General features: G+C 59.7%; 57 protein-coding genes and 1 pseudogene (1 of these 58 running past the window's edge). 29 read left to right on the forward strand and 29 right to left on the reverse strand.

Annotated features, from left to right (window positions below; all coding sequences use genetic code 11):
* Window positions 1-129 precede the first annotated feature (129 nt).
* The 10 genes from AACY49_RS10835 to AACY49_RS10880 all read right to left on the reverse strand — a co-directional run bounded on the left by AACY49_RS10835 (window position 130) and on the right by AACY49_RS10880 (window position 7,162).
* Entirely contained in the window at window positions 130-405 is a 276-nt protein-coding gene (locus AACY49_RS10835; RefSeq protein ID WP_258697545.1) for an HPr family phosphocarrier protein, read from the reverse strand.
* A gap of 15 nt (window positions 406-420) precedes the next feature.
* Window positions 421-1,278 carry an RNase adapter RapZ gene (gene rapZ / locus AACY49_RS10840; RefSeq protein WP_258697544.1) on the reverse strand — a complete coding sequence of 286 codons (858 nt, stop codon included), beginning with the start codon at window positions 1,276-1,278 and terminating at the stop codon, window positions 421-423.
* Between the two features lie 2 nt (window positions 1,279-1,280).
* On the reverse strand, window positions 1,281-1,745 hold the full coding sequence (gene ptsN / locus AACY49_RS10845; RefSeq protein ID WP_258697543.1) for a PTS IIA-like nitrogen regulatory protein PtsN: 465 nt from the start codon (window positions 1,743-1,745) through the stop codon (window positions 1,281-1,283).
* Between the two features lie 12 nt (window positions 1,746-1,757).
* Window positions 1,758-2,066: a ribosome hibernation-promoting factor, HPF/YfiA family gene (gene hpf, locus AACY49_RS10850; protein WP_258697542.1), complete on the reverse strand. Its 309-nt coding sequence runs from the start codon at window positions 2,064-2,066 to the stop codon at window positions 1,758-1,760.
* A gap of 79 nt (window positions 2,067-2,145) precedes the next feature.
* The gene (locus AACY49_RS10855; protein ID WP_253418740.1) at window positions 2,146-3,639 is read right to left on the reverse strand and encodes an RNA polymerase factor sigma-54; all 1,494 of its coding nucleotides are present in this window, start codon (window positions 3,637-3,639) and stop codon (window positions 2,146-2,148) included.
* Between the two features lie 184 nt (window positions 3,640-3,823).
* Window positions 3,824-4,549 (reverse strand): LPS export ABC transporter ATP-binding protein, encoded by a 726-nt coding sequence (gene lptB / locus AACY49_RS10860; protein ID WP_258697540.1) that lies wholly within the window; start codon window positions 4,547-4,549, stop codon window positions 3,824-3,826.
* Complete coding sequence (lptA, locus tag AACY49_RS10865; RefSeq protein WP_258697539.1) at window positions 4,549-5,097, reverse strand: lipopolysaccharide transport periplasmic protein LptA; 549 nt, start codon at window positions 5,095-5,097, stop codon at window positions 4,549-4,551. The genes lptB and lptA overlap by 1 nt, the downstream gene beginning before the upstream one ends.
* Window positions 5,084-5,656, reverse strand: coding sequence for an LPS export ABC transporter periplasmic protein LptC (gene lptC, locus AACY49_RS10870; RefSeq protein WP_258697538.1), 573 nt, complete (start codon window positions 5,654-5,656; stop codon window positions 5,084-5,086). The genes lptA and lptC overlap by 14 nt, the downstream gene beginning before the upstream one ends.
* A 7-nt stretch (window positions 5,657-5,663) precedes the next feature.
* On the reverse strand, window positions 5,664-6,188 hold the full coding sequence (locus tag AACY49_RS10875) for a KdsC family phosphatase (RefSeq protein WP_258697537.1): 525 nt from the start codon (window positions 6,186-6,188) through the stop codon (window positions 5,664-5,666).
* Window positions 6,188-7,162 (reverse strand): KpsF/GutQ family sugar-phosphate isomerase, encoded by a 975-nt coding sequence (locus AACY49_RS10880; protein WP_258697536.1) that lies wholly within the window; start codon window positions 7,160-7,162, stop codon window positions 6,188-6,190. Before AACY49_RS10880 ends, AACY49_RS10875 begins: the two co-directional genes overlap by 1 nt.
* Before the next feature lie 276 nt (window positions 7,163-7,438).
* On the opposite strand from AACY49_RS10880, the gene AACY49_RS10885 reads away from it, so the two are divergent.
* The 10 genes from AACY49_RS10885 to hisC all read left to right on the forward strand — a co-directional run bounded on the left by AACY49_RS10885 (window position 7,439) and on the right by hisC (window position 15,403).
* Window positions 7,439-8,248 carry an ATP-binding cassette domain-containing protein gene (locus tag AACY49_RS10885; protein ID WP_320392225.1) on the forward strand — a complete coding sequence of 270 codons (810 nt, stop codon included), beginning with the start codon at window positions 7,439-7,441 and terminating at the stop codon, window positions 8,246-8,248.
* Entirely contained in the window at window positions 8,248-9,045 is a 798-nt protein-coding gene (mlaE, locus tag AACY49_RS10890; protein ID WP_258697534.1) for a lipid asymmetry maintenance ABC transporter permease subunit MlaE, read from the forward strand. Before AACY49_RS10885 ends, mlaE begins: the two co-directional genes overlap by 1 nt.
* A complete protein-coding gene (gene mlaD, locus AACY49_RS10895) occupies window positions 9,045-9,512 on the forward strand; it encodes an outer membrane lipid asymmetry maintenance protein MlaD (RefSeq protein ID WP_258697533.1) in 468 nt (155 codons plus the stop codon). The genes mlaE and mlaD overlap by 1 nt, the downstream gene beginning before the upstream one ends.
* 11 nt (window positions 9,513-9,523) lie before the next feature.
* Window positions 9,524-10,177, forward strand: a complete 654-nt coding sequence (locus AACY49_RS10900) for an MlaC/ttg2D family ABC transporter substrate-binding protein (RefSeq protein WP_258697532.1) — start codon at window positions 9,524-9,526, stop codon at window positions 10,175-10,177.
* Window positions 10,174-10,479: an STAS domain-containing protein gene (locus AACY49_RS10905; RefSeq protein WP_339523652.1), complete on the forward strand. Its 306-nt coding sequence runs from the start codon at window positions 10,174-10,176 to the stop codon at window positions 10,477-10,479. The genes AACY49_RS10900 and AACY49_RS10905 overlap by 4 nt, the downstream gene beginning before the upstream one ends.
* A 114-nt stretch (window positions 10,480-10,593) precedes the next feature.
* Window positions 10,594-10,833 (forward strand): BolA family protein, encoded by a 240-nt coding sequence (locus tag AACY49_RS10910; RefSeq protein ID WP_007912386.1) that lies wholly within the window; start codon window positions 10,594-10,596, stop codon window positions 10,831-10,833.
* A gap of 22 nt (window positions 10,834-10,855) precedes the next feature.
* Window positions 10,856-12,121, forward strand: a complete 1,266-nt coding sequence (gene murA / locus AACY49_RS10915; RefSeq protein ID WP_008070575.1) for a UDP-N-acetylglucosamine 1-carboxyvinyltransferase — start codon at window positions 10,856-10,858, stop codon at window positions 12,119-12,121.
* 127 nt (window positions 12,122-12,248) lie between these two features.
* Window positions 12,249-12,884: an ATP phosphoribosyltransferase gene (gene hisG / locus AACY49_RS10920; RefSeq protein WP_007901570.1), complete on the forward strand. Its 636-nt coding sequence runs from the start codon at window positions 12,249-12,251 to the stop codon at window positions 12,882-12,884.
* A gap of 126 nt (window positions 12,885-13,010) precedes the next feature.
* The gene (hisD, locus tag AACY49_RS10925) at window positions 13,011-14,348 is read left to right on the forward strand and encodes a histidinol dehydrogenase (RefSeq protein WP_339523655.1); all 1,338 of its coding nucleotides are present in this window, start codon (window positions 13,011-13,013) and stop codon (window positions 14,346-14,348) included.
* A 2-nt stretch (window positions 14,349-14,350) separates the two neighbouring features.
* Window positions 14,351-15,403: a histidinol-phosphate transaminase gene (gene hisC, locus AACY49_RS10930; protein ID WP_258697529.1), complete on the forward strand. Its 1,053-nt coding sequence runs from the start codon at window positions 14,351-14,353 to the stop codon at window positions 15,401-15,403.
* 116 nt (window positions 15,404-15,519) lie between these two features.
* On the opposite strand, the gene AACY49_RS10935 is transcribed toward hisC, so the two are convergent.
* From AACY49_RS10935 to algW, 3 genes are all read right to left on the reverse strand, one after another.
* Window positions 15,520-16,248: a DUF4198 domain-containing protein gene (locus AACY49_RS10935; RefSeq protein ID WP_258697528.1), complete on the reverse strand. Its 729-nt coding sequence runs from the start codon at window positions 16,246-16,248 to the stop codon at window positions 15,520-15,522.
* A 14-nt stretch (window positions 16,249-16,262) separates the two neighbouring features.
* On the reverse strand, window positions 16,263-18,368 hold the full coding sequence (locus AACY49_RS10940) for a TonB-dependent siderophore receptor (RefSeq protein ID WP_339523658.1): 2,106 nt from the start codon (window positions 18,366-18,368) through the stop codon (window positions 16,263-16,265).
* A 132-nt stretch (window positions 18,369-18,500) separates the two neighbouring features.
* Window positions 18,501-19,661 carry a Do family serine endopeptidase AlgW gene (gene algW, locus AACY49_RS10945; protein ID WP_258697526.1) on the reverse strand — a complete coding sequence of 387 codons (1,161 nt, stop codon included), beginning with the start codon at window positions 19,659-19,661 and terminating at the stop codon, window positions 18,501-18,503.
* Window positions 19,662-19,763: 102 nt separating this feature from the next.
* Between algW and AACY49_RS10950 the strand changes: the two genes are divergently transcribed.
* The 3 genes from AACY49_RS10950 (at window position 19,764) to cysN (ending at window position 23,617) form a co-directional block, all read left to right on the forward strand.
* On the forward strand, window positions 19,764-20,522 hold the full coding sequence (locus tag AACY49_RS10950; RefSeq protein ID WP_339523660.1) for a Nif3-like dinuclear metal center hexameric protein: 759 nt from the start codon (window positions 19,764-19,766) through the stop codon (window positions 20,520-20,522).
* A gap of 269 nt (window positions 20,523-20,791) precedes the next feature.
* Window positions 20,792-21,709 carry a sulfate adenylyltransferase subunit CysD gene (gene cysD, locus AACY49_RS10955; protein WP_007941268.1) on the forward strand — a complete coding sequence of 306 codons (918 nt, stop codon included), beginning with the start codon at window positions 20,792-20,794 and terminating at the stop codon, window positions 21,707-21,709.
* A 9-nt stretch (window positions 21,710-21,718) separates the two neighbouring features.
* Window positions 21,719-23,617 carry a sulfate adenylyltransferase subunit CysN gene (cysN, locus tag AACY49_RS10960; RefSeq protein ID WP_339523662.1) on the forward strand — a complete coding sequence of 633 codons (1,899 nt, stop codon included), beginning with the start codon at window positions 21,719-21,721 and terminating at the stop codon, window positions 23,615-23,617.
* Between the two features lie 181 nt (window positions 23,618-23,798).
* On the opposite strand, the gene AACY49_RS10965 is transcribed toward cysN, so the two are convergent.
* Genes AACY49_RS10965 through AACY49_RS10975 form a run of 3 tightly spaced genes read right to left on the reverse strand, consistent with a single transcriptional unit; the run spans window position 23,799 to window position 27,195 of the window.
* Window positions 23,799-24,707, reverse strand: a complete 909-nt coding sequence (locus AACY49_RS10965; RefSeq protein WP_258697524.1) for an acyltransferase — start codon at window positions 24,705-24,707, stop codon at window positions 23,799-23,801.
* Window positions 24,708-26,807 carry a phosphate acetyltransferase gene (gene pta, locus AACY49_RS10970; RefSeq protein WP_339523666.1) on the reverse strand — a complete coding sequence of 700 codons (2,100 nt, stop codon included), beginning with the start codon at window positions 26,805-26,807 and terminating at the stop codon, window positions 24,708-24,710. It lies immediately after the preceding gene.
* A gap of 49 nt (window positions 26,808-26,856) precedes the next feature.
* Entirely contained in the window at window positions 26,857-27,195 is a 339-nt protein-coding gene (locus tag AACY49_RS10975) for a DUF3565 domain-containing protein (RefSeq protein WP_320392217.1), read from the reverse strand.
* On the opposite strand from AACY49_RS10975, the gene AACY49_RS10980 reads away from it, so the two are divergent.
* From AACY49_RS10980 to AACY49_RS10990, 3 genes are all read left to right on the forward strand, one after another.
* Window positions 27,164-27,649 (forward strand): FKBP-type peptidyl-prolyl cis-trans isomerase, encoded by a 486-nt coding sequence (locus tag AACY49_RS10980; RefSeq protein ID WP_095193885.1) that lies wholly within the window; start codon window positions 27,164-27,166, stop codon window positions 27,647-27,649. The two genes, AACY49_RS10975 and AACY49_RS10980, sit on opposite strands and share 32 nt — an antisense overlap.
* Window positions 27,650-27,773: 124 nt before the next feature.
* Window positions 27,774-28,256, forward strand: coding sequence for a glutathione peroxidase (locus AACY49_RS10985; protein WP_258697521.1), 483 nt, complete (start codon window positions 27,774-27,776; stop codon window positions 28,254-28,256).
* Window positions 28,257-28,448: 192 nt separating this feature from the next.
* Entirely contained in the window at window positions 28,449-29,552 is a 1,104-nt protein-coding gene (locus AACY49_RS10990; protein ID WP_339523667.1) for an NADH:flavin oxidoreductase, read from the forward strand.
* A gap of 116 nt (window positions 29,553-29,668) precedes the next feature.
* Here the strand turns inward: AACY49_RS10990 and AACY49_RS10995 are convergent, their stop codons facing one another.
* Window positions 29,669-30,868, reverse strand: a complete 1,200-nt coding sequence (locus AACY49_RS10995; protein WP_339523668.1) for a glycosyltransferase family 4 protein — start codon at window positions 30,866-30,868, stop codon at window positions 29,669-29,671.
* Between the two features lie 40 nt (window positions 30,869-30,908).
* Window positions 30,909-31,664, reverse strand: a complete 756-nt coding sequence (gene cysZ / locus AACY49_RS11000; protein WP_339523669.1) for a sulfate transporter CysZ — start codon at window positions 31,662-31,664, stop codon at window positions 30,909-30,911.
* Window positions 31,665-31,979: 315 nt separating this feature from the next.
* Here cysZ and trxB point away from each other — a divergent pair, with 315 nt between their 5' ends.
* On the forward strand, window positions 31,980-32,936 hold the full coding sequence (gene trxB, locus AACY49_RS11005; RefSeq protein WP_258697517.1) for a thioredoxin-disulfide reductase: 957 nt from the start codon (window positions 31,980-31,982) through the stop codon (window positions 32,934-32,936).
* Between the two features lie 184 nt (window positions 32,937-33,120).
* Here the strand turns inward: trxB and AACY49_RS11010 are convergent, their stop codons facing one another.
* The 7 genes from AACY49_RS11010 to AACY49_RS11040 all read right to left on the reverse strand — a co-directional run bounded on the left by AACY49_RS11010 (window position 33,121) and on the right by AACY49_RS11040 (window position 37,670).
* Window positions 33,121-34,371 (reverse strand): 2-aminoadipate transaminase, encoded by a 1,251-nt coding sequence (locus AACY49_RS11010; protein WP_339523671.1) that lies wholly within the window; start codon window positions 34,369-34,371, stop codon window positions 33,121-33,123.
* A 195-nt stretch (window positions 34,372-34,566) separates the two neighbouring features.
* Complete coding sequence (locus tag AACY49_RS11015) at window positions 34,567-34,905, reverse strand: HopJ type III effector protein (RefSeq protein WP_258697515.1); 339 nt, start codon at window positions 34,903-34,905, stop codon at window positions 34,567-34,569.
* Complete coding sequence (locus tag AACY49_RS11020; RefSeq protein ID WP_018927179.1) at window positions 34,898-35,194, reverse strand: DUF1244 domain-containing protein; 297 nt, start codon at window positions 35,192-35,194, stop codon at window positions 34,898-34,900. The genes AACY49_RS11015 and AACY49_RS11020 overlap by 8 nt, the downstream gene beginning before the upstream one ends.
* A gap of 68 nt (window positions 35,195-35,262) precedes the next feature.
* Entirely contained in the window at window positions 35,263-35,634 is a 372-nt protein-coding gene (folX, locus tag AACY49_RS11025) for a dihydroneopterin triphosphate 2'-epimerase (protein ID WP_258697514.1), read from the reverse strand.
* A gap of 2 nt (window positions 35,635-35,636) precedes the next feature.
* A complete protein-coding gene (gene folE, locus AACY49_RS11030) occupies window positions 35,637-36,212 on the reverse strand; it encodes a GTP cyclohydrolase I FolE (protein WP_258697513.1) in 576 nt (191 codons plus the stop codon).
* Between the two features lie 22 nt (window positions 36,213-36,234).
* Window positions 36,235-36,945 (reverse strand): dihydromonapterin reductase, encoded by a 711-nt coding sequence (gene folM / locus AACY49_RS11035; protein ID WP_258697512.1) that lies wholly within the window; start codon window positions 36,943-36,945, stop codon window positions 36,235-36,237.
* Between the two features lie 155 nt (window positions 36,946-37,100).
* Entirely contained in the window at window positions 37,101-37,670 is a 570-nt protein-coding gene (locus tag AACY49_RS11040) for an antibiotic biosynthesis monooxygenase (protein WP_320392204.1), read from the reverse strand.
* Between the two features lie 192 nt (window positions 37,671-37,862).
* On the opposite strand from AACY49_RS11040, the gene AACY49_RS11045 reads away from it, so the two are divergent.
* Entirely contained in the window at window positions 37,863-38,840 is a 978-nt protein-coding gene (locus AACY49_RS11045; RefSeq protein WP_258697510.1) for a MerR family transcriptional regulator, read from the forward strand.
* 3 nt (window positions 38,841-38,843) lie between these two features.
* Here the strand turns inward: AACY49_RS11045 and AACY49_RS11050 are convergent, their stop codons facing one another.
* Both AACY49_RS11050 and AACY49_RS11055 read right to left on the reverse strand, forming a co-directional pair.
* Window positions 38,844-39,449 carry a hypothetical protein gene (locus AACY49_RS11050; protein ID WP_258700792.1) on the reverse strand — a complete coding sequence of 202 codons (606 nt, stop codon included), beginning with the start codon at window positions 39,447-39,449 and terminating at the stop codon, window positions 38,844-38,846.
* 54 nt (window positions 39,450-39,503) lie between these two features.
* A pseudogene (locus tag AACY49_RS11055) lies at window positions 39,504-39,979 on the reverse strand (PAS domain-containing protein).
* Window positions 39,980-40,082: 103 nt separating this feature from the next.
* Between AACY49_RS11055 and AACY49_RS11060 the strand changes: the two are divergent.
* The 7 genes from AACY49_RS11060 to AACY49_RS11090 all read left to right on the forward strand — a co-directional run bounded on the left by AACY49_RS11060 (window position 40,083) and on the right by AACY49_RS11090 (window position 49,985).
* On the forward strand, window positions 40,083-40,538 hold the full coding sequence (locus AACY49_RS11060) for a flavodoxin (protein ID WP_258697509.1): 456 nt from the start codon (window positions 40,083-40,085) through the stop codon (window positions 40,536-40,538).
* Between the two features lie 307 nt (window positions 40,539-40,845).
* Entirely contained in the window at window positions 40,846-41,628 is a 783-nt protein-coding gene (locus tag AACY49_RS11065) for a class II aldolase/adducin family protein (RefSeq protein WP_258697508.1), read from the forward strand.
* Window positions 41,629-42,531 (forward strand): alpha/beta fold hydrolase, encoded by a 903-nt coding sequence (locus AACY49_RS11070; RefSeq protein WP_258697507.1) that lies wholly within the window; start codon window positions 41,629-41,631, stop codon window positions 42,529-42,531.
* A 110-nt stretch (window positions 42,532-42,641) separates the two neighbouring features.
* Window positions 42,642-43,553 carry an SDR family oxidoreductase gene (locus tag AACY49_RS11075; RefSeq protein ID WP_339523676.1) on the forward strand — a complete coding sequence of 304 codons (912 nt, stop codon included), beginning with the start codon at window positions 42,642-42,644 and terminating at the stop codon, window positions 43,551-43,553.
* Window positions 43,554-44,102: 549 nt separating this feature from the next.
* Window positions 44,103-45,896 carry a DUF1302 domain-containing protein gene (locus AACY49_RS11080; RefSeq protein WP_339523678.1) on the forward strand — a complete coding sequence of 598 codons (1,794 nt, stop codon included), beginning with the start codon at window positions 44,103-44,105 and terminating at the stop codon, window positions 45,894-45,896.
* Window positions 45,897-45,919: 23 nt separating this feature from the next.
* Window positions 45,920-47,287, forward strand: coding sequence for a DUF1329 domain-containing protein (locus AACY49_RS11085; RefSeq protein ID WP_339523680.1), 1,368 nt, complete (start codon window positions 45,920-45,922; stop codon window positions 47,285-47,287).
* A gap of 139 nt (window positions 47,288-47,426) precedes the next feature.
* Complete coding sequence (locus AACY49_RS11090; RefSeq protein ID WP_339523682.1) at window positions 47,427-49,985, forward strand: LuxR C-terminal-related transcriptional regulator; 2,559 nt, start codon at window positions 47,427-47,429, stop codon at window positions 49,983-49,985.
* Between the two features lie 31 nt (window positions 49,986-50,016).
* On the opposite strand, the gene AACY49_RS11095 is transcribed toward AACY49_RS11090, so the two are convergent.
* Complete coding sequence (locus AACY49_RS11095) at window positions 50,017-50,808, reverse strand: IclR family transcriptional regulator (protein WP_339523684.1); 792 nt, start codon at window positions 50,806-50,808, stop codon at window positions 50,017-50,019.
* A 118-nt stretch (window positions 50,809-50,926) separates the two neighbouring features.
* Here AACY49_RS11095 and hmgA point away from each other — a divergent pair, with 118 nt between their 5' ends.
* From hmgA to maiA, 3 genes are read left to right on the forward strand one after another with little or no spacing between them, the layout of a single operon-like run.
* Entirely contained in the window at window positions 50,927-52,231 is a 1,305-nt protein-coding gene (gene hmgA / locus AACY49_RS11100; protein ID WP_339523686.1) for a homogentisate 1,2-dioxygenase, read from the forward strand.
* A 3-nt stretch (window positions 52,232-52,234) separates the two neighbouring features.
* Window positions 52,235-53,542 carry a fumarylacetoacetase gene (gene fahA / locus AACY49_RS11105; RefSeq protein WP_339523687.1) on the forward strand — a complete coding sequence of 436 codons (1,308 nt, stop codon included), beginning with the start codon at window positions 52,235-52,237 and terminating at the stop codon, window positions 53,540-53,542.
* Window positions 53,543-53,554: 12 nt separating this feature from the next.
* Window positions 53,555-54,190 carry a maleylacetoacetate isomerase gene (gene maiA / locus AACY49_RS11110; protein ID WP_339523689.1) on the forward strand — a complete coding sequence of 212 codons (636 nt, stop codon included), beginning with the start codon at window positions 53,555-53,557 and terminating at the stop codon, window positions 54,188-54,190.
* 25 nt (window positions 54,191-54,215) lie between these two features.
* On the opposite strand, the gene AACY49_RS11115 is transcribed toward maiA, so the two are convergent.
* A complete protein-coding gene (locus AACY49_RS11115; protein ID WP_258697498.1) occupies window positions 54,216-55,019 on the reverse strand; it encodes a SirB1 family protein in 804 nt (267 codons plus the stop codon).
* A gap of 184 nt (window positions 55,020-55,203) precedes the next feature.
* On the opposite strand from AACY49_RS11115, the gene AACY49_RS11120 reads away from it, so the two are divergent.
* Window positions 55,204-55,646, forward strand: the beginning of a protein-coding gene (locus tag AACY49_RS11120; protein ID WP_258697497.1) for a Leu/Phe/Val dehydrogenase. The gene runs 577 nt beyond the window's last position; only the first 443 of its 1,020 coding nucleotides appear in the window; it begins with the start codon at window positions 55,204-55,206; the stop codon falls past the right edge of the window.

Below are 55,646 nucleotides of genomic sequence, written 5' to 3' on the forward strand. Positions count from 1 at the left end.
GGCGCGCCTTGGAACGCAAGGCGCGCAAGCTGGGGATGCAGTTGGTGATGGTTGGATAAATTTCAGAGCAAAAACAATGCGTTATTTTTTGTTTGATAAGAGCTGCCGAAGGCTGCGATCTTTTGATGTTCATTCGCCTTCGTCAAAGAAGTTGTTGATCAGCGCCACCAATGCATCCAGCGCTTCCTGTTCCTGTTCGCCTTCGGTACTCAGGTGGATTTTGGTGCCCTTGCCAGCGGCCAGCATCATCATGGCCATGATGCTTTTGCCGTCGACCGCGGATTCTGGCGTGCGTCCTACCCTGATCGTGCAATCCTTGAACTGACCGGCGACTCCGACAAATTTGGCAGACGCGCGGGCATGCAGGCCCAGCTTGTTGATAATTTCGATTTCCAGAGCAGGCATCGCGATTTGAATCCTTTAGCTGAGGTCGCGGTGGCGAACCTGGACGTTCTTCAGGGATTGTTGCAGGACCTGACCCAGACGTTCGGTCAGGTAGACAGAGCGGTGATGCCCGCCGGTGCAACCAATGGCAATGGTGACATAGGCGCGGTTGCTGGCGGCAAAGCGGGGCAGCCACTTGAGCAGGTACGAGGAAATGTCCTGGAACATCTCTTCGACGTCCGGCTGTGCCGCCAGGTACTCGGCCACCGGTTGATCGAGCCCGGACTGCGCGCGCAGCTCCGGCTTCCAGTAAGGGTTGGGCAGGCAGCGCACGTCGAACACCAGATCGGCGTCCACCGGCATGCCACGCTTGAACCCGAAAGACTCGACCAGGAACGCAGTGCCGGGCTCCGGCTGATTCAGCAAGCGCAGCTTGATGGTATCGCGCAGCTGATACAGGTTCAGATTGGTGGTGTTGACCTTGAGGTCGGCCAGATCGGCGATAGGCCCCAGCAGATTGGTTTCGTCCTCTATCGCTTCCGCCAGCGAGCGATTGGCGCTGCTGAGCGGGTGACGACGGCGTGTTTCCGAGAAGCGTTTGAGCAGGGTTTCTTCGTCGGCGTCCAGATACAGCACATCGCACTGGATATGCCGGCTGCGGACCTCTTCCAACAGCTCGGGAAACCGTGACAGGTGGCTTGGCAAGTTACGCGCATCGATGGACACGGCCACCAGCGGTTGTGCCAGTTCGGTGTGAATCAGCGCACGCTCGGCCAGTTCCGGTAGCAGGCCGGCCGGCAGGTTGTCGATGCAGTAATAGCCGTTGTCCTCGAGAACATCGAGGGCGGTGCTTTTACCTGAGCCGGAGCGGCCGCTGACAATGATCAAGCGCATGATTAGTGACCGTTTTGCTCGTCCAGGACAACCTGATACAAGGCTTCGTTGCTCGGGGCGCTGCGCAGTTTTTCGCGCACTTCCTTGCGGTCAAGCATGCTGGCGATCTGGCGCAGCAATTCCAGGTGTGCATCGGTGGCGGCTTCCGGGACCAGCAGCACGAACAGCAGGTCAACCGGGGCACCGTCGATGGCGTCGAAATCGATGGGCGCATCCAGGTGCATCAAGGCACTGATGGGCGAGTTGCAGCCCTTCAGGCGACAGTGGGGTATGGCAATGCCGTTGCCAAAACCGGTCGAACCGAGTTTTTCACGGGCAATAAGAGCCTCGAAGACATCTTGCATCTCCAGATCCGGCACTTCCCGGGCGATCAGGTTGGCAATTTGCTCGAGGGCTTTCTTTTTACTGCCGCCCGGCACGTTCACCTGGGAACGGCCGGGGGTCAGGATGTTTTCAAGTCGGATCATGGATTGGGGGTGTTAACGACCGGTTGCGCCCTGGAGGAGGCTCTGGGTCTTTTCCTTATGCTTTTTGAGTTGGCGATCCAGCTTGTCGGTCAACAGGTCGATGGCGGCATACATGTCCGTATGCTCGGCATTGGCGACCACCTCTCCGCCGGGGATATGCAGCGTGGCTTCGATCTTTTGCAGCAGCTTTTCGACGTTCAGCGTGATTTGCACGTTGGTGATCTTGTCGAAATGCCTCTCTAATCGGTCGAGTTTTTCGCCGATGTAGGTGCGCAGAGGTTCGGTCACTTCCAGTTGGTGTCCACTGATGTTGACTTGCATACAGCTTCTCCTTCGTTGCCAGTGCATAAAGCGGCAGGCAGAAATACCTGCCACTGGAACGCTGTGGCGAGCCCGGCGGCTACATCAACCGCTTCCGTTCGCTGGAAGGCGCGATCCCCAGGGATTCGCGGTACTTGGCGACGGTGCGACGGGCTACCTGAATGCCTTGTGCCTCCAGTAAACCAGCGATCTTGCTGTCACTCAACGGCTTTTTCTGATTTTCCGCGGCAACCAGTTTTTTGATGATCGCGCGGATCGCTGTGGACGAGCATTCACCGCCTTCGGAGGTACTGACGTGGCTGGAGAAAAAGTATTTCAGTTCATAGATGCCCCGTGGGGTATGCATGAATTTTTGCGTGGTTACCCGTGAAATCGTCGATTCGTGCATGCCCACCGCTTCGGCGATGTCATGCAGCACCAACGGCTTCATGGCTTCATCGCCGTACTCCAGAAAGCCGCGTTGATGCTCGACGATCTGGGTGGCTACTTTCATCAGGGTTTCGTTGCGGCTTTGCAGGCTCTTGATGAACCAGCGAGCTTCCTGCAACTGATTACGCATGAAGGTGTTGTCGGCGCTGGTGTCGGCGCGGCGCACGAAACCGGCGTATTGGGCGTTGACCCGCAGGCGTGGTACCGATTCCTGGTTCAGCTCCACCAGCCAGCGCTCGTTGTCCTTGCGCACGATCACGTCAGGAACGACGTATTCGGCTTCGGTGGACTCGATTTGCGAGCCCGGGCGCGGGTTGAGGCTCTGGACCAGTTCGATCACCTGGCGCAGTTCATCTTCCTTAAGCTTCATGCGGCGCATCAGCTGGCTGTAGTCGCGGCTGCCGAGCAGGTCGATGTAATCGGTGACCAGGCGCTTGGCCTCGGCCAGCCAAGGGGTCTTGGCGGGCAGTTGGCGCAGTTGCAGCAGCAGGCATTCGCCGAGGTTGCGGGCGCCGATGCCGGCGGGTTCGAATTGCTGGATGCGGTGCAGGACGGCTTCGATTTCGTCCAGTTCGATATCCAGTTCCGGATCGAAGGCTTCGAGGATTTCCTCGAGGGTTTCGTCCAGGTAGCCCTGATTGTTGATGCAGTCGATCAGGGTTACGGCGATGAGGCGATCGGTGTCGGACATCGGTGCCAGGTTCAGTTGCCAGAGCAAATGGCTTTGCAGGCTTTCACCGGCCGATGTGCGGGTGGTGAAATCCCACTCGTCGTCATCGTTGCTCGGCAGGCTGCTGGCGCTGGTCTGGTAGACGTCTTCCCAGGCCGTGTCGACGGGCAGTTCGTTGGGAATGCGCTCGTTCCAGTCGCCTTCCTCGAGGTTATCCACCGTCGGGGCGGTTTCCTGATAGGAGGGTTCCTGAATGTCAGCGTTGGGTTGCTGTTCGGCTTTGTCGGCCAAGGGATCGGCGTTATCGAAGTCGTCGCCTTCTTCCTGGCGTTCGAGCATCGGATTGGACTCCAGGGCCTCCTGGATTTCCTGTTGCAGGTCCAGGGTCGACAATTGGAGCAGGCGGATGGCCTGTTGCAGCTGCGGTGTCATCGTCAGCTGCTGGCCCATTCTCAAGACTAGCGATGGTTTCATGGCAGGGGCTTAACACCTTATTCGCCGGCGCACATGCGCCATCCACTACAGGGCGCCGAAGCGCCAAACTTAAGCAAATTATATGCCCGAAACTGCAGCGTTTGCCTAGAGCGCTGTAACAATAAAAACCTATTGATTTTTTATCGAGACAAGCGCTCGGACAATCAGCCAGACACCTCAGTGCTTACAGGCGGAACTCGTGGCCCAGATACACTTCCTTGACCAGTTGGTTGGCCAGGATGGTGGCGGAGTCACCTTCAGCGATCAGCTGACCATCGTTGACGATGTAGGCGGTTTCGCAGATATCCAGGGTTTCACGGACGTTGTGGTCAGTGATCAGTACGCCAATGCCTTTGGCCTTGAGGTGGTGGATGATCTGCTTGATGTCGCCGACCGAAATCGGGTCCACGCCGGCGAAGGGTTCGTCGAGGAGGATGAATTTCGGGTTGGTGGCCAATGCCCGGGCGATTTCCACACGGCGGCGTTCACCACCGGACAGGCTCATGCCGAGGTTGTCGCGGATGTGGTGGATGTGGAATTCCTGCAGCAGGCTTTCCAGCTCTTTGCGGCGACCGGCCTTGTCGAGTTCCTTGCGGGTTTCGAGGATGGCCATGATGTTGTCGGCCACCGAAAGCTTGCGGAAGATCGACGCTTCTTGCGGAAGATAGCCGATACCGGCCTTCGCACGGCCGTGCATAGGCTGGTGGCTGACGTCCAGGTCGTCGATCAGTACGCGGCCCTGGTCGGCCTGTACCAGGCCGACGATCATGTAGAAGCAAGTCGTCTTGCCGGCGCCGTTGGGGCCAAGCAGGCCGACAATCTGACCGCTGTCGATGGACAGGCTGACGTCACGCACGACCTGGCGGTTCTTGTAGCTCTTGGCCAGATGCTGAGCTTTCAGAGTTGCCATTACTGGGCCTTCTGCTCGTCGGTTTTCTTCTTCGGCTGGATCACCATATCGATGCGCGGACGCTGCTCGGTGACCTTGTTGCCGGTGGCGCGGCCGGCGCTCGCAAGCTTCTTGACCGTGTCATAGACGATTTTCTCGCCCTGAGTGGTGTTGTTGTCCTTATCGATGACTTTCGCGCGATCGATCAGCACGACGCGGTTCTGCGAAGCGTGGTACTGGATAGTCACACCCCAACCCTGAACAGGCTTGGTGTCGCCCTGGGTCTGGAGTTGCTCGAAGTAGGCGAGGTTGCCCACCGAAGTCACCACGTCGATGTCGCCGGTCGGGGTGCGGGTGATGGTCACGGTGTTGCCGGTGACCTTCATCGAGCCCTGGGTGATGATCACGTCACCTTTATAGGTGGCAACGCCATTCTTGTCGTCCAGTTGGGCGTCGTCGGCCTGAATGCGGATAGGCTGCTCTTGATCGTTCGGCAGAGCCCAGGCGCTCACGCTTCCCAGTGCTGCGCCCAGACTGAGCAAAATAGGGAGAGTTTTAACGAGCCTCATACTGTCCTCTTACGTTCGATAGCAGGTGTATCCTGCTTTCTTTCAAGTACGCTTTCATTCCGTTGCCTGTCGATACACCGCCGGCGCCGTCGATTCTAACGGGTTGATCGGTCTGCGCATATTGCTGCTGCGGGAACACGGTCATACGGGTGCTGGTAATCAGGGTTTTGCGGTTTTTTTCGTCGAAGCGCGTGATACGTACCGAGTCAATCAGCTCGACCTGAGTGCCGTCCGGGTTGACTTCGCCGCGCTCGCTCTGGACGTGCCAGGGGAACTCGGTGCCGCGAAACATGTTCAGGTCAGGATTGGTCAGCAACGTCACTTCGGTCGCTTTCAGGTGTTCGACCTTGTCGGACGTCATTTCGTACTGCAATTTGCCGTCCGGCAAGTACTGCACGCTGTGGGCGTGGATCGCGTAATAGTCGATCGCCGCTTCATCGACAGGCGCCACCGGCTTGTCGAGGAAGCGTTCCGGGCTGATGTTCCAGTAGCCGACCGCGGCGAACAGCGCTGCGATGCAACCGAATATCAGAATGTTGCGAATCTTTTTGCTCAGCATGATGGGCTCACAGGTATGCGGCGTTGGCCGCATCGAGATGGCCTTGGGCGCGCAGGATCAATTCGCAGAATTCACGAGCGGCGCCTTCGCCACCACGGGCCTGGGTGATGCCATGGGCATGTTCGCGCACGAAGCTGGCAGCGTTGGCCACCGCCATGCCCAGGCCAACACGGCGAATCACCGGCAGGTCTGGCAGGTCGTCGCCGAGGTAGGCCACTTGTTCATAGCTTAGGTTGAGCTGGGCAAGAAGCCCGTCGAGCACCACCAGTTTGTCTTCCCGGCCCTGGAACAGATGTGGAATGCCGAGGTTCTTCGCACGCCGCTCGACCACCGGCGTCTTGCGGCCGCTGATGATAGCGGTCTGCACGCCGGCGGCCATCAACATCTTGATGCCCTGGCCGTCGAGGGTGTTGAAGGTCTTGAACTCGCTACCGTCTTCGAGGAAGTACAGGCGCCCGTCGGTCAGCACGCCGTCGACGTCGAATACCGCCAGTTTGATCTGTTTGCCGCGTTGCAGCAGGTCCGTGCTCATTACATTACTCCCGCACGCAGCAAGTCGTGCATGTTCAAGGCGCCGACCGGGCGGTCTTCGCTGTCGACCACTACCAGCGCGTTGATCTTGTGGTCTTCCATGATTTTCAACGCCTCGGCGGCGAGCATCTCGGCGCGGGCGGTCTTGCCGTGGGCAGTCATCACTTCGTCAATGGTCGTACTGTGGATATCAATGGTGCGGTCCAGAGTGCGGCGCAGATCGCCATCAGTGAAGATCCCGGCGAGCTTTCCATCGGTGTTCAGTACGACGGTCATGCCCAGCCCCTTGCGGGTCATTTCCATCAAGGCATCCTTGAGCAGCGTACCGCACACCACTTGCGGTAACTCGGCGCCGGCATGCATGACGTTTTCCACTTTCAGTAACAAGCGGCGGCCAAGGGCGCCACCCGGGTGGGAAAAAGCGAAATCTTCAGCGGTAAAACCGCGAGCTTCAAGCAAGGCAACGGCGAGGGCGTCACCCATGACCAGCGCAGCGGTGGTCGATGAGGTGGGTGCCAGATTCAACGGGCAGGCTTCGTGTTCGACGCTTACATTGAGGTTGACTTCCGCTGCCTTGGCCAGCGGCGACTCGGGGTTACCGGTCAGGCTGATCATTTGAATGCCCAGGCGCTTGATCAGCGGCAGCAAGGTGACGATTTCGTTGGTAGACCCGGAGTTCGACAGCGCCAGAATGATGTCGTCACGGGTAATCATGCCCATGTCGCCGTGGCTGGCCTCGGCCGGGTGCACGAAAAAGGCTGTGGTGCCGGTACTGGCCAGGGTGGCGGCAATCTTGTTGCCAATGTGCCCCGATTTGCCCATGCCGACCACGACCACACGGCCTTTGCTGGCCAGAATCATCTCGCAAGCGCGTACGAAATCTGCGTCGATATGGGGTAGCAAGCCTTGTACGGCTTCCAGTTCGAGGCGGATGGTACGTTGTGCTGATTGAATCAGGTCGCTGGATTGGTTCATGTCGGAAATCATATAGCCTGATGAAAAGGCGGCGATTATAGCGGTAATGATCGAAACCCTCACGCAAGTTCGTCGCGGTTTGTCATTCCTTGTTACCGAATCCCTCTAAATAGATGATTTCAGGCCGTCATGTTGCTGAACGTGCCCGGCTTGGGCCTTGGGCGCTTGGCCTTTGCAGTGATATAGTTCGCCGCCAGTTCGGCCTGCCCGGGGAGGTATGTGCTTTCGCCAGAAAGCCAGGCGTCCGAGTGAGAGGCTGCATCGCAAGGAGTTTAGATGAGTGCCGATAACGCCTACGCGGTCGAGCTGAAGGGACTGACCTTCAAGCGCGGTTCGCGCAGCATTTTCAATAACGTCGATATCCGCATCCCGCGCGGCAAGGTCACCGGCATCATGGGGCCTTCCGGGTGTGGCAAGACCACGCTGTTGCGGCTGATGGGCGCACAATTGCGTCCCACCAGCGGCGAAGTCTGGGTCAACGGCCAGAACCTGCCAACGTTGTCGCGCAGCGATTTGTTCGATGCGCGCAAGCACATGGGCGTGCTGTTTCAGAGCGGCGCACTGTTTACCGATCTCGATGTGTTCGAGAACGTCGCCTTTCCGTTGCGCGTTCATACCGCGCTGCCGGAAGAAATGATTCGCGACATTGTCCTGCTCAAATTGCAGGCCGTGGGCTTGCGTGGTGCCATCGACCTGATGCCCGACGAATTATCCGGCGGTATGAAGCGTCGCGTCGCGCTGGCCCGGGCGATTGCCCTCGATCCGCAAATTCTCATGTATGACGAGCCCTTTGTCGGTCAGGACCCGATCGCCATGGGCGTGCTGGTGCGCCTGATCCGCCTGCTCAACGATGCGCTGGGCATCACCAGCATCGTGGTCTCCCACGATCTGGCCGAGACCGCGAGCATCGCCGATTACCTCATTGTGGTGGGCGACGGACAAGTGTTGGGGCAGGGCACGCCCAAGGAATTGATGAGCTCCGACGAGCCACGTATTCGTCAATTCATGACAGGCGAACCCGACGGCCCGGTCGCATACCACTTTCCAGCGACGGATTACCGCGCAGATCTTCTGGGGACGCGCTGATGCGCAAGATTTCACTGATAGAAAGAGTACGTCGGTTCGGTTATGCCGGCATCGAAGTGCTGGCGGTGTTCGGGCGTTCGGCGCTGTTCCTGTTTCATGCCTTGCTCGGTCGTGGCGGCATCGGTGGCGGTTTTGGCCTGCTGGTCAAGCAACTGCATTCGGTGGGCGTGATGTCCCTGGTGATCATTGTGGTCTCCGGGGTGTTCATCGGCATGGTGCTGGCACTGCAGGGCTTCAACATTCTGTCCAGCTACGGTTCGGAGCAGGCGGTCGGGCAGATGGTTGCGCTGACGCTGCTGCGGGAGCTGGGGCCGGTGGTCACTGCGTTGTTGTTCGCCGGGCGTGCGGGTTCGGCGCTGACCGCCGAAATCGGCAACATGAAGTCCACCGAGCAGTTGTCCAGCCTGGAAATGATCGGGGTCGACCCGCTCAAGTACATCATTGCCCCGCGCCTGTGGGCCGGCTTCATTTCCCTGCCAGTGCTGGCAATGATTTTCAGCGTGGTGGGTATCTGGGGCGGTTCGTGGGTGGCCGTCGACTGGCTGGGGGTCTATGAAGGCTCTTACTGGTCGAACATGCAAAACAGCGTGACGTTTGTCGACGATGTGCTCAACGGTATTATCAAAAGCATCGTTTTTGCCTTCGTCGTGACCTGGATCGCCGTATTCCAAGGCTATGACTGCGAGCCCACTTCCGAGGGGATCAGTCGTGCCACTACCAAGACCGTGGTGTACGCCTCTTTGGCGGTACTCGGCCTGGACTTTATTCTGACCGCCTTGATGTTTGGAGATTTCTGATGCAAAACCGCACCCTGGAAATCGGTGTCGGCCTTTTCTTGCTGGCTGGCATCCTGGCTTTGCTGTTGCTTGCGTTGCGGGTCAGTGGTCTGTCCCCGAGCGCAACCACCGATACTTATAAACTTTATGCGTATTTCGACAATATCGCCGGTTTGACGGTCAGAGCTAAAGTGACCATGGCCGGTGTGACCATCGGCAAGGTCACGGCGATCGATCTGGACCGCGACAGCTTCACCGGTCGGGTGACCATGCAACTGGAAAAGCGCGTAGATAATCTGCCGACTGACTCCACTGCATCTATCCTGACCGCTGGTCTGTTGGGTGAGAAATACATCGGTATCAGCGTGGGCGGGGAAGCAACCCTGCTCAAGGATGGTGGAACCATCCACGACACGCAGTCGTCGCTGGTGCTCGAGGACCTGATCGGTAAATTTCTGCTCAATACCGTTAGCAAAGACGCCAAATGAGGAGCTTTTGAATGATCTCTATCTTGCGACGTGGCCTGTTGGTAATACTCGCGGCCTTGCCGTTGATGGCTAACGCCGTGGCGGCGCCTTCCGCGCACGATCTGGTACAGGACACCACCTCCCGGCTGCTGGCGGATCTTTCCGCCAACAAAGCAAAGTACAAGCAGGATCCGCAAGACTTTTATTCGGCGCTGAACACCATCGTTGGCCCTGTAGTCGATGCCGAGGGCATTTCCAAGAGCATCATGACGGTCAAGTATTCGCGCAAAGCCACTCCTGAGCAAATGCGCACGTTTGAAGAAAACTTCAAAAGAGGCCTGTTTCAGTTCTATGGCAATGCCCTGCTGGAATACGACAACCAGGGTATCGTCGTCGAGCCTGCCAAGGATGAGTCGGGAGACCGTACCAGCGTTGGCATGTCGGTCAAAGGCAGCAGCGGCGCGATCTATCCTGTGTCTTACACACTCGAAAAGATCAATGGCGAGTGGAAGCTGCGCAACGTGATCATCAATGGCATCAACATCGGCAAGCTGTTCCGCGATCAGTTCGCTGACGCGATGCAGCGCAATGGCAACGACCTGGACAAGACCATCAACGGTTGGGCCGGGGAAGTCGCCAAAGCCAAGGAAGCCACCGAAAAATCCACCGAGAAACAAGCCCAATGAGTGAGTCGGCCATTCGCATGAGCGAAGCCGGCGAGCTGTTGCTCAGCGGCGTGCTGGATTACCGCACGGGTCCGAACCTGCGCAAGCAGGGTCAGGCGCTGATCAAGTCCAGCAAAGCGGCTGCGCTGGTGGTCGATTGCTCCGCGGTGGAGAAGTCCAGCAGCGTCGGCTTGTCGCTGCTGCTGTGCTTCATGCGCGATGCTCAGGCGGCCGGCAAGGCCTTGAGCATTCGCGCGATGCCCGAAGACATGCGTGAAATCGCTCAGGTCAGCGAATTGACCGAGCTGTTGGCGCATCCCTGAACCACATCTATAAAGAAGCCCCCCGTCAGAGTCCTGCTTCGCGGGGTTCGCAGGCGCGGGGCTTTTTTGTATGATGTCCGACCCGCGCGCACAGGGCGCCGATTGAGGTTGAGCATGCAGGCCGTAGAAGTGAAGAGCTTCCTTGAAGGAAAGCTGCCCGGAACGCTGGTAGAAGTTGAGGGCGAAGGCTGCAATTTCCAGCTGAACGTGATTAGCGATGAACTGGCGGCGTTAAGCCCGGTCAAGCGTCAGCAGCAGATCTATGCCCATTTGAACCCATGGATCACCGATGGCAGCATCCATGCGGTCACTATGAAATTTTTCAGCAGCGCGGCCTGGGCCGAGCGCACCTGAGCCCAAGGGCGTCGAGATTCTTATGGATAAATTGATTATTACCGGTGGCGCTCGTCTTGATGGCGAGATCCGCATCTCCGGGGCAAAGAACTCTGCCCTGCCGATCCTGGCTGCCACCTTGCTGTGCGATGGCCCGGTGACCGTGGCCAACTTGCCGCACCTGCACGACATCACCACCATGATCGAGCTGTTCGGTCGCATGGGCATTGAGCCGGTGATCGACGAGAAACTCAGCGTCGAAATCGACCCGCGCACCATCAAGACCCTGATCGCGCCGTACGAACTGGTGAAAACCATGCGTGCCTCGATCCTGGTGCTGGGCCCGATGGTTGCCCGTTTCGGTGAAGCCGAAGTCGCACTGCCTGGCGGTTGCGCCATCGGTTCGCGTCCAGTCGACCTGCACATCCGTGGCCTTGAAGCCATGGGCGCGGTCATCGACGTCGAAGGCGGCTACATCAAGGCCAAGGCCCCTGAAGGCGGCCTGCGCGGTGCGCACTTCTTCTTCGACACCGTCAGCGTGACCGGTACCGAGAACATCATGATGGCCGCCGCTCTGGCCAAGGGCCGCAGCGTGCTGGCAAACGCTGCTCGCGAGCCTGAAGTCGTCGACCTGGCGAACTTCCTGAACGCCATGGGCGCGAAGGTTTCCGGTGCCGGCACCGACACCATCACCATCGATGGCGTCGAGCGTCTGCACACCACCACTTACAAAGTGATGCCTGACCGTATCGAAACCGGCACCTACCTGGTGGCGGCAGCGGTCACCGGCGGGCGTGTGAAGGTCAAGGACACCGATCCGACCATCCTCGAAGCTGTTCTGGAGAAACTCCGCGAGTCGGGTGCTGAAATCACCTGCGGTGAAGACTGGATCGAGCTGAACATGCACGGCAAGCGGCCGAAAGCCGTTAACGTGCGGACCGCTCCATACCCGGCGTTCCCGACCGACATGCAAGCACAGTTCATCTCTCTCAACGCCATTGCCGAAGGCACCGGTGCGGTGATCGAGACGATCTTCGAAAACCGCTTCATGCACGTTTACGAACTGCACCGTATGGGGGCTCACATCCAGGTCGAAGGTAACACCGCCATCGTTACCGGCATCGAAAAGCTCAAGGGCGCGCCAGTCATGGCCACCGACCTGCGTGCTTCGGCCAGCCTGGTGATTTCGGCGCTGATTGCCGAAGGTGATACCTTGATCGACCGCATCTACCACATCGACCGTGGTTACGAGTGCATCGAAGAGAAACTGCAGATGCTCGGCGCCAAGATCCGCCGCGTACCGGGCTAGTTTCTGCTGCATGGGCGCAAGGACGCTGCCCGTTGATTTGTTGAAGTCGAGCCGGTTTCCGGCTCGATGTGTGTCCGGCGCCGTTTGCGACCGGGCATGAGTACCTTGATAAGGACTGACGTTTCCCATGTTGACTATCGCACTGTCCAAGGGCCGCATCCTTGACGACACCCTGCCGCTTCTGGCTGAAGCGGGCATTGTGCCGACCGAGAATCCGGACAAGAGCCGCAAGCTGATCATCCCCACGACCCAGGCCGATGTGCGCTTGCTGATCGTGCGCGCCACCGATGTGCCGACTTATGTCGAGCATGGTGCCGCGGACCTCGGCGTCGCCGGTAAAGATGTGCTGATGGAATATGGTGGCCAGGGTCTGTACGAGCCTCTGGATCTGCGAATTGCCCTCTGCAAGCTGATGACCGCCGGCCGTGTCGGCGATGTCGAGCCCAAGGGCCGTCTGCGGGTGGCGACCAAATTCGTCAACGTCGCCAAGCGTTACTACGCCGAGCAGGGCCGTCAGGTCGACATCATCAAGCTCTACGGCTCGATGGAGCTGGCGCCGCTGATCGGTCTGGCGGACAAGATCATCGACGTGGTCGACACCGGTAACACCCTGCGTGCCAATGGCCTGGAACCCCAGGATTTCATTGCCGACATCAGCTCCCGGCTGATCGTCAACAAAGCTTCGATGAAAATGCAACACGCCCGTATCCAGGCGTTGATCGACACCCTGCGCAAGGCAGTGGAGTCTCGACACCGCGGCTGATTCACCTGCGCGACCTTGAGTCGCGCCCGTCTATCCGCCTCATAGCCAGAATTCTCAGGTGCCCAAGCGGAAACGACTGCTAAGTTAGGGCGCCTGAGTTTTTGCCAATCCTATGAGGCTCTCGCTATGACCGCACCGACTGCAATTCGCCGACTCAATGCTGCTGATCCGGATTTCGCACATCATCTGGATCATCTGCTGAGCTGGGAAAGTGTGTCTGACGACTCGGTCAATCAGCGGGTGCTGGACATCATCAAGGCTGTACGCGAGCGTGGCGACGCGGCGGTGGTCGAGTTCACCCAGAAGTTCGATGGCCTGCAAGTAGCATCCATGGCGGATTTGATCCTGCCTCGTGAACGCCTGGAACTGGCATTGACCCGCATCACCGCGCCTCAGCGTGAAGCGTTGGAGAAGGCAGCGGCCCGTGTGCGCAGCTACCACGAAAAACAGAAGCAGGATTCCTGGAGCTACACCGAAGCCGATGGCACGGTGCTGGGCCAGAAGGTCACACCGCTGGACCGCGCCGGTCTGTACGTACCGGGCGGCAAGGCGTCCTACCCGTCGTCGGTGCTGATGAACGCGATTCCAGCCAAGGTGGCGGGCGTGACCGAAGTGGTCATGGTCGTGCCAACCCCGCGCGGTGAAGTCAACGAACTGGTGCTGGCCGCGGCCTGCATCGCCGGCGTCGACCGGGTGTTCACCATCGGCGGCGCCCAAGCGGTTGCGGCGCTGGCTTATGGCACCGAAAGCGTGCCGAAAGTCGACAAAGTGGTCGGCCCGGGCAACATCTATGTCGCCACTGCCAAGCGCCATGTGTTCGGCCAGGTCGGTATCGACATGATCGCCGGTCCATCGGAGATTCTGGTGGTGTGCGACGGCCAGACCGACCCGGACTGGATTGCCATGGACCTGTTCTCCCAGGCCGAGCACGACGAAGATGCCCAGGCGATTCTGGTCAGCCCGGACGCCGAGTTCCTCGACAAGGTCGCGGCGAGCATCGCCAAACTGCTGCCAACCATGGAACGCGCCGAGATCATCGAAACTTCGATCAATGGCCGTGGCGCGCTGATCAAGGTTCGCGACATGGAACAAGCCATCGAAGTGGCCAACCGCATCGCGCCGGAGCACCTGGAGTTGTCGGTCGCCGACCCGCAGGCCTGGCTGCCGCAGATCCGCCACGCCGGGGCGATCTTCATGGGCCGTCACACCTCCGAAGCCCTGGGAGACTACTGTGCAGGCCCGAACCATGTGTTGCCGACGTCCGGCACCGCGCGCTTCTCTTCGCCGCTGGGTGTGTATGACTTCCAGAAGCGTTCGTCGATCATCTTCTGCTCCGAGCAGGGTGCCTCCGAACTGGGCAAGACTGCTTCCGTGCTGGCCCGTGGCGAGTCGTTGACCGCTCACGCGCGTAGCGCCGAATACCGCATCGTTGACGAAGACTTTCTTCAAGGGCTGGGGAACTGAACATGAGTAAATTCTGGAGCCCGTTCGTCAAGAATCTGGTGCCTTACGTGCCGGGCGAGCAGCCGAAACTGGCGAAACTGGTGAAACTCAACACCAACGAAAACCCGTACGGCCCATCGCCTAAAGCCTTGGCGGCGATGCAAACCGAGCTGAACGACAACCTGCGTCTGTACCCGGACCCGAACAGCGACGTGCTCAAACAAGCCGTTGCCAAATACTACGGCGTGCAAAGCAATCAGGTGTTCCTCGGCAACGGTTCCGATGAAGTCCTGGCGCACATCTTTCACGGTTTGCTGCAACACGATAAACCACTGCTGTTCCCGGACATCAGCTACAGCTTCTATCCGGTTTACTGCGGGCTGTACGGCATTGCGTTCGACGCGGTGCCGCTGGACGAGCAGTTCCAGATCAACCCGGCGGACTACGCCAAGCCGAATGGCGGGATCATTTTCCCTAACCCGAACGCACCGACCGGTTGCCTGCTGGCGCTGGACGCTGTCGAGCAAATCCTCAAGGCCAGCCCGGATTCAGTGGTCGTGGTGGATGAGGCTTACATCGATTTCGGTGGCGAAACGGCGATCACGCTGGTGGACCGTTATCCGAACCTGTTGGTGACTCAGACCCTGTCCAAGTCCCGTTCGCTGGCGGGCCTGCGGGTTGGCCTGGCGGTGGGGCACCCGGACCTGATCGAGGCGCTGGAGCGGATCAAGAACAGCTTCAACTCCTACCCGCTGGATCGCCTGGCGATTGTCGGGGCTGCGGCGGCGTTCGAAGATCGCGAGTATTTCGACAAGACCTGCCGGTTGGTCATCGAGAGTCGCGAGCAGGTGGTCGCGCAGTTGGAAGCGAAGGGGTTTGAGGTGTTGCCGTCGGCGGCGAACTTCATTTTCGCCCGTCACCCGAAGCACGATGCGGCAGGGCTGGCGGCGAAGTTGCGTGAACAGGGCGTGATCGTTCGGCACTTCAAGCAGGAGCGGATTGCCCAGTTCCTGCGGATCTCCATTGGCGCACCGGAGCAGAACCAGGCACTGATCGACGGCCTCGGCGACCTGTAAGGCTTCCCCGATCCTGTTGGAGCGAGCCTGCTCGCGATGAGGCCATAACATTCAGCATTGATGTTGAATGCAAAACCGCTATCGCGAGCAGGCTCGCTCCCACAAGGTTTTGTGGGTTACTCGTGATGCGGTTCGCCCAGGAACGTCAACGAGCTGAAGAGCCCGCGCGTCGCCACATCCGGATTGTCCTTGAGCTGCACTTCTATCTGCGCCGCAATCACATTCAACCCCTCATTACGCACCAATACTTGCGCCCGACCCTCTGCGTCGGTTTCTGTGCTCAAGGTATTGGGCGCGCTGCGATAATCACCCACCAACTTCACACCCGCCGCCGGCTTACCGTCCAATAGCACTCGAACCGGCAACGACTTACCCGGCCCAACGGTCAGCGGATCGACCTCCGGCAGAATCAGCAATTTCATCTGATCGAGCTTCGGCAGCTTCGCCCCCGGCTGGTAAATCGCCAGGCTGTATTTGAAGGTATGGGTCGACTCAATGGCCCCCGGCACCTTGCTGCGCCCTTCGTTGATCCACTTTTTGTCGGCGGTCTGCGACCACATGCCGTTGTTCAGCGCCACAGCCATCACTGCCGGTGGTTTCAACGGTTGCAGGCGGGCGTGGTCGGCCAGGCGCTGCACGCTCACCGGGATCATTTTGCCGTTGACGTCATAGGCCCAGGCACCGCTGATTTTCTGCGCGTTGAAGGCGTCGTCCTCGGCGCCATCACCATAGATGGCTTCGATATTGCCGCGACGTTGTTCTGTCCACAGGCCATGGGCCGCGACGTGAGTCGCAAACATCGTGCCGAGCAGCCCCAGCAGAACCAGTGATTTAGCTTGTTGCATGGTGATTTTTCCTTTTACAGGTTGAGTGTCAGGCTGACGGTGAAATTGCGCGGCTCGCCGGGGTTGACCCAGTAGTTGCTGTAGGAGCGCTCGAAGTATTTCTCGTCGAAAAGGTTGTTCAGGTTCAGGCCCACGGTGACGTTTTCGCTGGCCTTGTAATGGGCCAGCAGATCGACGGTGTGGTAGGCCGGCAATTCGAATTCGCTGCCGGCTTCCCCCGAGCGATCGCCGACATAGGTGAACGCGGCGCCGAGGTCCGAGCCGCGCAAATGACCATCCTGAAATTCATAAACCCCCAGCAAGCTGCCGCTGCGCTTAGCCACGCCGAGAATCCGGCTGCCGGTGGGAATGACTTTGTCACCTCGGGTGACTTCGGCGTCGATGTAAGCGAAGGCACCGATCACTCGCACGGCGTCGGTCACTTGCCCGGTGACTTGCAGGTCGACGCCCTGGCTGCGGGCCTTGCCCATGGCACGGCTGGAGTCGGTGCCCGGGTCGAGGGCCAGGACGTTTTCCTTGTCGATATGGAAGACGGCGAGGGTGCTGCTCAAGCGATCGTCGAACAGCTCGCTCTTGATCCCGACTTCATAGCCGACGCCTTCTTCCGGATCGAAGGATTTGCCGGCGGCATCCAGGCCATTGTTCGGTTTGAACGAGGTGGAAGCGTTGGCGAACAACCCCACTTCGGGCGTCAGTTGGTAGAGCAGGCCAGCCCGTTGAGTCAGCGCATCGTGGCGCTGGCGGCTGGTCGCATTGCGGCTGTGATCGTCGATGCTTTGTTCGAAATGTTCAAAGCGCACACCGAGCATGCCGCGCAGTTTGTCGGTGAAAACGATCTGGTCTTGAAGATTCAGCGCCTGACTTTCGACGTGCTCGAAGAAGTCGCTCCCCGAGCGCACGCCATTGGGTTTTGGCTGGCCGTAGATCGGCTGATAGATGTCGATGGCGTAGGGGCCGCCGGCAATGGTCGTGACCCGTTCGTTCTTGCGGAAATTCTCGTACTCGCTGCCGATCAGCAGTTCGTGTTGCCAGCTGCCGATGTCGAACAGGCCGCGCAGTTCGAGTTGCGTAATGCTGTCATGCCAGTTGGTATCGCGCTCGCGGTAGCGGCGGTTGAGGGTATGGCCGTCGGCGTTCAATGGACGATTTTCGGAAGCGAAGCCCCAGAGCTTGCCTTCCTTGTAATGGCTGGCCAGGCGCAGCTTCCAGCTGTCGTTGAGCTGATGTTCGAGCGCGGCTTGCAGCAGGTTGTTGTGGTTGTCGATGTTGCCGTCGTTGGGTTCGCCGAGGAAGGTCGAGCGGGAGACGCCGCTCCACTTATTGTCTGGCGCGACGATGCCACGATCGAATGTCGAGCTGTGGCGGACGAACTCGCTCTCGACCAACAGGCTGGTGTCCGGGTTCAGCTGCCAGCTGAACGAAGGTGCAACGAACACGCGCTGGCTGTCGACGTGATCGCGAAAGCTGTGGTTGTCCTCGACAGCCAGGTTCACCCGGGACAGAACGTTGCCGGCATCATCCAGCGGTGTGTTGACGTCCACGGCGGTGCGATAACGATCCCAACTGCCAGCACTGGTTTGCAGCGTGGTGAATGCCTCGGGCTGGGGTTTCTTGGTGACGATGTTCACCGTACCGCCCGGATCGCCGCGCCCATAGAGGCTGGCGGCCGGGCCTTTGAGCACTTCGATGCGTTCGATGTTGGCCACGTCCGGCGTACTTGGATAGCCGCGGTTGGCGCTGAAGCCGTCCTTGTAGAACTCCGAGGTGGTGAAGCCGCGTACGCTGTATTCGTAGAGCGTCAGGCCGCCGAAGTTGTTCTGCTTCGACACACCGCCGGCAAAATCCAGCGCGCGCTCGACATGGGTGCTGCCCAGGTCCTTGAGCACGCTGACGGGAATCACGCTGATCGATTGCGGGATGTCGCGAAGGGCGGTGTCGGTTTTGGTCGCGCTGGAAGAGCGTGTTGCACGATAGCCCTTGACCGGGCCGGTGGAGGACTCGTAATTGGAGGTGACGCTGATGGCGTCCAGTTCAACGGTTTGGGGTTCTTCGGCGAAGACCGGATCCCCCAGCAGACCGAGGGCCAATCCGGCCAGGGAAGCCATTGTTCGAGACGACATGTTATGTTGTTCCCAATAGTGATATTGAAACAATATAACATGCTTAATGAGAATGTATGCTGTTAACAGTTCGGGCGTTATAGGGCTGCTGAAGGCGTAAAAAGATCGCAGCCTTCGGCAGCGCCTACGGGCTTACTCTTCTTCTTTTTCCTTGACTGGCGCGGGAGGCGGGCGCAGACCGATTTCTGCCGTCAGCTTGAGCTCTTTGCCGTTGCGCATGACTTGAATCGTGACCTTGTCGGTCGGCTTGATTCGCGCCACCTGGTTCATTGACTTGCGACCATCGCCAGCCGGTTCGCCATCAATGCTGAGGATCACGTCGCCCAGTTGCAGGCCAGCCTTCTGCGCCGGGCCATCACGAAAAATCCCCGCGACCACAATCCCCGGGCGTCCCGACAGGCCAAACGACTCCGCCAGCTCCTGACTCAACGGTTGCACTTCGATGCCGAGCCAGCCACGAATCACCTGGCCGTGTTCGATGATCGACTTCATCACTTCCATCGCCAGTTTGACCGGGATCGCGAAGCCGATGCCCTGAGAACCGCCGGACTTGGAGAAGATCGCCGTGTTGATCCCGGTCAGGTTGCCATTGGCATCCACCAGCGCCCCGCCGGAGTTGCCGGGGTTGATCGCGGCGTCAGTCTGGATGAAGTCTTCGTAGTTGTTCAGGCCCAACTGATTGCGCCCCGTGGCACTGATGATGCCCATGGTCACGGTCTGGCCGACGCCGAACGGATTGCCGATGGCCAGGGCCACATCGCCGATGCGCAGGTTGTCGGAGCGGCCGACGGTGATCGACGGCAGGTTTTTCAGGTCGATCTTCAACACCGCGAGGTCGGTTTCCGGGTCGCTGCCGATGACCCTGGCCAGGGTTTCACGGCCATCCTTGAGTGCCACCACGATCTGGTCGGCACCGCTGGTCACGTGGTTGTTGGTCAGCAGGTAACCTTCCGGGCTCATGATCACGCCCGAACCGAGGCTCGACTCCATGCGCTTCTGCTTGGGCGAGTTGTCGCCGAAGAAGCGGCGGAACTGCGGATCTTCGAACAGCGGATGGCTGGGTTTGTTGACCACTTTGGTGGTGTACAGGTTGACCACCGACGGCGCGGCCGTGGTCACTGCGTCGGCGTAGGACACCGGGCCCTGTTGCAGGCCGATGGTTTGCGGGGCTTGTTGCAGATTGACGTCGAGGCTTGGCAGCCCGACCCACTGCGGGTAACGCTGAATAATCAGTAGAGCGACAAGCACGCCGGCCAACAGCGGCCAGCCGGAAAAACGCAGCGCCTTGAGCATTAAGCACGTCCTGAGAGGTTGCAGGCGGTATGAGACCGCCCATAATGTGGCGCATTATACGAGGCCGCGCGTGCCTCTGAACGGGATATTTAGGAGTCTTTTATGGCCGTCGCCCTGAGCACCCTGGTCGAAGAAGCCGACCGTTACCTGGCAAGTGCGAAGATCGTCGATTACTGCCCCAACGGCTTGCAGGTCGAAGGCCGGCCGCAAGTGATGCGCATCGTCAGCGGTGTCACCGCCAGCCAGGCGCTGCTGGACGCCGCGGTCGAGGCCCAGGCCGATCTGGTGCTGGTGCATCACGGCTACTTCTGGAAAGGCGAGAACCCGTGCATCACCGGCATGAAGCAGCGCCGGTTGAAAACCCTGCTCAAGCACGACATCAGTCTGCTGTCTTATCACTTGCCGCTGGACCTGCACCCGGAAGTCGGGAACAACGTGCAGCTTGCCCGGCAACTGGACATCACCGTCGAAGGCCCGCTGGATCCGGACAATCTGAAAGTCGTCGGGCTGGTCGGCTCGTTGAGCGAACCGATGACCCCCCGCGATTTCGCCCGCCGCGTGCAGGAAGTCATGGGGCGCGAGCCGTTGCTGATCGAAGGCAGCGAGATGATTCGTCGGGTCGGCTGGTGCACCGGTGGCGGCCAGGGTTACATTGATCAGGCAGTGTTGGCCGGCGTTGATCTGTACCTCAGCGGCGAGGCCTCCGAGCAGACGTTCCACAGCGCCCGGGAAAACGACATCAGCTTCATCGCCGCTGGCCACCATGCCACCGAGCGTTACGGTGTGCAGGCGTTGGGCGATTACCTGGCGCGACGTTTCGCCCTCGAGCACATCTTCATCGATTGCCCGAACCCTATTTGATGCTGTACAGATTTTCACTTAACACCGCAATTCAACTGTGGGAGCGAGCCTGCTCGCGATGGCTGCGTCACATTCGACATTCATGTCACTGACACACCGCTATCGCGAGCAGGCTCGCTCCCACAGGTGCTCATACACCCGAACGGGCAGGTATATTCATATACTCTTTCGATCTAGCCGCCGTCCTGATTAGAAGGGGGCGCTGTGCTAGGATTCCCCGCTCGAACACGGCCCGAAGGCCGTCCATAAGATCGTTTTCGTGAGTAGCCATGGTCGACAAACTGACGCATCTGAAACAGCTGGAGGCCGAAAGCATCCACATCATCCGCGAGGTCGCCGCCGAGTTCGATAACCCGGTGATGCTGTACTCCGTCGGTAAAGACTCCGCCGTAATGCTGCATCTTGCGCGCAAGGCATTCTTCCCGGGCAAACTTCCGTTTCCGGTGATGCACGTCGACACCCAGTGGAAGTTCAAGGAAATGTACGCGTTCCGCGACCGCATGGTCGAAGAGCTCGGCCTGGACCTGCTGGTACACGTCAACCCCGAGGGTGTTGCGCAGGGTATCAACCCGCTCACCCACGGCAGTGCCAAGCACACCGACATCATGAAGACCGAAGGCCTCAAACAGGCCCTCGACAAGTATGGCTTCGATGCCGCATTCGGTGGCGCCCGTCGCGACGAAGAGAAGTCCCGGGCCAAAGAGCGCGTGTATTCCTTCCGTGACAGCAAGCACCGCTGGGACCCGAAAAACCAGCGCCCGGAGCTGTGGAACGTCTACAACGGCAAGGTCAACAAGGGCGAATCGATCCGCGTATTCCCGTTGTCGAACTGGACCGAGCTGGACATCTGGCAGTACATCTACCTCGAAGGCATCCCGATCGTGCCGCTGTATTTCGCTGCCGAGCGTGATGTCATCGAGATGAACGGCACCTGGATCATGATCGACGACGAGCGCCTGCTCAATCACCTGAGCGACGAAGACAAGGCGCGCATCGTCAAGAAGAAGGTCCGTTTCCGTACACTGGGCGACTACCCGTTGACCGGTGCTGTCGAGTCCGAGGCCACCAGCCTGACCGACATCATTCAGGAAATGCTCCTGACGCGAACTTCCGAACGCCAGGGCCGAGTCATCGATCACGATGGCGCCGGTTCCATGGAAGAAAAGAAACGTCAGGGTTATTTCTAAGGGGTTGTCATGTCGCACGCATCTGATTTGATCAGCGAGGACATCCTCGCCTACCTGGGCCAGCACGAACGCAAGGAAATGCTGCGCTTTCTGACTTGTGGCAACGTCGACGACGGCAAGAGCACCCTGATCGGGCGCCTGCTGCACGACTCCAAAATGATCTACGAAGATCACCTGGAAGCCATTACCCGCGACTCGAAAAAAGTCGGCACCACCGGCGAAGACATCGACCTGGCGTTGCTGGTCGACGGCTTGCAGGCCGAGCGTGAGCAGGGCATCACCATCGATGTCGCCTACCGCTATTTCTCTACCGCCAAGCGCAAATTCATCATCGCCGATACCCCCGGCCATGAGCAGTACACCCGCAACATGGCCACCGGTGCGTCCACCTGTGACCTGGCGATCATCCTGGTCGACGCCCGTTACGGCGTGCAGACCCAGACCCGTCGCCACAGCTTTATCGCCTCGTTGCTGGGCATCAAGCACATCGTGGTCGCCATCAACAAGATGGACCTCAACGGCTTCGACGAAAGCGTGTTCGAGTCGATCAAGGCCGATTACCTGAAGTTCGCCGAAGGCATCGCGTTCAAGCCGAGCACCATGGCGTTCGTGCCGATGTCCGCGCTCAAGGGCGACAACGTGGTGAACAAGTCCGAGCGCTCGCCGTGGTACACCGGCCAGTCGCTGATGGAAATCCTCGAAACCGTCGAAATCGCCAGCGACCGCAACTACACCGACCTGCGTTTCCCGGTGCAGTACGTCAACCGTCCGAACCTGAACTTCCGTGGTTTCGCCGGCACCCTGGCCAGCGGCATCGTGCACAAGGGCGACGAAGTCGTTGTGCTGCCGTCGGGCAAGAGCAGCCGCGTGAAATCCATTGTCACCTTCGAAGGTGAGCTGGAGCATGCAGGCCCTGGTCAAGCGGTGACGCTGACCATGGAAGACGAGATCGACATCTCCCGCGGCGACTTGCTGGTGCACGCCGACAACAAGCCGCAAGTGACTGACGCCTTCGACGCCATGCTGGTGTGGATGGCCGAAGAGCCGATGCTGCCGGGCAAGAAATACGACATCAAGCGTGCCACGACTTACGTGCCGGGTTCGATCACCAGCATCGTCAATCGCGTGGACGTGAACACCTTGGCCGAAGGGCCAGCCAGCTCGCTGCAACTGAACGAGATCGGTCGGGTCAAGATCAGCCTCGACGCGGCTATCGCGCTGGACGGTTACGACAGCAACCGCACCACCGGTTCGTTCATCGTCATCGATCGACTGACCAACGGCACGGTCGCGGCCGGCATGATCATCGCCCAGCCGTTGAGCCATGGCACCAGCACCCACCACGGCAAACTGGCGCACGTGGCCACCGAAGAACGCGCCCAGCGCTTCGGTCAGCAACCGGCCACTGTGTTGTTCAGCGGCCTGTCCGGCGCTGGCAAAAGCACCTTGGCGTATGCGGTTGAACGCAAGCTGTTCGACCTGGGCCGTGCGGTGTTTGTGCTCGATGGCCAGAACCTGCGTCACGACCTGAACAAAGGTCTGCCAAATGATCGCGCCGGGCGGACCGAAAACTGGCGTCGTGCGGCGCACGTTGCGCGTCAGTTCAACGAAGCCGGTTTGCTGACACTGGCGGCGTTTGTTGCTCCGAGTGCCGAAGGTCGTGAGCAGGCCAGGGACCTGATCGGCAAGGAGCGTCTGCTGACGGTCTACGTCCAGGCCTCGCCGACGGTCTGCGCCGAACGTGATCCGCAAGGTCTGTACGCGGCGGGTGGCGACAACATCCCGGGCGAATCCTTCCCTTACGACGTGCCGCTGGATGCCGATCTGGTGATCGACACCCAGTCGCTGTCGCTGGAAGAAAGCGTCAAGCAAGTGCTGGATCTGCTGCGTCAGCGTGGCGCGATCTAAGCGTTAGCTGCAAATAAAAAACTCGCAGATGAGTGATCGTCTGCGGGTTTTTTTGTGTCCTTGAGATCGCCATCGCGGGCAAGCCCGCTCCCACAGGGATCTTTAGCGGATACAGAATTTGCGTTTCACAGAGAACCACTGTGGGAGCGGGCTTGCCCGCGAAGAGGCCGGTACAAGCGCCTCAAACCTTGGCGGTGTGCTCACGGTGCATCTGCCCCAGCAGCGCATCCTTGTCATTCCACAGCTGATTGATCCAACCCTGAAACTCCAGGCGATACACCCCATCCTGGTCGTAGTTCTTGCCGATGAACTGCGGTGGAATCTTCAGTTCCTGAAAGTGCACCACCACGTCTTTCACATTACCGCAGAGCAAATCCCAGTAACCCGGGCGCCCCGCCGGGTAGTGGATGGTCACGTTGATGATGCCTTCCAGCTGGTCCCCCATGGCATCCAGCACGAACGCAATGCCGCCCGCTTTCGGCTTGAGCAGGTAGCGGAACGGTGAGCTCTGCTGTACGTGTTTGCCCTCGGTGAAGCGCGTGCCTTCGACGAAGTTGAAAATCCCCACCGGGTTATTGCGGAACTTGTCGCAGGTCTTGCGGGTGGTTTCCAGGTCTTTGCCTTTCTTCTCCGGGTGCTTTTCCAGATAGGCCTTGGAGTAACGCTTCATGAACGGAAAACCGAGCGCCCACCACGCCAGGCCAATCACCGGCACCCAGATCAGTTCCTGTTTGAGAAAGAACTTCAGCGGGCGGATGCGACGGTTGAGCACGTACTGCAACACCATGATGTCGACCCAGCTCTGGTGGTTGCTGGTGATCAGGTACGAGTGCTGATAGTCCAGACCTTCAAGCCCGCTGAGTTGCCAGCGCGTGTGCCCGAGCAAGTCCATCCAGGCTTTGTTGTTGCTGATCCAGGTTTCGTGGATATGGCCCATCAGCCAGTTGGTGAGACGCTGGGCGGCGGGGAAGGGCAGCAGCAGTTTGAAGATCGCCACCACGAACAGCGGGGTGCAGCAGGCAATCGTATTCAGCGCCAACAGCAGCGAGGCGATCACACCGCGCACGGGTGCAGGTAGGAAATCCAGCATTTAAACATCCATAGGTCGGTTGGCCGCTTGAATCGCGGTCAACGCGATGGTGTAGACGATGTCGTCGACTTGCGCGCCACGCGGCAGGTCGTTCACCGGTTTGCGCAGGCCTTGCAGCATCGGCCCGAGGCTGACGCAGTCGGCGCTGCGCTGCACGGCTTTGTGGGTGGTGTTGCCGGTGTTCAGGTCGGGGAACACGAACACCGTGGCACGACCGGCCACCTGACTGTTCGGCGCCAGTTGCCGGGCCACGGTTTCGTTGGCGGCGGCGTCGTACTGCAACGGGCCGTCGATCAACAGAGCGTTTTGCTGTTCGTGGGCGAGCAAGGTGGCCTCGCGAACCTTCTCGACTTCTTCGCCGCTGGCCGATTCACCGCTGGAGTAGCTGATCATCGCCACCCGTGGCGTGATGCCGAACGCTGCCGCCGAATCGGCGCTTTGCAACGCGATCTCGGCCAGTTCGCTGGCGCTCGGGTGCGGGTTCATCACGCAGTCGCCGTAAACCAGCACTTCTTCCGGAAACAGCATGAAAAATACCGACGACACCAGGGTGCAGCCCGGCGCGGTCTTGATCAGTTGCAGGGCCGGGCGGATGGTGTTGGCGGTGGAGTGAATGACCCCGGACACCAGCCCGTCGACTTCATCCAGCGCCAGCATCATGGTGCCGATCACCACGGTGTCTTCCAGTTGCTGCTCGGCCATGGGTGCATTGAGGCTTTTGCTTTTGCGCAGGGCGACCATTGGCTCTACGTAACGCTCGCGGATCAGGTCCGGGTCGAGGATTTCCAGCCCCGGCGGCAACTCGATGCCTTGGGCGCGGGCCACGGCTTCGACGTCTTCCGGTTTGGCCAGCAACACACAACGGGCAATGCCCCGCGCCTGACAGATCGCTGCAGCTTGTATGGTCAACGGCTCGCTGCCCTCAGGCAACACGATGCGCTTGTTGGCGGCCTGGGCACGCTGGATCAGTTGATAGCGGAACACCGCTGGCGACAGGCGCATTTCCCGTGGCGTGCCGCAGCGTTGGTGCAGCCAGTTGGCGTCGAGGTGGCTGGCGACGAAATCGGTGATGATCTCTGCACGTTCGCGGTCGTCGATCGGGATTTCCTTGTTCAAACCGTTCAACTGGTTGGCGGTTTCGTAGGAACCGGTGCTGACCGACAACACCGGCAAACCGGCCTGCAAGGCGCCACGGCACAGGTCCATGATGCGCGGGTCTGGCAGGGTGTCGCTGGTCAGCAACAGGCCGGCCAGGGGGACGCCGTTCATTGCCGCGAGGCTGACCGCGAGGATGATGTCGTCGCGATCGCCAGGGGTCACCACCAGCACGCCGGGCTTGAGCAGCTCCACGGTGTTGCGCACGGTGCGGGCGCAAATGATGATTTTGGTCATGCGCCGGGTTTCGTAGTCGCCGGCGTTGAGCACCTGAGCGCCCATCAGATCGGCCACGTCGCGGGTGCGCGGTGCGTTCAGTTCCGGTTGAAACGGGATACAGCCGAGCAGGCGGAAGTCGCCACTGCGCAGCAATGGCGAATGTTCTTTCAGGCGCGAGGCGAAGGCCTCCATGCTCTCGTCGGTTTTGACCTTGTTGAGGATCACGCCAAGGACTTTCGGGTCTTTCGGCCCGCCGAACAATTGCGCCTGCAATTCCACCCGACCAGAGAGTTCGGTCAGCACTTCGTTTTCCGGCGCCGAGACCAGAATCACTTCGGCGTCGAGGCTCTTGGCCAAATGCAGGTTGACCCGCGCGGCGTAGCTGGCGCTGCGGGTGGGGACCATGCCTTCGACAATCAGCACATCTTTGCCGACAGCGGCTTGCTGATAGAGGGTGATGATTTCTTCGAGCAACTCGTCCAGCTGACCGTCGCCGAGCATCCGCTCGACGTGGGCCAGGCCCAACGGCTGTGGCGGTTTCAAACCGTGAGTGCGGGCCACCAGTTCGGTGGAGCGTTCAGGGCCCGTGTCACCCGGGTGTGGCTGGGCAATCGGTTTGAAAAAGCCGACTTTGAGGCCGGCCCGCTCGAGGGTACGCACCAGCCCGAGGCTGATGGAGGTCAGACCCACACCAAAATCGGTGGGCGCGATAAAAAAAGTTTGCATGCGGATTCTCTGCAATGGTGAACGCCTATGGCTGGCGCTCTACCGATATTCAGTCGCCAAGGTTATCGCTAACCGAGCCCTGTGCGCACCAACCGCAATCAAAGGGCTGGCCTATTTTTTCATTGCGCAGCAAAGGGTCCAGCACCCAGGCCCGGGATTGCCACGGTGGCTGGTGCCGCAGGTGTTGGGTATGGCCGCAGGAAAGCTCGGCCACCCAGTGCCCGTCCTCGTCCTGATGAAAGCCTGTGACCGTCGAGCCTTTCGCCGCAATCCGTCTGTCCGGGTTGTGTTCGCTTTCGGACGATTGCTTCGCTAAACTTGGACATTCATCATTCTTATGCAAAAGGTCTCGCCCCATGCTGATCGCCGCCAATAAGGCTGTCTCCATCGACTATACCCTGACCAACGACGCTGGTGAGGTCATCGACAGCTCCGCCGGCGGCGCGCCGCTGGTCTACCTGCAAGGCGCAGGTAACATCATCCCGGGCCTGGAAAAGGCACTGGAAGGCAAAGCCGTCGGTGAAGAACTGACTGTCGCCGTAGAACCTGAAGATGCCTACGGCGAATACGCTGCCGAACTGGTCAGCACCCTGAGCCGCAGCATGTTCGAAGGCGTCGACGAACTGGAAGTGGGCATGCAGTTCCACGCTTCCGCTCCGGACGGCCAGATGCAGATCGTCACCATTCGCGATCTGGACGGCGATGATGTCACCGTCGACGGCAACCACCCGTTGGCCGGTCAGCGCCTGAATTTCCAGGTCAAGATCGTCGCCATCCGTGACGCCAGCCAGGAAGAAATCGCTCATGGTCACGTCCATGGCGAAGGTGGCCATCACCACTGATTTTCTGCGCTAAGCTTTCGAGAACTGGAGAGGCGCCCGAGGGCGCCTTTTTAGTCCGCGGCTGTCCTTGGCGACATGACCAAGTGGCTGTTTCGAGAAGAACACGGGAAATTTGGAGTCCGTCATGAGTGCTTTTCACGACCTTACATTGAAAACTTTGGATGGCCAGGAGTTACCTCTGGCGCCCTTCAAAGGGCACGTCGTGCTGGTGGTCAACGTCGCCTCCAAATGTGGCTTGACCCCACAATACGCGGCGCTGGAAAACCTCTACCAGCAATACAAGGACAAGGGTTTCAGTGTGCTGGGCCTGCCGTGCAACCAGTTTGCCGGGCAGGAACCGGGCACAGAGAAAGAGATCCAGGAGTTTTGCAGCCTCAACTATGGCGTGACCTTTCCGTTGTCCAGCAAGCTGGAGGTCAACGGTCATGAGCGTCATCAGCTGTACCGTCTGCTGGCGGGCGAGGGGGCGGAATTCCCGGGCGACATCACCTGGAACTTCGAAAAATTCCTGCTGGGCAAGGACGGTCGTGTATTGGCGCGGTTCTCGCCTCGTACGGCGCCGGATGATCCGGCTGTGATTCAGGCGATTGAAAAAGCTCTGAGTTAAAAGCGAAGATCAAGATCAAAAGATCGCAGCCTTCGGCAGCTCCTACAGGTGTTCACATTCCTCTGTAGGAGCTGCCGAAGGCTGTGATCTTTTCGTTTCTAATCCTTAATCACTTAAATCAATAGTGCTGTTCAAGGCTGGTTGCTCTCCATATTATCGCCGTCATAAAGCCTATGTCCCGTGGAGCGTCCCGTGCCCGTCAAAGCCCTGTTCAAACCTTTTCAACTCGGCGCTCTCGAACTGCCGACCCGTGTCGTCATGGCGCCGATGACCCGCTCGTTTTCGCCGGGCGGTGTGCCCAACTCCAAAGTGATCGAATACTACCGTCGCCGTGCCGCCGCCGGGGTTGGCCTGATCATCACCGAAGGCACCACCGTCGGTCACAAGGCGTCCAACGGCTACCCGAATGTGCCGCATTTCTACGGTGAAGCCGCGTTGGCTGGCTGGAAAAAAGTCGTCGACGCGGTGCATGCCGAAGGCGGCAAGATCGTTCCGCAACTGTGGCATGTGGGCAGCGTGCGGCGCATCGGCACCGAGCCGGATGCCAGCGTGCCGGGTTACGGCCCGTCGGATAAATTGAAGGACGGTCAGGTGGTGGTTCACGGCATGACCCGCCAGGACATCCAGGACGTGATCGCCGCGTTCGCCCAAGCGGCCGAAGACGCCCAGAGCATCGGCATGGACGGCGTGGAAATCCACGGTGCTCACGGTTATCTGGTGGATCAGTTCTTCTGGGAAGGCAGCAACCAGCGTACCGACGAATACGGTGGCAGCCTGGCTAACCGCTCGCGCTTCGCCATCGAACTGATTGAGGCGGTGCGTGCAGCGGTCGGCGAGGGTTTCCCGATCATCTTCCGTTTCTCCCAGTGGAAGCAGCAGGACTACACCGCCCGCCTGGTGCAGACGCCAGAGGCGTTGGGCGAGTTCCTCAAGCCGTTGTCCGACGCCGGCGTGGATATTTTCCACTGCTCGACGCGGCGTTTCTGGGAGCCGGAGTTCGACGGTTCCGAACTGAACCTGGCGGGCTGGACCCGCAAGCTCTCCGGCAAACCGACCATCACCGTGGGCAGCGTTGGCCTGGACGGCGAGTTCCTGCAGTTCATGGTCAACACCGACAAGATCGCACAACCGGCCAGCCTGGAAAAACTGCTGGAGCGTTTGAATAACGATGAGTTCGACCTGGTGGCGGTAGGCCGTGCGTTGCTGGTGGACCCGGACTGGGCGCAGAAAGTGCGGGACGGACGTGAGGAAGACATCCTGCCGTTTAGCCGTGAAGCGTTGATGACGTTGGTTTAAGTAGCGTCTGGAAGGGCCCCATCGCGGGCAAGCCCGCTCCCACAGTGTTCTGCGTCACACACAAATCCTGTGGGAGCGGGCTCGCCCGCGATGATGGCCTCAAGGTCAGCAAAGATTCAGGGTAATGTCTGAGCATCAGGAACCACCTGCTCCCCAACGCAAGCCCCGCGCAACTGCCCCTCGAACTGCTCGATAATCGCCGCCCACCCCTGACGACTCGCATGCTGGCGCGCATTAAGGCGCACGCAACGCAAGGTTTCGCGCTCCTCCAGCAGCCAACGCGCCGCATCGCAGAACGCCTCTTCATCCCCGGGCATGGCCAGTACGCCGTTGTAGCCATGGCGAATATGCTGGGCTGCTGCCGCCTGATCGTACGCCACTACCCCCAGCCCCGAGGCCAATGCCTCAAGCACTACATTGCCAAAGGTTTCGGTCAGGCTCGGAAACAGAAACACATCCCCCGACGCATAGTGAGTGGCCAGCGCTTCGCCGCGTTGTGAGCCGCAAAAAATCGCCTCGGGCAATTCCTTTTCCAGCGTCGCTCGTAGCGGACCGTCACCGACCACAATCAATTTCATGTTCCGCTGTGGATAAGTAGTTTTCAACGTGTCGAAACTGCGCTTGAGCAGGCCAAGATTCTTCTCCTGGGCCAGGCGTCCTACGTGGATGAAGGCAATATCATCCTCGGCCAGCCCCCATTGCTCGCGCAGCGGTTTCAGCCGTTTGGCCGGATGAAACAACTGGCTGTCGACGCCTCGAGAGAGCAATTCCAGGCGCTCGAAACTGCGACGCTCCAGCTCCAGTCGCTGGCTGGCGCTGGGCACCAGGGTCAGGGTCGAGCGATTGTGAAACCAGCGCAGGTAGTGGGTCAGCAAGCGCGTCAGCAGTCCCAGGCCGTACTGTCTGGAGTACTGCTGGAAGTTGGTATGAAAGCCACTGACCACCGAAATCCCCAAACGCCGTGCGGCGCGCAACGCGGACAACCCCAGCGGTCCTTCGGTGGCGATGTACAACACATCCGGGCGATGGCGCTTCCAGCGCCGCAGCAGCTTGTGCATCGACGACTGACCCCATTGCAGGCCGGGATAACCCGGCAGCGGCCAGCCCCGACACAGCAGCAACTCATCATTGTTGCCTATGAGCGGGTCGCAATCCTGACGTGGCCGCACCAACTCGACCTGATGCCCGCGTGCGCGCAAACCATCGAACAAGCGACCCAGAGTATTGGCCACGCCGTTGATTTCCGGTGGGAAGGTTTCGGTGATCAGAGTGATATGCAGAGCTGTCGTCATGACCTCAGTGTCGGCTGAGGCCATGTCGTCATTGTGACGTTGGGATGATGGATTTGTGACGCGATTAACTGCGCTGTGCCACCAGGTGTTCCGTGCCACGCTCGCGCACCCAGAATAGCGTCGCCCCCGCCACGGCCGCCGGCATCATCAGAATATTGACCACCGGAATCAGCAGCACCAGATAAACACTCCCGCCGAAACTCATGCTCTGCCAGCGCTTCTGCCGCAGCCAGGCGAGCATTTCGTTCCAGCCCAGCTTATGGTTATCCGCCGGGTAGTCGATGTACTGGATCGCCATCATCCACACCCCGAACAGCAGCCACAGCGGCGCGGCGATGATGTTGACCACCGGGATGAACGACAGGATGAACAGCCCGATGGCTCTTGGCAGGAAGTAGCCGAGTTTGCGCATTTCCCGGGCTAGGGTGCGGGGGATCATGGCGATCAGTTCGCCCCAGCTGAAGGTCGGGAAGTCGTCGGTGCCGCGCACCACCACTTCGACTTTCTCCGCGAGGAAGCCATTGAACGGCGCGGCGATGACGTTGGCGAGCATGGTGAAGGTGAAGAACACCATCAGCACCACCAGCACGACGAACAGTGGCCAGAGGATGTAACTGAGAAAACTCAGCCAGTCGGGCAGGGACGGCATCAGCGTATCGACCCACAGGCTGAACTGATGACCGGCCAGATAGATCAATCCGACGAACAGCACCAGGTTGATCGCCAGCGGTAACAACACGAACAAGCGCAGGCTTGGGCTCAGGACCAGCTTGAGGCCCTCGCGCAAATATTGCGGGCCGGACAGAACAGGGGCGGGCATAACGTGCTCCGAGCAAGAGGAAAACGCGCCGACCTTACCGGCTTTGCCTGACGGGCGAAAGCGCGGTAGCGGCATCGACATTAACTGTAACAAAGGCGTCTATACATTCACTGCAACGGAATAGAGACCGCCTATGAGCTGGATTGTTAAACCGTATTTCCTTAATCTTCGCCCCCTCGATACGCTGCACCCATTCTTTTTACAGGACTGTCGAGCTCAAGCCTTCCCCAAGTGCTTTCAACGGTCCTTTTTTATTCCCGCCGGCAATCCGGCGTTCCGCGCCCAGTGTTTCGGGCCGGTCAACAGGAGCAGGTCATGTCTGAAGTTCGTCATTCGCGAGTGATTATTCTCGGTTCCGGCCCTGCCGGTTACAGCGCCGCGGTCTATGCCGCCCGTGCCAACCTCAAGCCACTGCTGATCACCGGCATGCAGGCGGGCGGTCAACTGACCACCACCACCGAAGTCGACAACTGGCCGGGCGACGTCCATGGCCTGACCGGCCCGGCGCTGATGGAACGCATGAAAGAGCACGCCGAGCGCTTTGAAACCGAGATCGTGTTCGATCACATCAATGCCGTGGACTTCGCCGCCAAGCCATACACCTTGATTGGCGACAGCGCGACTTACACCTGCGATGCACTGATCATCGCCACCGGTGCCAGCGCCCGTTACCTGGGCCTGCCGTCGGAAGAAACGTTCATGGGCAAAGGCGTGTCGGCCTGCGCGACCTGCGACGGTTTCTTCTATCGCAACAAGCCAGTGGCTGTGGTGGGTGGTGGTAACACTGCTGTAGAAGAAGCCCTGTATCTGGCCAACATCGCCAGCACCGTAACCTTGATCCACCGTCGCGAAACCTTCCGTGCCGAGAAGATCCTGATCGACAAGCTCAATGCCCGGGTTGCCGAAGGCAAGATCATCCTGAAGCTGAACTCGACCCTGGACGAAGTGCTGGGCGACAACATGGGCGTGACCGGTGCTCGCCTGAAGAACAACGACGGCAGCTTCGACGAGCTGAAAGTCGACGGCGTGTTCATCGCCATCGGCCACACCCCGAACACTTCGTTGTTCGAAGGTCAGTTGACGTTGAAAGACGGCTACCTGGTTGTGAAGGGTGGCCGTGATGGCAACGCCACCGCCACCAGTGTCGAAGGTATCTTTGCCGCCGGTGACGTGGCTGACCACGTTTACCGTCAGGCTATTACCTCGGCCGGTGCCGGTTGCATGGCGGCACTGGATGCCGAGCGCTACCTCGATGATCTGCAGAACGCTTGATTCTGATTCTGTAGAAAGCAAAAAACCGGCTTCGGCCGGTTTTTTTGTGCCTTCAGAAAAGTGCAGTAAACCTGTGGGAGCGGGCTTGCCCGCGATGGCGGTGGGTCAGGCGACATTAATGTTGAATGATAAATCGCTATCGCGGGCAAGCCCGCTCCCACAGGATGTGCGTCGACTTCAACGCTCAGGCCAATTTCTTCAGGCACGCCTCGAGGATATCCAGCCCTTCCTCCAGCACGGCGGCCTCGGTGGTCAGTGGCGCCAGCAGACGAATGATGTGGCGCGACTTGCCGCTGGGCATCAGCAGCAAGCCCGAATCTCGCGCCAGTGCCAGTAGCTGCGTCAGTTGTGCCGAAGCCGGTGTGCCGTCGGCATTGATCAGCTCGATGCCGCGCATTGCACCGACGCCGGTCAAGCGACCCAGATACGGTGACAGTTCGCGGGCTCGCCAGGATTCATAACGGCTGACAATCGCTTCTTCCTGTTGCGTGCCCCAGGCGTGCAGGTGTGCATCACTCACTTCGTCCAGTGTCGCCAACGCGGCGGCGCAGGCGATGGGGTTACCCGAATAGGTGCCGCCCAATCCGCCCTTGGGCAAGTTATCGAGCAGCGACTTGCGCCCGACCACCGCACCCAACGGCACGCCGCCGGCAATGCTTTTACCCAGCAGGATCAGGTCCGGCTCAATGCCCAATCGCGAGAACGCAAACCGCTGGCCGGTACGGCCGAAGCCGGACTGGATTTCATCGGCGATCAGCAGGATGCCTTTGTCATCACAGAAACGTCGCAGCGCCTGGGCAAACTCCACGTCCATCGCCAGGAAGCCCGCTTCGCCCTGCACCGGTTCGACGATAAAACAGGCCACGTCATCAACGTCGATTTCGACGCTGAACAGACGGTCCATGGCTTTCAGGGCCTCGGCACAGGTCACGCCGTTGTCTTTGCTGGGGAATGGCAGATGAAACACCGGCCCCGGCAGCACACCGACTTTCTGTTTGTAGGGGGCGACTTTGCCGTTGAGGTTCAGAGTAGCGAGCGTGCGACCGTGGAAGGCACCATCGAAGGCGATGACTGCGGTGCGACCGGTGGCGCCACGGACGATCTTCAGGGCGTTTTCCGCCGCTTCCGCACCGCTGTTGGTGAGCATGCCGCTGACCGGATAGTCCACCGGAATAAACGCAGTGAGGCGATCCATCAGTTCGAGGTAAGGCACATGCGGGGCGGCGTTGAACGCGTAGTGGGTCAGCCGGGTGGCCTGTTCGCGAATGGCCTCGACGATGCGTGGATGGCAATGGCCGAGGTTCAGCACGCCGATACCACCGACAAAATCGATGTAGCGTTTGCCGTCGGAGTCCCAGACCTCGGCGTTTTTACCGTGGCTGAGCGTGACGGGGTGAACGATGTTGATTGACCGACTGATGTTTTCGCTGCTCATGGATACCGGACTCAGAAGAAGGGTTTCTTCTTTTTATCTAAGCCGCGAGCAGCGGTGCCCGGCAAACGAAATAAAGTTGCCGGGTCAATCTTAAAAGTCGGGATGTGCCGCTAATACCTGTAGGAGCACGGCTTGCCGGCGATGGCGTTCTTGAGATCGCCTTCGCCGGCAAGCCGTGCTCCTGCAAAAAGCTTTTTAGCGGCGAGTCAGCGGCTGCTGCGCGAACTTCACACCCGCCAACCCATGGGCAATCAGCGCGCGGATATTGCCGTGGTCGCTGCCTTCAGGTGTGGCCACCACCGAACGGTAATGCTCGCCGAACGCCAACAGTGCTTCTTCATTGCTCAGACCTTCCAGCAATGCCAGGCCCAAGGTCTTGCACGAACCTTCGTTCTGCCCTGCCGCGTTTTCCACGCCGCCGTTATTGAACGACTGAGGCTGATAGTCGTAACCGGCGGCAATGAACGCCAGGGTGTCGGCGAAAGCATGCTCGCCGCTCTTGAGGCTGGCGCGCAGGGTGTTCAAATCACTCATTGGGTTTTCCTTTGGCGAACGCCGCTTGTTGGTCGGCGCTGGCTTCTTTCTGGTATTGGGCTTTCCACTCGGCGTACGGCATGCCGTAAACCACTTCGCGGGCTTCGTCGAGGCTGACGTCGATCTGGCGTTCGTCGGCGGCGGCCTTGTACCACTTGGACAGGCAGTTGCGGCAGAAACCCGAGAGGTTCATCAGGTCGATGTTCTGCACGTCCTTGCGGCTGTCCAGGTGGGCAACCAGCCGGCGAAAGGCGGCGGCTTCAAGTTCCAGGCGTTGTTGATCGTTCATGATGGGCTCTGTGCAATCAAATCGTGGCGCGGATGATAAAAGCCTGGCGAGCGATGCGCCAGACGCTGTCAGCGGCTTGCGGCCAGGGTAATTGACACCGACTCGGCGAAGCGCAGGGCGTGGGGCTTGTCGACTTCGACTTCGGCGTACAGCACCGACTCATTGGCCATGATCAGGTCCAGTAACTCCTGGGTCAGGCGCTCGAGCAAGGCAAAGCGATTGCCCTCCACGTGGGCGATGATCGCCTTGGTGATGGTGCGGTAATTCAACGCGTGATCGATATCGTTGTCACGCACTGCCTCCTGGGCGGCATACAGGATGGTCAGGTTGATCAGCACATCCTGCTTGTTGAGGATTTCGTCCTCGTTGATCCCGATGAAAGTTCGCAAACACAGGTTCTTGACCCGGATGCGTGCCATTCCTGGTTGAAGTTGTGGCATTGCTACTTGCTCCGTCCAATCAATTGCAGGAACTCCTGACGGGTGTTGCTCGACTCGCGGAAGGCACCGAGCATCACCGAGGTGTTCATGGTCGAATTCTGTTTCTCGACGCCGCGCATCATCATGCACATGTGCTGGGCTTCGATGACCACCGCGACACCGGCGGCGTCGGTCACTTGCTGCACGGCGTCGGCGATTTGCCGGGTGAGGTTTTCCTGGATTTGCAGGCGGCGGGCGAACATATCCACAAGCCGCGCAATCTTCGACAGGCCCAGCACTTTGCCCGTTGGAATATATGCCACATGCGCCTTGCCGATGAAGGGCAACATGTGATGTTCACACAGTGAGTACAACTCGATGTTGTCGACAATGATCATTTCATCGTTGTCGGAGGCGAACAGCGCGCCGTTGACGATCTCTTCGACACTCTGTTCGTAACCATGACACAGGTACTGCATGGCTTTCGCGGCGCGCACCGGCGTATCGAGCAGGCCTTCGCGGTCGGGGTTTTCACCGAGGCCGACGAGGATCTCGCGATAGCTCTGGGACAGCGTGTTCCGGGGCAGGGATAACGTCATGGGACATCCTCGCGGGGGCGGCTTATTTGACGTGCCGTCCGCCGTTGACGGTCAGGGTCGTGCCGGTGACATAAGGGTTGTCGAGCAAATAGCGCAGGCTCTGGTAGATCACTTCGCTGCCCGGTTCGATGCCCAGTGCGGATTTGGCCAGGACCCTGGCGCGGTACGCCGCGTCGTCGTCGGGATTGAACAGTAGCAGGGCTGGCGCGATACCGTTGACCTTGATGCCCGGCGCGAACTTGGCGGCAAAGGACAGGGTCAGGCTGTCGAGCCCGGCTTTGCTGGCGCAGTAGCCGATGTGTTTGCTGCTGCCCTTGCGGGTCACGTCATCGCTGATGTGGATGATGTCGGCGGGGCTTGAACGCCGTAGCAGGTCGGCACAGTGCAGGTTGATCAGGTAGGGTGCCAGCATGTGCACGCTGAACATGCGGGTGAAGGCTTCGACTTCGGCACCTGGGGTTTCGGCCAGCCATTCGGAGGCGTTATGGACAATCGCCCGCAAGCTGTCGGTGTGGTTCTTAAGTTCGCCGATGAACGCGAAGATTCCGGCCTCGCTGGAAAAGTCCGCGAACACCGCAATCGCTCCCAAGTCGCGCAGAGTCTTTACGCCGGGGCGTTCGCTGCGGTAGCTGAAGATTACCGGATGGCCGTCTTCGAGCAAACGCTGCGCACAGTACAGGCCGACACGCTGGCCGGCACCGGTGATGAGGATTGGGGCTGCGGAAGAGGTCATGAACGGCTCGCGTCGCGGTTAGAGCAAAACTATACCAGCGACGGGAGGCGTACACCTATTGTGGGAGCAGGCTTGCTCGCGAAAGCGGTGTGTCAGGCGACATCTATGTTGACTGTACCGCCGTCTTCGCGAGCAAGCCCGCTGCCACAGGGGGATCAGCGATGCTCGGTTGAGGGTTCGGCGGGCAACGGATGTGCCGGTGTACTGTGCAGCCAGTTAGCCAATAGACGGGTCGATAGCGGAATGAAGAAGTAAACCATCAGTGGCGTCAGGCACAGGGTGCTGACGAATACTCGGGTCAGCAAACCCGTTTCAGCCAATAGCGGCCCCAGGACGAAGTTGAACAACAGGGACACCGGGAAGAATGCCAGCCAGATTGCCACGGCCTGTTTCCAGCGTGGTGGGCGTTGGCCGACCGCACCAAACCAGCCATCGATGCCACTGACCCGATGCTCCAAGGGATGGGCAAACAGATCGCTGCCGCGCCCCAACCAGGCGGTACGCGACGCGGAATGCTCCCAGGCGTGCATGGTCTGCTCGTTGGCGAAGCGGAAGATAATCTGGAATTCGTCATCGTCGGGCGGCGGAGCGAGCACGCCAGAGCCGAGATAACCGGGGAAGTCGGTGGCCAGTTGTTCGCCTTCGCGCAGCCAGGCCATCAGGTCCTGATAACGCCCATCGGCGACGCGGCGCGCAACCATCAGCGTGACGGGTGAAGTAGACATTGTGTATCTCCATATTACTAACGCGTCGCTCCGGATAAGAGCTTCGCCAGACACAGCGCCGGGGTGGTGGGCTGCATCTCGGGACAAGCAAGGATTATTCCTGATTATGCCATGGACATCAGTACCTGCTTCTTTCAACAACGTGTTGAATGCTGTCGCGGCAGGAGAGTTATAATATATCCAAATTTATACATGGATGTAGATTCAAAGATGCCTGTGCTGAGCAACCTTGCGCCTAGCTTTCCCACCAGTACCTCCCTGATTCGAGAAGAGCTGTTTCCGATTCGTGAGGTTGCGCGCCTGACGGGAGTCAACCCGGTCACACTAAGAGCATGGGAGCGACGGTACGGGTTGATACAGCCCACTCGCACCGAAAGTGGGCATCGTTTGTATTCGTTGACCGATATCGAGCGGGTTCGCAGCATCGTTGGCTGGATCGAACGCGGTGTCGCAGTCAGCAAGGTCGGCAAGATACTGGCCAAGACCGAACCGCTCAAGGTGCTGGTGCAGACCTCTCCCAACGAACTCGCTCAGGCTGACTGCGACCAATGGCAGCAGCAGGTCAAGGCGGCGGTGAGCGTTTTTGACGAAGTTCGACTGGAGCAAGTCTACGGTCAGATTTTTTCCAGGTACCCGCTGACGGTGCTGTTTCAGGACATTCTGATTCCGATCTGGAAGCAACTGCTACAACGCCATGAAGCGTTCGGTCAGGCCAGCGAGTGGCTTTTTCTGGATGGTTTTCTGCGTGCTCGAGTGTTGCAACGCCTGCTGCTGGTACGTGTCATGGAACCGCGACGAGTGCTTGTCTGCACCCTGGCCGATCAATGTCGTGAACTTGATGTACTGGTCACGGCGCTGTATCTGAGCAGCGTCGATTCGGCTATTCAGCTGTTGGCGATCGGTCAGCCCTTCGACGAGTTGATCCTGGTCTGCGAGAAGATCAAGCCCAAGGCACTGGTGCTGGTTTCCAATCACGCACCTGCCGCCGAACTGCCTCGACGTTTGAACCGTCTGGCCATGAGCCTGGATTGTCAGGTGTTGCTGGCCGGGGATGCATCGGACCTGGCGCAGGAGAGCCTGGCCGGATCGTCGATCGGTTGCCTGGGAAACGAGGGAGTGTTGATGCGCCAGCGTCTGAAACAGTTCCTGGCGGGGAATCTGGATACCTGAGATTCAGAGATGCAGTGCGGGATGGGTCAGGCGATGTTGCTGAAGAATGTACTGACGCAGACGTTCGGTTTCATCCGTGTCGCTCTGGCTCAACTCATAGGCGTAGAAACCCTGCTCGGTTTCGCGCTCGAAGGTGCCGCGCAACGCAATTCGTTCATAGCCTGACGGACTGAACCACAACGCGAAATGTTTTGGTGCCTTGGTCTTGTTACGAACCTCCAGCAAGACCCCTTTGAACGATATTTCATGCACCCACATCGTGCCGGGTTGGCCTTTGGCATTTTCCAGCGCCACGGGTTCTTCGAGCGCCAGGCGCCATGGCCGAATCATCGGCCCGTCTTCATAAATACTGGGGACACCGAGGCGCAGATGCATCGCATGGAATTCATCTTCCACCAGGTGCAGCGGGAAGGTCATTTGCTGATTTTCGAAATTGGCCTGGATGGTCACTTGTTCATGAGCGGCCAGGCGAGTGAGCAAGTCACGAATCTGCGAACCACCGTTGACGAGCAGGCTCGACGTCGCATCCCGTACATTGAGTTGCGGGTTGTGTTGCATGGTCTGGATAAAATCCAGCTCATCCTGGGTCAGGAGTGCGTCGCGCTGCATGATTTGCTCGAAAGGAATAGTCACAAAGTCATCGGTGATTGTAGTAAATGACCGTTAATTCGCAGATTGGTTTGAGCCGTTCGTCGTTTGAGTGCGCAAAGTTCAGCCTGTACCTCGGCCAATTGCGCCTCCAGTTGCGCGACTCGCCGCTGAGTCTTGACCTGCCCGGTGACGTCTTTCTGCACCCCGACGAAATAGGTCTGTCCGTCGTGCGGGTTTTTTACCGTGGAAAGCGACAGTTCGTTCCAGAACGGTGTGCCGTCCTTGCGGTAATTCCTGAGGATTTCCCGGCAGGAACCGTCATTATCCAACGCTTGGCGAATCAAGGCGAGGGCGGACTGATCCCGGTCTCCTGCCTGCAAAAAACGGCAATCCTGGTAGAGGATTTCTTCGCTGGTATAACCCGTCAGGCGTTCGAATGCCGGGTTTACGTAAATCAGGATGTTGTCCTGCTCGCCTTCCTTTTCGGCAATCACGATGCCGTCGTTGGAGGCGTTGATCACCATTTGCAGCAGTTGGGCATTGATCATCGCAGCGTCCTTTGCGTATTGATTGATGCGCTGCATTCTAAAAGATCAATGAAGGCGGTGCTGTTAATATCTCGATCTTTTACTCAGCTTCAGGATCAGATTGATGAAAGTCGCCATCCTTTCCGGCTCGGTGTACGGCACGGCTGAAGAAGTTGCCCGCCACGCTGCAAGCATTTTGAACGTCGCCGGTTTTGAAACCTGGCACAACCCGCGCGCGACACTCGCTGATGTTCTGGCGTTTGGCCCCGAAGCATTTCTGGCGGTGACCTCGACCACTGGCATGGGCGAGTTGCCAGACAACCTGCAACCACTGTATTCAATGATCCGCGATCAATTGCCCGCCGGCTGGCGCGGTTTGCCGGGTGCGGTGATCGGTTTGGGCGACTCGAGTTATGGCGATACGTTCTGCGGCGGCGGCGAGCAAATGCGCGAGTTGTTCGGCGAATTGGGCGTGCGCGAAGTCCTGCCGATGCTGCGCCTGGACGCCAGCGAAACCGTGACCCCGGAAACCGACGCCGAACCTTGGCTGGCGAACCTCGTCAGCGCTCTGCGGGGCTGACTTGTGGGAGCGAGCCTGCTCGCGATAGCGGCGGGTCAGGCAACATTGATGCTGAAGGTGCCGCCGTCATCGCGAGCAGGCTCGCTCCCACAAGTTTGCGCGGCTTAACTTAACTTACGGGCATTAAGGCCTACGCGCCTTTATTGGGCGGGTGCCTTGACATGGATCCAGACTCACCCGCGCACTGACTCGTTCGGCCATCAAGCTGGCTGCCAATGCAACTACACGAAGTCCGGGGGCTGACTAGACTGCTGTAACGTCGGTAAAACGATAAGAACCCAGAAAAATAAAAATCAGAGGTCTTGCCGTGAGCGTAGCCCCCGCCCAATCGCCACACAGTGTAAAAGGCCAGGTCAGTGCCGCCGAGTGGCAGACCCGCGTCGACCTGGCTGCCTGTTATCGTCTGGTCGCCCTGCACGGCTGGGACGATCTGATCTTCACGCACATTTCGGCCAAGGTGCCGGGCACTGAAGATTTCCTGATCAACCCGTTTGGGCTGATGTTCCACGAAATCACCGCCTCGAGCCTGGTGAAGGTCGATCAGGCCGGCCACAAGTTGATGGACAGCCCTTACGAGATCAACCCGGCGGGTTACACCATCCACAGCGCCGTGCATGAAGTCCGTCATGACGTCGTGTGTGTGCTGCATACTCATACGGCGGCAGGGGTGGCGGTATCAGCGCAGAGGCAGGGCATCTTGCCGATCAGCCAGCAGTCATTGTTCGTCCTCTCCAGCCTGGCTTATCACGCCTACGAAGGTGTTGCACTGAACCATGACGAGAAGGCGCGGCTGCAAGCCGACCTTGGAGAAAACAATTTCCTGATGCTGCACAACCACGGTCTGCTGACCTGTGGCGGCACCATCGCCGACACATTCCTGATGATGTTTACCTTCCAGCGTGCCTGCGAAATTCAGGTGCTGGCGCAAAACGGTGGTGCGGAACTGATTGCCATCGAACCGCAGATTCTGGCGGGTGCCAAGGCGATGATCGCCGGCGTCACCAAAAGTGCTCAAGGGATGGGTGGCGCGCTGGCCTGGCCGGCGCTGCTGCGCAAACTCGATAAACAAGACCCGGGTTATAAACTCTAAATGGCACTCGCCGAGATTCCCCTGTGTGTCTGGCGCAAACGCGGCCAGACGTTCGTATTTCGCGGTCAGAGTATCCGCTATTGGACTGCGGGGCAGGGCGAGCCGCTGTTGCTGATCCATGGCTTTCCGACGGCCAGTTGGGACTGGCATTACCTGTGGCAGCCGTTGGCGCAGCGCTATCGGGTGATTGCCTGCGACATGCTTGGTTTCGGCGATTCGGCCAAACCGCTGAATCATGACTACAGCCTGCTGGAACAGGCCGATCTGCAACAGGCCTTACTGGCGCATCTGAGCGTCGAGCAACCCGTTCATGTATTGGCACACGATTATGGCGACAGCGTGGCTCAGGAACTGTTGGCCCGGCACTATGAAGCGCGCGCTCATATCGCCAGTTGCGTGTTCCTCAATGGTGGACTGTTTCCCGAAACCCATCGCCCGGTGTTGATGCAAAAACTCCTGCTCAGCCCCTTGGGCTGGATGATCGGGCTAGCCTTTACCCGTGACGCGCTGGTGAAGAGTTTCAAGCAGGTCTTCGGGCCGCAGACCCGGCCTACCGAAAGTGAGCTGGATGATTTCTGGAGCCTGGTCGATAGCAATCACGGGCAGCGGATCATGCACAAGTTGATCGGTTATATCCCGCAGCGGCGGGTCCAACGTGAGCGTTGGGTCAGCGCCATGCAGCGTGGCGAGGTGCCGCTGCGCGTCATCGATGGCGAGGTCGATCCGGTTTCCGGCGCGCACATGGTGGCGCGCTATCGGCAACTGATTCCTGCCCCGGACACCGTCCTGCTGTCCGAGATCGGCCATTACCCACAGATCGAAGCGCCGGCGCAGGTGCTCAAGCACTATCTGGAGTTTCGCGATCAGCTGTTTTCACCGCCGCGCAAGGTGGCGTGTTCCTGACTATCGCGCTGCCTTATTGCACACCATTCAGCTTCCTCCGTGTTTATTGTGACCAGCAGCCCTGTACCTGACACTCGCACTTACTGTCCCTTGGCCTGCTGGAATTCCCCATGAATGAGTCTGTGCGCTTCGAAGATAAAGTCGTGATCGTCACTGGTGCGGGCGGCGGTCTGGGGCGGGCGCACGCGCTGCTGTTCGCAAAACAGGGCGCCAAAGTGCTGGTCAATGATCTCGGCGGTTCGGCTCAAGGTGAAGGCGCCAATGCGTCGGCGGCCGATCGAGTGGTGGCGGAAATTCGCGAAGCGGGCGGCACCGCCGAGGCTAACCATGACTCTGTCACCGACGGTGACAAAATCGTCCAGCACGCCCTCGATACGTTCGGTCGTATCGATGTCGTGGTGAACAACGCCGGTATCCTGCGCGACAAGACCTTTCACAAAATGGACGACAGCGACTGGGACCTTGTTTACCGCGTTCACGTCGAAGGCGCCTACAAAGTCACCCGCGCTGCCTGGCCACACATGCGCGAGCAAAACTATGGCCGCGTGATCTTCACTGCGTCGACCTCGGGCATTTACGGCAACTTCGGTCAGTCCAACTACGGCATGGCCAAACTCGGCCTCTACGGCCTGACCCGCACACTGGCTATCGAAGGCCGCAAGAACAACATCCTGGTCAACGCCATCGCCCCCACGGGCGGCACCCGCATGACCGAAGGCCTGATCCCGCCGCACATGTTCGAACAACTCAAACCGGAACTGGTCAGCCCGCTGGTGGTGTACCTGGCGAGTGAGCATTGTCAGGAAACGTCCGGGTTGTTCGAAGTGGGTGGCGGCTGGATGGGCAAGGTGCGCTGGGAGCGCAGCCTGGGCGCCGGGTTTGATCCACGGGTGGGGTTTTCGCCGGAAGATGTCGCGGCGCAATGGCAGCAGATTTGTGATTTCGAAGGTGCGGCGCATCCGAAGGACAATATTGAGGCGTTGAAGGAAATGATGGAGAACTTGCAGAAGTATTCCATCTGATTGCGCGACATCCTGCCATCTGCCCCTTGATGACTCTCTCCTAAAATCTTTCGCCCATAAAAAAGGCCGCTGCAAACGCAGCGGCCAAAGCAAGACGTGGATCAAGGAGCAATAGATCAACGTCAGTGAACACCGGGCGATGAGTCGAAAAATACGCTTCAAATCATCTGGATGCTGTTGCCGATGGGGCGTGTCTATCATCCCCATCGCTTCGTGCTTTCGGCCGTTTGCCGTGAAAGCCCGGCAAGAATAAGGCCTTGAGTACAAAGGAAAAATAGCGATTCCAGACATGCACTGTTGCAGGCTGAGCAACAGTCTCGGGTTGAGCCCTGTAGCCGCCTTCGGCAGCAGCTACACCCCCCGGCTTCACCCAGTCCCATGCGCTGCATTGATAACCCCCCATCCAGCTCATCCATACCCCGCGCAAACCGCCATCCCATGCGGGCATTCATCCTTTAGAGGTACACCACGAATACCTCCTTGGTGCGCTTATCGCTCCCAGCCAGCGGCAGTAGGGTGGGGCCTTCTGTCACTCACCGGGGAAGACGCATGACAAAAACAACAATGCGCGCCATCTTCAAACCGCAGGCGCTGGCCGCTGCGGTGGCCTTGGGTTGCTGTGCCCAGGCGCAGGCGGTTTCATTCAACATCGGCGAAATCGAGGGGCAGTTCGATTCCTCGCTGTCCGTCGGCGCGAGCTGGGGCATGCGCGACGCCGACAAGTCGCTGGTGGGCACCGTCAACGGCGGCACCGGCCAGTCTTCGACCGGTGATGACGGACGCCTGAACTTCAAGAAAGGCGAGACCTTTTCCAAGATCTTCAAAGGCATCCACGACCTCGAATTGAAGTACGGCGACACGGGTGTGTTTGTCCGTGGCAAGTACTGGTACGACTTCGAGCTCAAGGACGAAGACCGCGAGTTCAAACAGATCAGCGACAGCGGTCGCAAGGAGGGCGCCAAGTCTTCGGGCGCGCAGATCCTCGATGCGTTCATCTATCACAACTATTCGATTGCCGATCTGCCGGGCACCGTGCGCGCCGGCAAGCAGGTGGTCAGTTGGGGTGAAAGTACTTTCATCGGCAACTCGATCAACAGCATCAACCCGATCGACGTTTCCGCGTTCCGGCGTCCTGGCGCGGAGATCAAGGAAGGTCTGATTCCGGTCAACATGCTGTTCGCTTCCCAGGGCTTGACCGATCAACTCACGGTGGAAGGTTTCTACCAACTGGAGTGGGATCAGACGGTTCTCGACAATTGCGGCACCTTCTTCGGCGGTGACGTGGCGGCGGATGGTTGCACCACCGGTTACACCGTCGGCAGCCCGGCGATCGCCCCGTTGGCGCCGCTGGCGGCAGCCTTTGGCCAACCTATCCAGGTCACCCGTGAGGGTGTGATCGTGCCCCGTGGTGGCGACCGTGATGCACGGGACTCGGGGCAATGGGGCACGGCCTTGCGCTGGCTCGGTGACGACACCGAATATGGCCTCTACTTCATGAACTACCACAGTCGCACACCGACCGTCGGCACCACCACCGCCGGGCTGTCGACACTGGCCAGCCTGCCGGGCATGGTCAGCACCGCCAACCGTCTGGCGCCGGGCAGCGGTTCGGGTCTGGCCCAAAGCGTGATGCTCGGGCGCGGCCAGTACTACCTCGAATACCCGGAAGACATTCGCCTGTACGGTGCGAGTTTCTCCACCACCCTGCCCACCGGTACGGCGTGGACTGGCGAAATCAGCTACCGGCCCAACGCTCCGGTGCAGGTCAACACCAACGACCTGACCCTGGCATTGCTTAACCCGATCGCCGGCGGCGCCGCATCGCCTATCGCCACCACGGCAGGTGCCAACAACACCGGTTACCGCCGCAAGGAAGTGACTCAGGTGCAAAGCACCCTGACGCACTTCTTCGATCAAGTGCTGGGCGCCGAACGCCTGACCCTGGTCGGTGAAGCGGCGGTGGTGCGGGTCGGTGGTCTGGAGTCGAAGACCAAGCTGCGTTACGGCCGTGACTCGGTCTACGGCCAGTACGGTTTTGGCGGCGATACCGACGGCTTCGTCACCTCGACCTCCTGGGGCTACCGTGCCCGGGCGATCCTCGATTACGCCAACGTGATCGGCGGGATCAACCTCAAACCCAACCTGTCCTGGTCCCATGACGTCGCCGGCTACGGCCCCAACGGGCTGTTCAACGAAGGCGCCAAGGCGGTCAGCGTCGGTGTCGATGCCGACTACCGCAACACTTATACCGCGAGCTTGAGTTACACCGACTTTTTTGGCGGGGACTACAACACCCTGACTGACCGCGACTTCGTGGCCTTGAGCTTCGGCGTGAACTTCTGATCTGGCTGAGAAGGATGATTTAAATGCGCAAGATGATTCTGCAATGCGGCGCCCTGGCCCTGAGTCTGTTGGCCGCTAACGTAATGGCTGCGGTCTCGCCGCAAGAAGCCAACAAGCTCGGCACCACGCTCACTCCGCTGGGCGCCGAGAAGGCCGGTAACGCCGATGGCTCGATCCCGGCGTGGACCGGTGGCATCCCGAAAAACGCCGGCGCTGTCGACAGCAAAGGCTTTCTGGCCGACCCGTTCGCCAGTGAAAAACCGCTGTTCACCATCACCGCCGCGACCGTCGACAAGTACAAGGACAAGCTCTCGGACGGTCAGGTGGCGATGTTCAAACGCTACCCGGAAACCTACAGGATCCCGGTCTATCCGACCCACCGTACCGTGGCCGTACCGCCGGAAATCTACGAGTCGGCCAAGCGCAGTGCGCTGAACGTGACCAGCATCAACGACGGTAACGGCCTGGCCAATTTCACCGGTATCCGCTACTACGCGTTCCCGATTCCGAAGAATGGCGTCGAGGTGCTGTGGAACCACATCACGCGCTACCACGGCGGCAACCTGCGACGCATCATCACCCAGGTGACCCCGCAAACCAACGGCAGCTACACGCCGATCCGCTTCGAGGAAGAGATCGCCGTACCGCAACTGATGAAGGAACTGGACCCGGACAAAGCCGCCAACGTACTGACCTTCTTCAAACAGTCGGTGACCGCTCCGGCGCGGCTGGCGGGTAACGTACTGCTGGTACACGAAACCCTCGACCAGGTGAAAGAGCCGCGTCTGGCGTGGATCTACAATGCCGGTCAACGCCGTGTGCGTCGTGCGCCGCAAGTGGCTTACGACGGGCCGGGCACCGCCGCTGACGGCTTGCGCACGTCGGACAACTTCGACATGTTTTCCGGCGCGCCGGATCGCTACGACTGGAAACTGATCGGCAAAAAGGAAATGTACATCCCCTACAACAGCTACAAACTCGACTCGCCGAGCCTCAAGTACGATGACGTGGTAAAGGCCGGACACATCAACCAGGACCTGACCCGCTACGAGTTGCACCGGGTCTGGGAAGTGGTCGGCACGGTCAAGCCGAGCGAGCGGCATATCTACGCCAAACGCCACATGTACCTCGACGAAGACAGCTGGCAAGTGGCGCTGGTGGATCACTACGACGGTCGTGGCCAACTGTGGCGAGTGGCCGAAGGTCACGCCCAGTACTACTACGATCACCAGACTCCGGCCTACACCCTCGAGGCGCTCTACGACATCATTGCTGGCCGATACATTGCCCTGGGAATGAAGAACGAAGAGAAGCACAGTTTCGAATTCGGCTTCGACGCCAAGTCTGCCGACTACACCCCGTCGGCCCTGCGCGCCGAGGGTGTTCGGTAAGGGTTTTGATACATTGGCTGAGCGAAAGGCGACCACACGGTCGCCTTTTTTATAGCTGCCAATCAGCGCGCTGAATACTCGTCAACAAGCTGGCTGGAGAGGGCTAGGGTGATCTCACAACTATAAAAAGGCTCACCCGATGACCGCCATGACTGCATGTCTGGATCGCCCCGGATTCTTGCCCAGACTTTCCTCCCATCACCTGTCACGGGCTCGCTTGATCGAGCCGTTACTGGCCTCCACGGCACGGGTGAAATTGCTCTGCGCGCCCGCCGGCAGCGGCAAGACTGCGCTGCTCGCCGAATGCCTGTTGCAGGCGCCAACCCAATGCCGGGTGCATTGGTTGCCGTTGTCTGGCGTGGCGTCGAGCGCGGCGGATTTTCGTCATCGCCTGGCAGGGACGTTGGGGTTGGCTTCGACGGACGAAGCCCAGTTGCTTGGTTGTCTGGCGCGGTTGCAGACACCGACCTGGCTGTTTCTCGATGACTACTGCCGTCTCCCGAACCCGGAACTGGATCAGCTACTGGATCGCATGCTGGCGATCAGCAGTCCGATGCTGACCTGGTGGCTGGGGGGCCGCCGTCGGCCGCCCTGCAACTGGCCAAGGTTGCTGCTCGATGACGAGTTATATGAGTGCGAAGGCGCGACGCTGGCGCTCACGCAGGGAGAGATTGCACAGTTTTTGTTTCACCTGCCTTCGGTACAGGCCGACAAGGTGGCCGGAAATATTTTGCAGCGCACCGGTGGCTGGTGTGCCGGCGTGCGGATAGCGCTGCTGCAAAAATGCGATTGGTCGCGTCAGGACAACCCCCAGGGGCGGACGAAGACCTTGCTCGATTATCTGGAGCACGAATTATTCAGCTCACTGACGCCTGAGTTGAGCGAGGCCTGGCGCGTGCTGGCCCATTTGCCGCGCTTCAATGCCCGGCTGTGCGACCACCTGTTTGGGGCCGGGGAGGGCGCGCAGTACCTGAGGACCTTGCAGGCACTGGGCTGTTTTATCGAACCCTGGCGCGACTCCACCGACTGGCTACAGATTTTCACCCCCTTCACCCAGTTGTTGCGCGATGAGCAATGGCCGGCGGGACGCTCCTGGCATCGGCGTGCCTGCCAGTGGTTCTGTGCCGAACAGGACTGGAAGTTGGCCTTCGAACAGGCCTTGCTCGCCGAGGAGTACGAAGTGGCAGTCAGCCTGTTGCAGCACTTCAGCTTCGAGCAGTTGTTCGAGGAGCAGACGGTGGTGCTGCTGTTGCGTTTGCATGAGCAGCAAGGCGAGGAGCTGACGCTGGGCAGTCCGCAGTTGGTCGGATTGATTACGGCCGCGCTGTTGTTCGCCGGACGTTTCGAACAGGCGAGCGCCTGCATCGCTCGTTTGGCGCATTTCACGCCCCAACCCTCGGCAGTGCTTCAGTGTCAATTGATCGCACGCTGGCAGTCCCTGCAGGGTTGGTTACTGCATTTGCAGGGGGGCATGGAGACTTCGCGCGCGCACTTTCTTGACGCGTTGAGCGCACTCGATCCCGAATGCTGGACGGCGCGGCTGATGTGTTTGTCCGGTCTGACGCAACAGGCCCTGCTAAGGGGCGAACTCGACGTAGCGCAAGCCCATAACCGCGAGGCGTTGTGCCTGGCGCGGGCGCAAGGTTCGCTGGTGTTTGAGGGCCTGATGGAACTCGATCATGCGCAATTGCTGGAACAACGGGGCGCGGCGACGCGTGCTGAAAGTCTGCTCTGCAATATCGATGAGTTGCTTCGTCAGCGATCGGATCTACCTGCACCCTTGCTGGGACGAATTGCGTTGCGTCGTGGGCGGCTGGCCCTGTGCCTGGGCGCAGACGAGCGCGCTGCCGAGTTCTTTCAGGCAGGCCTGGACGATTGCTTGCGCAACCACGACAAGCGGGTGCTGTATGGGTTTCTCGGTCAGGCGCAACTGGCTGCAAACAAGGGCGATTACGCCCAGGCGTTTGTCCGGTTGCGCGACGCTGAGCGTTTGATGCAACAGCGGCACATTCCCGACACCGTCTACCGTAGCGTTCTGCTGCAAGTCAGTAGCCATTTCTGGTTGCAACAAGGCCGCCCGGAATTGGCGCATGAGGCATTGGGCCGAGTGCTCAAACACTATCGTGGACCTGGGGCGCGGCAAGCACCACCGGCGACACTGGAGTTGATTCCGCGGATCGAGTACTTGTTGATATTGGCCGAGGTTCAGAGCGGACCGGCCAATGCCCTGGCGCTGGCCTCCCTTCAGTCTCTGTTGGCGCATGCCCGGGAACGCGGGATGCATGCGCTCGATACCGAACTGCAGTTGGTCGTGGCGGAGGTGTTATGGCTGAGTGGCGACACCCTGCAGGCCATTGAGGCACTGCGCGAAGGCTTGCGCATGGTCGCGCGTTTTCAGGGGCATCAGGTGTTGCACGAGTTACGTCTGCGTCAGGCACCATTGCTCGAGGCATTGACTGCGTCGGGATCGCCCGCTGGAAGTGATGTAACCCCGCAACAGTCCAATCCACTCAGCCAGCGTGAGCTGGAAGTGCTGAAGTTGATTGCCCTGGGTAATTCCAATCAGCAGATTGCCGATACATTGTTCATTTCATTGCATACAGTGAAAACCCATGCCCGACGCATCCATGGAAAGTTGGGCGTCGAGCGCAGAACCCAGGCGGTAGCCAAAGCCAAGCTGTTGGGATTGTGGGAGTAACGTGTAAAACGTGGTATCGACGTCAATCGCATTAACGACTGGCGTCTTCGCTCTGATAACCCATCCGCCAGCTCACGGCTCGGGTTGCCGCCAGCAATTGTTGCGCCGCCGGGCCGTTTTCGTCGGCGTGGAACAATGAGGTCGGGCCGACGATGGTCATCACTGCCGCCACTTGACCGACTGCGTTAAACACCGGGGCCGATAATGCATCCACTCCCGGCATCAATAAGCCATGCACATGATGCAGGCCGCGTTCGCGGATTTGTTCGCACAACATCGCGTAGGCCTGATCGTCGGCCAAGGCATGAGCGGTGCCGATTTGCAGTTCCTGCTCGCGTAAATCGATGGTTTCGCGCTTGGGCAGAAACGCACCAAATACCAGACCGGTGGAGGAGCTGAGCAGCGGTAACACCGAGCCCAATTGCGTCACCACCGTCACCGCGCGCACCGCCGGTTCGATGTGTACCACCGTTGCACCCTGATTGCCCCACACCGCCAGAAAACAGGTTTCGTTCAGTTCATCGCGCAACTCGGCCAGGGGCAGGGCGGCGACTTTCAGCACGTCCATACTGTTCAGCGCAGCAAGGCCTACGCGCAACGCTTCACGGCCCAGACCGTAATGGTTGGTGGCGGGGTTCTGCTCGGCAAAACCGCTGGCGATCAGCGCCTGTAAATAGCGGTGAACCTTGCTTGCCGGCATCTGCACGTGTTCGGCCAGGCGCGACAACGAGGTGGAGGGCGACAGCTCGGCGAGCGCCTTGAGGATGTCGGTGCCGACCTCGGCCGAGCGGACTTTCTGTTTACCGTTGCTTTCGCTGGTCATGGAGGCGGTGTGATCCCGGGACGAATGGGCGTCTTTATAGCTTGACGGTCAATACCAATCAAATTACGTTATGCGTAATTGAATTACGATAAAAATAACTTCCCGTTCAGGAGGCTCCATGAACCTCGATTCAACGGCGCCAGCGCTGGCTTATCAGTCAGGCTTTGGCAACGAATTCAGCAGCGAAGCGTTGCCCGGCGCACTGCCCGTTGGCCAGAACTCCCCACAAAAAGCGCCGTATGGCCTGTACACCGAACTGTTCTCCGGCACGGCCTTTACCATGCCCCGCAGTGAAGCGCGGCGGACCTGGATGTACCGCATTCAGCCGTCGGCCAATCACCCGGCATTCGTCAAACTGGATCGGCAACTGGCCGGCGGCCCGTTGGGTGAAGTGACCCCCAATCGCCTGCGCTGGAACCCTTTGGACATTCCGACCGAGCCCACCGATTTCATCGACGGGCTGGTGAGCATGGCCGCCAATTCAGGCGCGGACAAACCGGCCGGGATCAGCATTTATAGCTACCGCGCCAACCGTTCCATGGAGCGGGTGTTCTTCAACGCCGACGGCGAACTGCTGCTGGTGCCGGAACTGGGCCGCCTGCGCATCGCCACCGAACTGGGCGTGCTGGAACTGGAACCACTGGAAATCGCCGTCCTGCCTCGCGGGCTGAAATTCCGCGTCGAACTGCTCGACCCGCAAGCTCGCGGTTACATCGCCGAGAACCACGGTGCGCCATTGCGCCTGCCGGATCTGGGCCCCATCGGCAGCAACGGTCTTGCCAATGCGCGGGACTTCCTGACCCCGGTGGCCCATTACGAAAACCTCAAGCAACCGACCACCCTGGTGCAGAAATTCCTCGGCCAGTTGTGGGGTTGCGAGCTCGATCATTCGCCGCTGAACGTGGTCGCCTGGCACGGCAACAACGTGCCGTACAAATATGACCTGCGCCGCTTCAACACCATCGGCACCGTCAGTTTCGACCACCCTGACCCATCGATTTTCACCGTCCTGACCTCGCCGACCAGCGTGCACGGTCTGGCCAACCTCGACTTCGTGATCTTCCCGCCACGCTGGATGGTGGCCGAGAAAACCTTCCGCCCACCGTGGTTCCACCGCAACCTGATGAATGAATACATGGGCTTGATCCAGGGCGCCTACGATGCCAAGGCCGAGGGTTTCGTGCCCGGCGGCACCTCGTTGCACAGCTGCATGAGCGCTCACGGCCCCGACGGCGAGACCTGCACCAAGGCGATCAACGCTGAACTGGCGCCGGCTAAAATCGACAACACCATGGCTTTCATGTTCGAAACCAGCCAGGTGCTGCGTCCGAGCCGATTCGCCCTGGATTGCCCGCAACTGCAAAACGATTACGACGCTTGCTGGGCCACGCTGCCCGCCACTTTCGACCCGACCCGGAGATAACCCATGACTCAGACTTCCATCACTCGTAGCTGGGTTGCCTCCGCCAACGGCCACGCGGATTTTCCGCTGCAAAACCTGCCGTTGGGCGTGTTCAGCGTGAAGGGCGCCGCGCCGCGCAGTGGCGTGGCCATCGGCGACCATATCTTTGATCTGGGAGCGGCACTCGATGCCGGGCTGTTCGACGACGGTGCCGCGCGGACAGCAGTCGAAGCCACCCGTGGCGGTCAGTTGAATGCGTTTTTCGAGTTGGGGCGCGAGGCACGTGTCGCCTTGCGTGAACGCTTGATCGAGTTGTTCAAGGAAGGCAGCACCCTGCACGGCAAGATCGAAGCCCAAGGCGCAAAACTGCTGCCACTGGCGGCGGATTGCCAGATGCACCTGCCGGCAAAGATCAACGACTACACCGACTTCTACGTCGGCATCGAGCACGCGCAGAATGTCGGCAAACTGTTCCGCCCGGATAACCCGTTGCTGCCGAACTACAAGTACGTGCCGATCGGTTACCACGGCCGCGCCTCGACCATCCGCCCGTCCGGCACCGACGTGCGGCGTCCGAAAGGTCAGACCTTGCCGGCCGGCCAGGCCGAGCCGACGTTTGGCCCGTGCGCACGTCTGGACTACGAACTGGAACTGGGTATCTGGATCGGTCAGGGCAACGCCATGGGCGACTCGATCGCCATCGGTGACGCCGCCGATCACATCGCCGGTTTCTGCCTGCTCAACGACTGGTCGGCGCGGGATATCCAAGCTTGGGAATACCAGCCACTGGGGCCGTTCCTGTCCAAGAGTTTCATCACCAGCATTTCGCCGTGGGTGGTGACGGCCGAAGCGCTGGAGCCGTTCCGTCGTGCACAGCCTGCGCGCCCTGAAGGCGATCCACAGCCGTTGCCGTACCTGTTCGACAAACGCGATCAGGCCGCCGGTGCCTTCGACATCGAATTGGAAGTGCTGCTGCTCACCGAAGGGCTGCGCGAGCAGAGTTTGCCGGCCCATCGTCTGACCCTGAGCAATACCCAACACATGTACTGGACTGTCGCGCAGATGGTAGCGCACCACAGCGTCAACGGCTGTCAGTTGCAGGCCGGTGATCTGTTTGGCTCGGGCACGTTGTCCGGCCCTGAAAACGGTCAGTTCGGCAGCCTGCTGGAAATCACCGAGGGCGGTAAAAAGCCGATCGAACTGGCCTCGGGCGAGGTGCGTAAATTCCTCGAGGATGGCGATGAAATCATCCTGCGGGCGCGTTGCAGCCGCGAGGGTTTTGCTTCCATCGGTTTCGGCGAATGCCGTGGCAAAGTGTTGCCGGCACGCTAAGAGGATCGGGTCATGGAACTCTATACTTACTACCGTTCGACCTCGTCTTTCCGGGTGCGCATTGCACTGGCGCTGAAGGGGTTGGATTACCAGGCGCTGCCGATCAACCTGATCGCCCCGCAAGGTGGCGAACATCGGCAGCCGACGTACCTGTGCATCAACCCGCAAGGCCGGGTGCCAGCCTTGCGCACCGACGAAGGCGAATTGCTGATCCAGTCACCGGCGATCATCGAGTATCTGGAGGAACGTTATCCACAGGTGCCGTTGCTCTCGAAAGACCTCGCCGCCCGCGCCCATGAGCGTGGCGTGGCGGCGGTGATCGGTTGCGATGTTCACCCGCTGCACAACGTCAGCGTGCTCAATAAGCTGCGGCAGTTGGGGCACGACGAGCCGCAGGTGGTTGAGTGGATCGGTCACTGGATCAGTCAGGGCTTGGCGACGGTGGAGCAATTGATCGGCGACAGCGGTTATTGCTTTGGCGATCAACCGGGGCTGGCGGACGTCTATTTGATCCCGCAGTTGTATGCGGCCGAGCGCTTCAATATTTCACTGCAAGCCTACCCGCGAATTCGTCGAGTGGCAGCGTTGGCGGTGCAGCATCCAGCGTTCATCGAGGCGCATCCGGCGAACCAGCCAGACATCCCTTGAAGCTTCACACCGCTCCCACAAGGGATCAGTGCACCACCGAATTGGGTGGCAAATGCCCCAGCCGTTCGGTCAGGCGAATCCGCTGGATCGGGTCGTCGCAGAGCAGCAGCGCGTGTTCCAGGTCAAAGCGCTCGGCATTCGGGCAGTCCAGCCGTTGATAGAGGCTGGCCCGGGCCAGGTAGTCGGAGGCACTGGCGTTGCCCAGTTCCAGCACGCGCTCGGCGTCGACCAGGGCGTCGATGTAGTCATCGTTCGTGAGGTGCAACTGGCGCAGGTTGCGTGACAGCCGTTGCAGCATCTGCGTAGGTTCTGCGGTCTGCAAATGCTCGGCGCTGAGCTTCATGTTCGGGCCGTACTGGCGTTGCAGCAGTTCACGACAATCGTTGGGGTACAGCCGGCGCCCACCGCACGGGTCGAGCAGGTGGTCGGCGCCTTGCACCCGCAGCAGGAAATGCCCGGGGAAGTTGACCCCGACCATAGGAATCTCCAGCCTTCTGGCCAGTTCCAGCGCGATCAGGCCCAGTGCCAGTGGCTGGCCTCTTCGGCGTTCCAGCACTTTATGGAGTAACGCCACTTGCGGGCGCAAGGGCGTGAAGTCGTCCTGGGCAAACCCCAGGTCATTCATCCGCCGCAACAACGGTTGCGCCAACTCATTTACCGGCAGCATCGGCAACCCGTAGCTGACTCGCTGTTGCAGGTCCTTGAAGTCTGCCAGTACCGCCTCGGGATTGAGTTCATTATCGTGTTCGGCGGCAATCCACAGCGCCGCCTCGAACAGCGCGGGCGGTGATCGTTGCAGACAGTCGAAAAAGCGTTGGCGCGGGGTCATCAAAATCTCCGGGGAATGCCCTCGTTTTAGCCCCGTCCCACGCTTTCGTCCAGTACCGCACACAGGCGGTAACAGGTTATGTCCGAAAACTTCGAAAGCGGTGCCGCTTATTCCGGCGCGCTTCTGCAATTTTTGTGCGCAAGCCTATACTGGCGACTACAAGAAGTGATTCGGGAGCCCTACGATGTTCGCTCTCATGCAAAGCACTCGCCTTGAATCGCTGCACCTGAGCGTCGATCCGGTCACCGGATTGAAGGCGGTGATTGCCATCCATAACAGCCGTCTGGGGCCTGCCTTGGGCGGTTGTCGTTACCTTGCCTACCCCAGCGATGAATCCGCGATCGAGGATGCTGCGCGCCTCGCCCAAGGCATGAGTTACAAGGCGGCCTTGGCCGGCCTGGCCCAGGGCGGTGGCGTTGCGGTGATTATTCGCCCGGCCCATGTGGAGAGTCGCGCCGCGCTATTCGAAGCGTTCGGGCGCTGCATTAACGAGCTCGACGGTCGCTACATCACCGCCATCGACGCCGGTACCTCGGTGGCGGACATGGATTGCATCGCCCAGCAGACGCAATTCGTCACCAGCACCACCGCCGCGGGCGACCCTGCACCCCACGCGGCCATGGGCGT

Source organism: Pseudomonas sp. EL_65y_Pfl2_R96, from assembly GCF_963970905.1.
Classification (GTDB): Bacteria; Pseudomonadota; Gammaproteobacteria; order Pseudomonadales; family Pseudomonadaceae; genus Aquipseudomonas.

Coding starts and splice junctions, on each gene's coding strand:
- AACY49_RS11060 (WP_258697509.1), top strand. CDS start 40,083: ATGAAAGTCGCCATCCTTTCCGGCTCGGTGTACGGCACGGCTGAAGAA.
- rapZ (WP_258697544.1), bottom strand. CDS start 1,278: ATGCGCTTGATCATTGTCAGCGGCCGCTCCGGCTCAGGTAAAAGCACC.
- pta (WP_339523666.1), bottom strand. CDS start 26,807: ATGCAAACTTTTTTTATCGCGCCCACCGATTTTGGTGTGGGTCTGACC.
- AACY49_RS11010 (WP_339523671.1), bottom strand. CDS start 34,371: ATGAGCAGCGAAAACATCAGTCGGTCAATCAACATCGTTCACCCCGTC.
- AACY49_RS11040 (WP_320392204.1), bottom strand. CDS start 37,670: ATGTCTACTTCACCCGTCACGCTGATGGTTGCGCGCCGCGTCGCCGAT.
- hmgA (WP_339523686.1), top strand. CDS start 50,927: ATGAACCTCGATTCAACGGCGCCAGCGCTGGCTTATCAGTCAGGCTTT.
- folE (WP_258697513.1), bottom strand. CDS start 36,212: ATGACGTTATCCCTGCCCCGGAACACGCTGTCCCAGAGCTATCGCGAG.
- AACY49_RS10985 (WP_258697521.1), top strand. CDS start 27,774: ATGAGTGCTTTTCACGACCTTACATTGAAAACTTTGGATGGCCAGGAG.
- AACY49_RS11095 (WP_339523684.1), bottom strand. CDS start 50,808: ATGACCAGCGAAAGCAACGGTAAACAGAAAGTCCGCTCGGCCGAGGTC.
- AACY49_RS11020 (WP_018927179.1), bottom strand. CDS start 35,194: ATGAACGATCAACAACGCCTGGAACTTGAAGCCGCCGCCTTTCGCCGG.
- AACY49_RS11045 (WP_258697510.1), top strand. CDS start 37,863: ATGGATGTAGATTCAAAGATGCCTGTGCTGAGCAACCTTGCGCCTAGC.
- AACY49_RS11075 (WP_339523676.1), top strand. CDS start 42,642: ATGAATGAGTCTGTGCGCTTCGAAGATAAAGTCGTGATCGTCACTGGT.
- AACY49_RS11070 (WP_258697507.1), top strand. CDS start 41,629: ATGGCACTCGCCGAGATTCCCCTGTGTGTCTGGCGCAAACGCGGCCAG.
- algW (WP_258697526.1), bottom strand. CDS start 19,661: ATGCTCAAGGCGCTGCGTTTTTCCGGCTGGCCGCTGTTGGCCGGCGTG.
- mlaD (WP_258697533.1), top strand. CDS start 9,045: ATGCAAAACCGCACCCTGGAAATCGGTGTCGGCCTTTTCTTGCTGGCT.
- AACY49_RS10995 (WP_339523668.1), bottom strand. CDS start 30,868: ATGGCCTCAGCCGACACTGAGGTCATGACGACAGCTCTGCATATCACT.
- folX (WP_258697514.1), bottom strand. CDS start 35,634: ATGCCACAACTTCAACCAGGAATGGCACGCATCCGGGTCAAGAACCTG.
- AACY49_RS10880 (WP_258697536.1), bottom strand. CDS start 7,162: ATGAACCAATCCAGCGACCTGATTCAATCAGCACAACGTACCATCCGC.
- lptC (WP_258697538.1), bottom strand. CDS start 5,656: ATGCTGAGCAAAAAGATTCGCAACATTCTGATATTCGGTTGCATCGCA.
- AACY49_RS11085 (WP_339523680.1), top strand. CDS start 45,920: ATGCGCAAGATGATTCTGCAATGCGGCGCCCTGGCCCTGAGTCTGTTG.
- AACY49_RS11080 (WP_339523678.1), top strand. CDS start 44,103: ATGACAAAAACAACAATGCGCGCCATCTTCAAACCGCAGGCGCTGGCC.
- hpf (WP_258697542.1), bottom strand. CDS start 2,066: ATGCAAGTCAACATCAGTGGACACCAACTGGAAGTGACCGAACCTCTG.
- AACY49_RS11115 (WP_258697498.1), bottom strand. CDS start 55,019: ATGACCCCGCGCCAACGCTTTTTCGACTGTCTGCAACGATCACCGCCC.
- hisD (WP_339523655.1), top strand. CDS start 13,011: ATGACCGCACCGACTGCAATTCGCCGACTCAATGCTGCTGATCCGGAT.
- cysD (WP_007941268.1), top strand. CDS start 20,792: ATGGTCGACAAACTGACGCATCTGAAACAGCTGGAGGCCGAAAGCATC.
- AACY49_RS10835 (WP_258697545.1), bottom strand. CDS start 405: ATGCCTGCTCTGGAAATCGAAATTATCAACAAGCTGGGCCTGCATGCC.
- AACY49_RS11015 (WP_258697515.1), bottom strand. CDS start 34,905: ATGAGTGATTTGAACACCCTGCGCGCCAGCCTCAAGAGCGGCGAGCAT.
- AACY49_RS10875 (WP_258697537.1), bottom strand. CDS start 6,188: ATGAGCACGGACCTGCTGCAACGCGGCAAACAGATCAAACTGGCGGTA.
- AACY49_RS10940 (WP_339523658.1), bottom strand. CDS start 18,368: ATGTCGTCTCGAACAATGGCTTCCCTGGCCGGATTGGCCCTCGGTCTG.
- cysN (WP_339523662.1), top strand. CDS start 21,719: ATGTCGCACGCATCTGATTTGATCAGCGAGGACATCCTCGCCTACCTG.
- trxB (WP_258697517.1), top strand. CDS start 31,980: ATGTCTGAAGTTCGTCATTCGCGAGTGATTATTCTCGGTTCCGGCCCT.
- folM (WP_258697512.1), bottom strand. CDS start 36,945: ATGACCTCTTCCGCAGCCCCAATCCTCATCACCGGTGCCGGCCAGCGT.
- AACY49_RS11090 (WP_339523682.1), top strand. CDS start 47,427: ATGACCGCCATGACTGCATGTCTGGATCGCCCCGGATTCTTGCCCAGA.
- mlaE (WP_258697534.1), top strand. CDS start 8,248: ATGCGCAAGATTTCACTGATAGAAAGAGTACGTCGGTTCGGTTATGCC.
- AACY49_RS10885 (WP_320392225.1), top strand. CDS start 7,439: ATGAGTGCCGATAACGCCTACGCGGTCGAGCTGAAGGGACTGACCTTC.
- AACY49_RS11050 (WP_258700792.1), bottom strand. CDS start 39,449: ATGCAGCGCGACGCACTCCTGACCCAGGATGAGCTGGATTTTATCCAG.
- lptB (WP_258697540.1), bottom strand. CDS start 4,549: ATGGCAACTCTGAAAGCTCAGCATCTGGCCAAGAGCTACAAGAACCGC.
- cysZ (WP_339523669.1), bottom strand. CDS start 31,664: ATGCCCGCCCCTGTTCTGTCCGGCCCGCAATATTTGCGCGAGGGCCTC.
- hisC (WP_258697529.1), top strand. CDS start 14,351: ATGAGTAAATTCTGGAGCCCGTTCGTCAAGAATCTGGTGCCTTACGTG.
- AACY49_RS10975 (WP_320392217.1), bottom strand. CDS start 27,195: ATGGAGACAGCCTTATTGGCGGCGATCAGCATGGGGCGAGACCTTTTG.
- ptsN (WP_258697543.1), bottom strand. CDS start 1,745: ATGATCCGACTTGAAAACATCCTGACCCCCGGCCGTTCCCAGGTGAAC.
- murA (WP_008070575.1), top strand. CDS start 10,856: ATGGATAAATTGATTATTACCGGTGGCGCTCGTCTTGATGGCGAGATC.
- AACY49_RS10980 (WP_095193885.1), top strand. CDS start 27,164: ATGCTGATCGCCGCCAATAAGGCTGTCTCCATCGACTATACCCTGACC.
- AACY49_RS10965 (WP_258697524.1), bottom strand. CDS start 24,707: ATGCTGGATTTCCTACCTGCACCCGTGCGCGGTGTGATCGCCTCGCTG.
- lptA (WP_258697539.1), bottom strand. CDS start 5,097: ATGAGGCTCGTTAAAACTCTCCCTATTTTGCTCAGTCTGGGCGCAGCA.
- hisG (WP_007901570.1), top strand. CDS start 12,249: ATGTTGACTATCGCACTGTCCAAGGGCCGCATCCTTGACGACACCCTG.
- AACY49_RS10855 (WP_253418740.1), bottom strand. CDS start 3,639: ATGAAACCATCGCTAGTCTTGAGAATGGGCCAGCAGCTGACGATGACA.
- fahA (WP_339523687.1), top strand. CDS start 52,235: ATGACTCAGACTTCCATCACTCGTAGCTGGGTTGCCTCCGCCAACGGC.
- AACY49_RS10905 (WP_339523652.1), top strand. CDS start 10,174: ATGAGTGAGTCGGCCATTCGCATGAGCGAAGCCGGCGAGCTGTTGCTC.
- maiA (WP_339523689.1), top strand. CDS start 53,555: ATGGAACTCTATACTTACTACCGTTCGACCTCGTCTTTCCGGGTGCGC.
- AACY49_RS10935 (WP_258697528.1), bottom strand. CDS start 16,248: ATGCAACAAGCTAAATCACTGGTTCTGCTGGGGCTGCTCGGCACGATG.
- AACY49_RS10910 (WP_007912386.1), top strand. CDS start 10,594: ATGCAGGCCGTAGAAGTGAAGAGCTTCCTTGAAGGAAAGCTGCCCGGA.
- AACY49_RS10950 (WP_339523660.1), top strand. CDS start 19,764: ATGGCCGTCGCCCTGAGCACCCTGGTCGAAGAAGCCGACCGTTACCTG.
- AACY49_RS10900 (WP_258697532.1), top strand. CDS start 9,524: ATGATCTCTATCTTGCGACGTGGCCTGTTGGTAATACTCGCGGCCTTG.